This is a genomic window from Pseudomonas sp. GCM10022186, from assembly GCF_042656385.1.
Taxonomy (GTDB): domain Bacteria; phylum Pseudomonadota; class Gammaproteobacteria; order Pseudomonadales; family Pseudomonadaceae; genus Metapseudomonas.
Map to the genome: position 1 here is coordinate 65,514 of NZ_JBHSOU010000071.1, position 53,048 is coordinate 118,561.

59 protein-coding genes and 1 pseudogene (1 of these 60 only partly in view) are annotated in these 53,048 nt (G+C 66.5%); 32 read left to right on the top strand and 28 right to left on the bottom strand.

Annotated features, from left to right (window positions below):
• Nucleotides 1–6 precede the first annotated feature (6 nt).
• From pta to ACFPU0_RS26705, 3 genes are read right to left on the bottom strand one after another with little or no spacing between them, the layout of a single operon-like run.
• Entirely contained in the window at nt 7–2,040 is a 2,034-nt protein-coding gene (gene pta / locus ACFPU0_RS26695; RefSeq protein ID WP_377696308.1) for a phosphate acetyltransferase, read from the bottom strand.
• A 22-nt stretch (nt 2,041–2,062) separates the two neighbouring features.
• Entirely contained in the window at nt 2,063–3,229 is a 1,167-nt protein-coding gene (locus ACFPU0_RS26700) for an acetate/propionate family kinase (protein ID WP_377696309.1), read from the bottom strand.
• Nucleotides 3,229–3,555 (bottom strand): DUF3565 domain-containing protein, encoded by a 327-nt coding sequence (locus ACFPU0_RS26705; RefSeq protein WP_377696310.1) that lies wholly within the window; start codon nt 3,553–3,555, stop codon nt 3,229–3,231. Before ACFPU0_RS26705 ends, ACFPU0_RS26700 begins: the two co-directional genes overlap by 1 nt.
• Between ACFPU0_RS26705 and ACFPU0_RS26710 the strand changes: the two genes are divergently transcribed.
• The 4 genes from ACFPU0_RS26710 (at nt 3,524) to ACFPU0_RS26725 (ending at nt 6,508) form a co-directional block, all read left to right on the top strand.
• The gene (locus ACFPU0_RS26710; protein ID WP_377696311.1) at nt 3,524–4,009 is read left to right on the top strand and encodes an FKBP-type peptidyl-prolyl cis-trans isomerase; all 486 of its coding nucleotides are present in this window, start codon (nt 3,524–3,526) and stop codon (nt 4,007–4,009) included. The genes ACFPU0_RS26705 and ACFPU0_RS26710 overlap by 32 nt on opposite strands.
• Before the next feature lie 127 nt (nt 4,010–4,136).
• Entirely contained in the window at nt 4,137–4,619 is a 483-nt protein-coding gene (locus tag ACFPU0_RS26715) for a glutathione peroxidase (protein WP_377696312.1), read from the top strand.
• A 131-nt stretch (nt 4,620–4,750) separates the two neighbouring features.
• Nucleotides 4,751–5,341 carry a TetR/AcrR family transcriptional regulator gene (locus ACFPU0_RS26720; RefSeq protein ID WP_377696313.1) on the top strand — a complete coding sequence of 197 codons (591 nt, stop codon included), beginning with the start codon at nt 4,751–4,753 and terminating at the stop codon, nt 5,339–5,341.
• 57 nt (nt 5,342–5,398) lie between these two features.
• The gene (locus tag ACFPU0_RS26725) at nt 5,399–6,508 is read left to right on the top strand and encodes an NADH:flavin oxidoreductase (RefSeq protein ID WP_377696314.1); all 1,110 of its coding nucleotides are present in this window, start codon (nt 5,399–5,401) and stop codon (nt 6,506–6,508) included.
• A gap of 338 nt (nt 6,509–6,846) precedes the next feature.
• Here the strand turns inward: ACFPU0_RS26725 and ACFPU0_RS26730 are convergent, their stop codons facing one another.
• The gene (locus tag ACFPU0_RS26730; protein WP_377696315.1) at nt 6,847–8,034 is read right to left on the bottom strand and encodes a glycosyltransferase family 4 protein; all 1,188 of its coding nucleotides are present in this window, start codon (nt 8,032–8,034) and stop codon (nt 6,847–6,849) included.
• Between the two features lie 398 nt (nt 8,035–8,432).
• Here ACFPU0_RS26730 and ACFPU0_RS26735 point away from each other — a divergent pair, with 398 nt between their 5' ends.
• Nucleotides 8,433–8,795 (top strand): hypothetical protein, encoded by a 363-nt coding sequence (locus ACFPU0_RS26735; RefSeq protein ID WP_377696316.1) that lies wholly within the window; start codon nt 8,433–8,435, stop codon nt 8,793–8,795.
• A gap of 90 nt (nt 8,796–8,885) precedes the next feature.
• Here the strand turns inward: ACFPU0_RS26735 and cysZ are convergent, their stop codons facing one another.
• On the bottom strand, nt 8,886–9,632 hold the full coding sequence (gene cysZ / locus ACFPU0_RS26740) for a sulfate transporter CysZ (RefSeq protein WP_377696317.1): 747 nt from the start codon (nt 9,630–9,632) through the stop codon (nt 8,886–8,888).
• A 281-nt stretch (nt 9,633–9,913) separates the two neighbouring features.
• Between cysZ and trxB the strand changes: the two genes are divergently transcribed.
• On the top strand, nt 9,914–10,861 hold the full coding sequence (gene trxB / locus ACFPU0_RS26745) for a thioredoxin-disulfide reductase (protein WP_377696318.1): 948 nt from the start codon (nt 9,914–9,916) through the stop codon (nt 10,859–10,861).
• 53 nt (nt 10,862–10,914) lie between these two features.
• Here trxB and ACFPU0_RS26750 read toward each other — a convergent pair whose 3' ends face one another.
• The 8 genes from ACFPU0_RS26750 to ACFPU0_RS26785 all read right to left on the bottom strand — a co-directional run bounded on the left by ACFPU0_RS26750 (nt 10,915) and on the right by ACFPU0_RS26785 (nt 20,786).
• Nucleotides 10,915–11,322: a heme-binding protein gene (locus ACFPU0_RS26750; RefSeq protein ID WP_377696319.1), complete on the bottom strand. Its 408-nt coding sequence runs from the start codon at nt 11,320–11,322 to the stop codon at nt 10,915–10,917.
• Nucleotides 11,319–12,962: an ABC transporter ATP-binding protein gene (locus ACFPU0_RS26755; protein ID WP_377696320.1), complete on the bottom strand. Its 1,644-nt coding sequence runs from the start codon at nt 12,960–12,962 to the stop codon at nt 11,319–11,321. Before ACFPU0_RS26755 ends, ACFPU0_RS26750 begins: the two co-directional genes overlap by 4 nt.
• Nucleotides 12,952–13,776, bottom strand: a complete 825-nt coding sequence (locus ACFPU0_RS26760) for an ABC transporter permease (protein WP_377696447.1) — start codon at nt 13,774–13,776, stop codon at nt 12,952–12,954. The genes ACFPU0_RS26755 and ACFPU0_RS26760 overlap by 11 nt, the downstream gene beginning before the upstream one ends.
• Before the next feature lie 80 nt (nt 13,777–13,856).
• Nucleotides 13,857–14,816, bottom strand: coding sequence for an ABC transporter permease (locus ACFPU0_RS26765; protein ID WP_377696321.1), 960 nt, complete (start codon nt 14,814–14,816; stop codon nt 13,857–13,859).
• Between the two features lie 57 nt (nt 14,817–14,873).
• On the bottom strand, nt 14,874–16,475 hold the full coding sequence (locus ACFPU0_RS26770) for an ABC transporter substrate-binding protein (protein ID WP_377696322.1): 1,602 nt from the start codon (nt 16,473–16,475) through the stop codon (nt 14,874–14,876).
• 77 nt (nt 16,476–16,552) lie between these two features.
• The gene (locus ACFPU0_RS26775) at nt 16,553–18,046 is read right to left on the bottom strand and encodes an aldehyde dehydrogenase family protein (protein ID WP_377696323.1); all 1,494 of its coding nucleotides are present in this window, start codon (nt 18,044–18,046) and stop codon (nt 16,553–16,555) included.
• Nucleotides 18,043–19,152: a mandelate racemase/muconate lactonizing enzyme family protein gene (locus ACFPU0_RS26780; RefSeq protein ID WP_377696324.1), complete on the bottom strand. Its 1,110-nt coding sequence runs from the start codon at nt 19,150–19,152 to the stop codon at nt 18,043–18,045. The genes ACFPU0_RS26775 and ACFPU0_RS26780 overlap by 4 nt, the downstream gene beginning before the upstream one ends.
• Complete coding sequence (locus ACFPU0_RS26785) at nt 19,149–20,786, bottom strand: GMC family oxidoreductase (protein ID WP_377696325.1); 1,638 nt, start codon at nt 20,784–20,786, stop codon at nt 19,149–19,151. The genes ACFPU0_RS26780 and ACFPU0_RS26785 overlap by 4 nt, the downstream gene beginning before the upstream one ends.
• A gap of 157 nt (nt 20,787–20,943) precedes the next feature.
• On the opposite strand from ACFPU0_RS26785, the gene ACFPU0_RS26790 reads away from it, so the two are divergent.
• Nucleotides 20,944–21,879, top strand: a complete 936-nt coding sequence (locus ACFPU0_RS26790) for a LysR substrate-binding domain-containing protein (RefSeq protein ID WP_377696326.1) — start codon at nt 20,944–20,946, stop codon at nt 21,877–21,879.
• Between the two features lie 51 nt (nt 21,880–21,930).
• On the opposite strand, the gene ACFPU0_RS26795 is transcribed toward ACFPU0_RS26790, so the two are convergent.
• The 6 genes from ACFPU0_RS26795 to folM all read right to left on the bottom strand — a co-directional run bounded on the left by ACFPU0_RS26795 (nt 21,931) and on the right by folM (nt 24,842).
• The gene (locus ACFPU0_RS26795; protein ID WP_377696327.1) at nt 21,931–22,203 is read right to left on the bottom strand and encodes a putative glycolipid-binding domain-containing protein; all 273 of its coding nucleotides are present in this window, start codon (nt 22,201–22,203) and stop codon (nt 21,931–21,933) included.
• Between the two features lie 222 nt (nt 22,204–22,425).
• Nucleotides 22,426–22,767, bottom strand: coding sequence for a HopJ type III effector protein (locus tag ACFPU0_RS26800; RefSeq protein ID WP_377696328.1), 342 nt, complete (start codon nt 22,765–22,767; stop codon nt 22,426–22,428).
• Nucleotides 22,764–23,057 carry a DUF1244 domain-containing protein gene (locus tag ACFPU0_RS26805; protein WP_044873575.1) on the bottom strand — a complete coding sequence of 98 codons (294 nt, stop codon included), beginning with the start codon at nt 23,055–23,057 and terminating at the stop codon, nt 22,764–22,766. The genes ACFPU0_RS26800 and ACFPU0_RS26805 overlap by 4 nt, the downstream gene beginning before the upstream one ends.
• A 116-nt stretch (nt 23,058–23,173) precedes the next feature.
• Complete coding sequence (folX, locus tag ACFPU0_RS26810) at nt 23,174–23,545, bottom strand: dihydroneopterin triphosphate 2'-epimerase (protein WP_069085509.1); 372 nt, start codon at nt 23,543–23,545, stop codon at nt 23,174–23,176.
• Between the two features lie 3 nt (nt 23,546–23,548).
• Nucleotides 23,549–24,109, bottom strand: coding sequence for a GTP cyclohydrolase I FolE (folE, locus tag ACFPU0_RS26815; protein WP_377696329.1), 561 nt, complete (start codon nt 24,107–24,109; stop codon nt 23,549–23,551).
• A 22-nt stretch (nt 24,110–24,131) separates the two neighbouring features.
• Nucleotides 24,132–24,842: a dihydromonapterin reductase gene (gene folM, locus ACFPU0_RS26820; protein ID WP_377696330.1), complete on the bottom strand. Its 711-nt coding sequence runs from the start codon at nt 24,840–24,842 to the stop codon at nt 24,132–24,134.
• A gap of 292 nt (nt 24,843–25,134) precedes the next feature.
• Here folM and ACFPU0_RS26825 point away from each other — a divergent pair, with 292 nt between their 5' ends.
• From ACFPU0_RS26825 to ACFPU0_RS26835, 3 genes are all read left to right on the top strand, one after another.
• On the top strand, nt 25,135–26,082 hold the full coding sequence (locus ACFPU0_RS26825; protein WP_377696331.1) for a MerR family transcriptional regulator: 948 nt from the start codon (nt 25,135–25,137) through the stop codon (nt 26,080–26,082).
• A 139-nt stretch (nt 26,083–26,221) separates the two neighbouring features.
• Nucleotides 26,222–26,671: a flavodoxin gene (locus tag ACFPU0_RS26830; RefSeq protein ID WP_377696332.1), complete on the top strand. Its 450-nt coding sequence runs from the start codon at nt 26,222–26,224 to the stop codon at nt 26,669–26,671.
• Nucleotides 26,671–27,129, top strand: a complete 459-nt coding sequence (locus ACFPU0_RS26835) for a cupin domain-containing protein (RefSeq protein WP_377696333.1) — start codon at nt 26,671–26,673, stop codon at nt 27,127–27,129. The genes ACFPU0_RS26830 and ACFPU0_RS26835 overlap by 1 nt, the downstream gene beginning before the upstream one ends.
• A 120-nt stretch (nt 27,130–27,249) precedes the next feature.
• Here the strand turns inward: ACFPU0_RS26835 and ACFPU0_RS26840 are convergent, their stop codons facing one another.
• Entirely contained in the window at nt 27,250–28,140 is an 891-nt protein-coding gene (locus ACFPU0_RS26840; protein ID WP_377696334.1) for a LysR family transcriptional regulator, read from the bottom strand.
• Between the two features lie 96 nt (nt 28,141–28,236).
• On the opposite strand from ACFPU0_RS26840, the gene ACFPU0_RS26845 reads away from it, so the two are divergent.
• The 7 genes from ACFPU0_RS26845 (at nt 28,237) to ACFPU0_RS26875 (ending at nt 33,473) form a co-directional block, all read left to right on the top strand.
• Nucleotides 28,237–28,623, top strand: a complete 387-nt coding sequence (locus tag ACFPU0_RS26845; RefSeq protein ID WP_377696335.1) for a CidA/LrgA family protein — start codon at nt 28,237–28,239, stop codon at nt 28,621–28,623.
• On the top strand, nt 28,613–29,299 hold the full coding sequence (locus ACFPU0_RS26850) for an LrgB family protein (RefSeq protein WP_377696336.1): 687 nt from the start codon (nt 28,613–28,615) through the stop codon (nt 29,297–29,299). Before ACFPU0_RS26845 ends, ACFPU0_RS26850 begins: the two co-directional genes overlap by 11 nt.
• Before the next feature lie 94 nt (nt 29,300–29,393).
• Nucleotides 29,394–30,176 (top strand): class II aldolase/adducin family protein, encoded by a 783-nt coding sequence (locus ACFPU0_RS26855; protein ID WP_377696337.1) that lies wholly within the window; start codon nt 29,394–29,396, stop codon nt 30,174–30,176.
• A 50-nt stretch (nt 30,177–30,226) separates the two neighbouring features.
• On the top strand, nt 30,227–31,051 hold the full coding sequence (locus tag ACFPU0_RS26860; protein ID WP_377696448.1) for an alpha/beta fold hydrolase: 825 nt from the start codon (nt 30,227–30,229) through the stop codon (nt 31,049–31,051).
• Between the two features lie 119 nt (nt 31,052–31,170).
• Entirely contained in the window at nt 31,171–31,422 is a 252-nt protein-coding gene (locus ACFPU0_RS26865; RefSeq protein WP_377696338.1) for a hypothetical protein, read from the top strand.
• Nucleotides 31,423–31,529: 107 nt separating this feature from the next.
• Nucleotides 31,530–32,441: an SDR family oxidoreductase gene (locus tag ACFPU0_RS26870; RefSeq protein WP_377696339.1), complete on the top strand. Its 912-nt coding sequence runs from the start codon at nt 31,530–31,532 to the stop codon at nt 32,439–32,441.
• Nucleotides 32,442–32,696: 255 nt separating this feature from the next.
• A complete protein-coding gene (locus ACFPU0_RS26875; RefSeq protein WP_377696340.1) occupies nt 32,697–33,473 on the top strand; it encodes a crotonase/enoyl-CoA hydratase family protein in 777 nt (258 codons plus the stop codon).
• Nucleotides 33,474–33,539: 66 nt separating this feature from the next.
• Here ACFPU0_RS26875 and ACFPU0_RS26880 read toward each other — a convergent pair whose 3' ends face one another.
• From ACFPU0_RS26880 to ACFPU0_RS26890, 3 genes and pseudogenes are all read right to left on the bottom strand, one after another.
• Entirely contained in the window at nt 33,540–34,946 is a 1,407-nt protein-coding gene (locus tag ACFPU0_RS26880) for an NAD(P)/FAD-dependent oxidoreductase (RefSeq protein WP_377696341.1), read from the bottom strand.
• 205 nt (nt 34,947–35,151) lie between these two features.
• A pseudogene (locus ACFPU0_RS26885) lies at nt 35,152–35,555 on the bottom strand (helix-turn-helix domain-containing protein); the annotation flags it as partial.
• The gene (locus tag ACFPU0_RS26890; protein WP_377696342.1) at nt 35,480–36,283 is read right to left on the bottom strand and encodes a SirB1 family protein; all 804 of its coding nucleotides are present in this window, start codon (nt 36,281–36,283) and stop codon (nt 35,480–35,482) included. The gene ACFPU0_RS26890 and the pseudogene ACFPU0_RS26885, both read right to left, overlap by 76 nt.
• 164 nt (nt 36,284–36,447) lie before the next feature.
• On the opposite strand from ACFPU0_RS26890, the gene ACFPU0_RS26895 reads away from it, so the two are divergent.
• The 4 genes from ACFPU0_RS26895 to ACFPU0_RS26910 all read left to right on the top strand — a co-directional run bounded on the left by ACFPU0_RS26895 (nt 36,448) and on the right by ACFPU0_RS26910 (nt 40,770).
• On the top strand, nt 36,448–37,467 hold the full coding sequence (locus ACFPU0_RS26895) for a Leu/Phe/Val dehydrogenase (protein WP_377696343.1): 1,020 nt from the start codon (nt 36,448–36,450) through the stop codon (nt 37,465–37,467).
• Nucleotides 37,468–37,559: 92 nt separating this feature from the next.
• Entirely contained in the window at nt 37,560–38,654 is a 1,095-nt protein-coding gene (pdhA, locus tag ACFPU0_RS26900; RefSeq protein ID WP_377696344.1) for a pyruvate dehydrogenase (acetyl-transferring) E1 component subunit alpha, read from the top strand.
• Nucleotides 38,647–39,648 carry an alpha-ketoacid dehydrogenase subunit beta gene (locus ACFPU0_RS26905; protein WP_377696345.1) on the top strand — a complete coding sequence of 334 codons (1,002 nt, stop codon included), beginning with the start codon at nt 38,647–38,649 and terminating at the stop codon, nt 39,646–39,648. Before pdhA ends, ACFPU0_RS26905 begins: the two co-directional genes overlap by 8 nt.
• A 15-nt stretch (nt 39,649–39,663) precedes the next feature.
• Nucleotides 39,664–40,770: a dihydrolipoamide acetyltransferase family protein gene (locus tag ACFPU0_RS26910; protein WP_377696346.1), complete on the top strand. Its 1,107-nt coding sequence runs from the start codon at nt 39,664–39,666 to the stop codon at nt 40,768–40,770.
• A 108-nt stretch (nt 40,771–40,878) separates the two neighbouring features.
• On the opposite strand, the gene ACFPU0_RS26915 is transcribed toward ACFPU0_RS26910, so the two are convergent.
• The 3 genes from ACFPU0_RS26915 to ACFPU0_RS26925 form a co-directional block, all read right to left on the bottom strand.
• The gene (locus ACFPU0_RS26915) at nt 40,879–41,745 is read right to left on the bottom strand and encodes a DMT family transporter (protein ID WP_377696347.1); all 867 of its coding nucleotides are present in this window, start codon (nt 41,743–41,745) and stop codon (nt 40,879–40,881) included.
• Nucleotides 41,746–42,114: 369 nt separating this feature from the next.
• Entirely contained in the window at nt 42,115–42,372 is a 258-nt protein-coding gene (locus ACFPU0_RS26920; protein WP_151136672.1) for a YebG family protein, read from the bottom strand.
• Between the two features lie 3 nt (nt 42,373–42,375).
• On the bottom strand, nt 42,376–42,747 hold the full coding sequence (locus ACFPU0_RS26925) for a hypothetical protein (protein ID WP_377696348.1): 372 nt from the start codon (nt 42,745–42,747) through the stop codon (nt 42,376–42,378).
• A 193-nt stretch (nt 42,748–42,940) separates the two neighbouring features.
• On the opposite strand from ACFPU0_RS26925, the gene ACFPU0_RS26930 reads away from it, so the two are divergent.
• A complete protein-coding gene (locus ACFPU0_RS26930) occupies nt 42,941–43,432 on the top strand; it encodes a phosphate-starvation-inducible protein PsiE (RefSeq protein ID WP_377696349.1) in 492 nt (163 codons plus the stop codon).
• A gap of 22 nt (nt 43,433–43,454) precedes the next feature.
• Here the strand turns inward: ACFPU0_RS26930 and ACFPU0_RS26935 are convergent, their stop codons facing one another.
• On the bottom strand, nt 43,455–43,766 hold the full coding sequence (locus tag ACFPU0_RS26935; RefSeq protein ID WP_377696350.1) for a DUF3509 domain-containing protein: 312 nt from the start codon (nt 43,764–43,766) through the stop codon (nt 43,455–43,457).
• Nucleotides 43,767–44,004: 238 nt separating this feature from the next.
• Between ACFPU0_RS26935 and ACFPU0_RS26940 the strand changes: the two genes are divergently transcribed.
• From ACFPU0_RS26940 to ACFPU0_RS26965, 6 genes are all read left to right on the top strand, one after another.
• Nucleotides 44,005–44,301, top strand: coding sequence for a DUF3649 domain-containing protein (locus tag ACFPU0_RS26940; protein ID WP_377696351.1), 297 nt, complete (start codon nt 44,005–44,007; stop codon nt 44,299–44,301).
• Nucleotides 44,298–45,821, top strand: coding sequence for a PepSY-associated TM helix domain-containing protein (locus tag ACFPU0_RS26945; RefSeq protein WP_377696352.1), 1,524 nt, complete (start codon nt 44,298–44,300; stop codon nt 45,819–45,821). Before ACFPU0_RS26940 ends, ACFPU0_RS26945 begins: the two co-directional genes overlap by 4 nt.
• Nucleotides 45,821–46,144 carry a DUF3325 domain-containing protein gene (locus ACFPU0_RS26950; protein ID WP_377696353.1) on the top strand — a complete coding sequence of 108 codons (324 nt, stop codon included), beginning with the start codon at nt 45,821–45,823 and terminating at the stop codon, nt 46,142–46,144. Before ACFPU0_RS26945 ends, ACFPU0_RS26950 begins: the two co-directional genes overlap by 1 nt.
• An 89-nt stretch (nt 46,145–46,233) precedes the next feature.
• Nucleotides 46,234–46,743 carry a DUF3016 domain-containing protein gene (locus tag ACFPU0_RS26955; RefSeq protein WP_377696354.1) on the top strand — a complete coding sequence of 170 codons (510 nt, stop codon included), beginning with the start codon at nt 46,234–46,236 and terminating at the stop codon, nt 46,741–46,743.
• Between the two features lie 670 nt (nt 46,744–47,413).
• Nucleotides 47,414–47,821, top strand: coding sequence for a PA2779 family protein (locus ACFPU0_RS26960; protein WP_377696355.1), 408 nt, complete (start codon nt 47,414–47,416; stop codon nt 47,819–47,821).
• A complete protein-coding gene (locus ACFPU0_RS26965; RefSeq protein ID WP_377696356.1) occupies nt 47,821–48,786 on the top strand; it encodes a PA2778 family cysteine peptidase in 966 nt (321 codons plus the stop codon). Before ACFPU0_RS26960 ends, ACFPU0_RS26965 begins: the two co-directional genes overlap by 1 nt.
• A gap of 67 nt (nt 48,787–48,853) precedes the next feature.
• Here the strand turns inward: ACFPU0_RS26965 and ACFPU0_RS26970 are convergent, their stop codons facing one another.
• Nucleotides 48,854–49,612 carry an SDR family oxidoreductase gene (locus tag ACFPU0_RS26970; RefSeq protein WP_377696357.1) on the bottom strand — a complete coding sequence of 253 codons (759 nt, stop codon included), beginning with the start codon at nt 49,610–49,612 and terminating at the stop codon, nt 48,854–48,856.
• A 104-nt stretch (nt 49,613–49,716) separates the two neighbouring features.
• Between ACFPU0_RS26970 and ACFPU0_RS26975 the strand changes: the two genes are divergently transcribed.
• From ACFPU0_RS26975 to groL, 4 genes are all read left to right on the top strand, one after another.
• Nucleotides 49,717–50,448, top strand: coding sequence for a HugZ family protein (locus ACFPU0_RS26975; protein WP_377696358.1), 732 nt, complete (start codon nt 49,717–49,719; stop codon nt 50,446–50,448).
• Between the two features lie 66 nt (nt 50,449–50,514).
• The gene (locus ACFPU0_RS26980; RefSeq protein ID WP_377696359.1) at nt 50,515–50,967 is read left to right on the top strand and encodes an FxsA family protein; all 453 of its coding nucleotides are present in this window, start codon (nt 50,515–50,517) and stop codon (nt 50,965–50,967) included.
• Between the two features lie 196 nt (nt 50,968–51,163).
• On the top strand, nt 51,164–51,457 hold the full coding sequence (locus tag ACFPU0_RS26985) for a co-chaperone GroES (protein WP_003454482.1): 294 nt from the start codon (nt 51,164–51,166) through the stop codon (nt 51,455–51,457).
• 48 nt (nt 51,458–51,505) lie between these two features.
• A protein-coding gene (gene groL / locus ACFPU0_RS26990; protein ID WP_377696360.1) for a chaperonin GroEL crosses the window boundary here: on the top strand, nt 51,506–53,048 show its 5' portion. 98 nt of this gene lie beyond the right edge of the window; 1,543 of the gene's 1,641 nt are visible here — the first part of the coding sequence; the start codon lies at nt 51,506–51,508; its stop codon lies beyond the right edge, outside the window.

Genomic DNA, 53,048 nt, shown 5'->3' on the forward strand with positions numbered 1-53,048 from the left:
GCCTGCTCAGCCCTCGTTGCCACAGGCCGCCTGGATCGCCGTCAGGGCGATGGTGTGGATGATGTCGTCCACCAGCACGTTGCGGGGCAGGTCGTTCACCGGCTTGCGCAGACCTTGGAGCATCAGGCCGCCACTGACCACGTGTTCGCCCTGCTGCGCTTCCTTGTAGGCCGCATCGCCACTGGCCAGGTCGGGGAACACGTAGACCGTGGAGCGACCGTCGCGGGTGGCGCTGGCGTAGGGCAGGGGGCCTTCGATGGCCAGGTCGGGGCGGGCGGCGCGGGCCAGTTCCAGGGCTTCGCGGACCTTGTCCAGTTCCGCCGCGTCGCCGGAATCACTGATCAGCGCCACCCGCGGGACTATGCCCAGGGCCTGGGCGGAGTCGGCGCTCTGCAGGGCGATTTCCGCCAGGTCCCTGGCATCGGGCTCGGGGTTCACCGCGCAGTCGCCATAGACCACCACCTGGTCCGGCATCAGCATCAGGTACACGGAGGAGGCGATGCGGTAACCGGGTGCCGACTTGATCAGCTGCAGGGCCGGGCGAATGGTATTGGCGGTGGGGTGGATGGCGCCGGACACCAGGCCGTCCACCTCGTCCAGGGCCAGCATCATGGTGCCGAGCAGGGCATTGTCTTCCAGCTGGGCGGTGGCCATGGGGGCGTTCAGGCTCTTGTTCTGGCGCAGCTCCACCATGGGCTGCACGTAGCGCTCGCGGACCCGGTCCGGGTCGAGGATTTCCAGCCCTTCCGGCAGCTCGATGCCCTGGGCGCGGGCCACGGCGTGCACGTCCTCGGGCCTGGCCAGCAGCACGCAATGGGCGATACCGCGGGCCTGGCAGGCGGCGGCGGCCTGCACCGTGCGCGGTTCGCTGCCTTCGGGCAGGACGATGCGCTTGCCGGCCAACTGGGCCTGCTGGATCAGCCGATGGCGGAAGGCCGGCGGCGACAGGCGCTGGCTGCTCGGCGTGCCGCAACGGGCGCGCAACCCGTCGAGTTCGAGGTTGCGGGCGACGAACTCGGTGACCTTCTCCGCGCGCTCGCGGTCGTCCACCGGGATTTCCTTGTTCATCCGGTTCAGGTTGGTGGCGGTATCGTAGGTGCCGGTGGCCACGCTCAGTACCGGTAGGCCGCCTTGCAGGGCGCCCCGGCAGAGTTCCAGGGTGCGCGGGTCGGGCGGGATGTCGCTGGAGAGCAGCAGGCCGGCGAGCGGCACGCCATTCATGGAGGCCAGGCTGGCGGCGAGGATGATGTCGTCGCGATCCCCGGGGGTCACCACCAGCACGCCGGGCTTCAACTGCTGCACGGTGTTGGGCACGGTGCGCGCGCAGACCACGATCTTCTGTACCCGGCGCTGGTCGTAGTCGCCGGCGTTGATCACCCGGGCCTGCAGCAGGTCGGCGACGTCGCGGGTGCGCGGGGCGTTCAGCTCGTCCAGCCAGGGCACGCTGCCGAGGACGCGGAAGTCGTCGCCGCGCAGCAGCGGCGACTGTTCCTTGAGGCGGCGCACGAAGTCCTGGTCGCGCACCTTGTTGAGGATCACACCCAGCACCTTGGGGTCGCGCGGGCCGCCGAACTGCTGGGCCTGGATCTCCAGGCGGTCCGACAGCTCGGAGAGACTCTCGTCTTCCGGCGCCGAGACCAGGATCACGTCGGCGTCCAGGCTCTTGGCCAGGTGGAAGTTGATCCGTGCGGCGTAGCTGGCGTGGCGGGTCGGCACCATGCCCTCGACTATCACCACGTCCTTGCCCTGGGCGGCGTGCTGGAAGAGGCCGGTGATCTCGTCCAGCAGTTCGTCCAGCTGGCCGTCGGCGAGCATCCGTTCCACCTGGGACTGGGACAGTGGCGTGGGCGGCTTCAGGCCGTGGGTGCGGGCCACCAGTTCGGTGGAGCGTTCCGGGCCGAGGTCACCCGGATGGGGCTGGGCCACGGGCTTGAGGAAGCCGACCTGCAGGCCGGCCAGTTCCAGGGCGCGCACCAGGCCGAGGCTGGTGGAGGTGAGGCCGACGCCGAAGCCGGTCGGGGCGATGAAAAAGCAGTGCATGGGGCTCCTTGGCAAAGGCGGTTCAGGCGAGCAGGGCCAGGGTGTCGAGGGCGATCTGGCGTTCTTCGTTGGTCGGCACCACCAGCACCCGCGGATGGCCGCGCTTGTGGATGGGGCCGGCGACGCCACGCACGCAGCGGGCGTTGGCTTCGCGGTCGATGGCCAGGTTGAGCAGCTTCAGGTGATCCACCGTGCGGCTGCGCACGAGGGGCGAATTCTCGCCTATCTCGCCGGTGAAGATCAGCCCATCCAGTTGCGGCAGGGCGCAGCCCACGGCGGCCAGGGTCTTGGCCAGGCGATAGCAGAACACTTCGATCGCCAGGGTGGCGCCGGTGTGGCCCTGGTCCCGGGCCTTCTCCAGGCTGCGCATGTCGCTGGCCAGCGCGGAAAGGCCGAGCAGCCCGCTTTCCTGGCGCAGCACCTGGTCGATCTTCTCCAGGCTCCAGCCGAGGCTGCGGTGCAGCTGTGTGTAAAGGTGCGGGTCGATGTCGCCGCTGCGAGTGGCCATCACCAGGTTCATGCTGGCGTCGCGGCTCTGGCCGTTGACGATGGCGCAGGCGGAGCTGTGCTCGCCCAGGTGGGCGGAAAGCCAGCAACTGTCGCCGATGGAGAGCCCCGCCAGCTCGGCGGCACGGTGGCTGACGTAGCGGTGGCTGTTGCCGTGGAAGGCGTAGCGGCGCAGGCCGTGCTCGCGGTAGACGGAATCCGGCAGGGCCAGGCGGTACACGTGCTCGGGCATGCTCTGGTGGAAGGCGGTGTCGAACACCGCCACATGGGGCAGGCTCGGCAACAGGTGCATGGCGGCTTCGATGCCCGCCAGGCTCGCCGGCATCTGCTGCGGCGCCAGCGGGGCGAGGGCCTGGAGCCGGCGGATCAGCTGGGCGTCGATGCGGCAGGCGGAATTGAACAGTTCGCCGCCATGCAGGACGTGGTGGCATACGGCGTGGAGCCTGCCGCCGGCGGCGCCCTGGACGATGGGCATCAGCTGCGACAGCGCGGCGCGATGGTCGGCGTTGGGGATCATCAGGCTGTCCTTGTCGCCGCCGCGCTGCCAGCGCAGTTCGGCATCGCGGCTGCCGAGCCCTTCGGCCAGGCCGTGGAGGATGAACTGGCTGTGGGCTTCGTTGACCAGGGCGAAGCGCAGGGAGGTCTTGCGGGCGTGGATCACCAGGATGTTGCGGGCGGGCATCAGGTTTCCTCGGAGGTGTCGGGGGCCAGGCCCTGGGCGCACCAGCCGCAGGGGAAGGGTTGGCCCAACCGGGCGGCGCGCGCTTTGGGGTCGAGCACCCAGGCGCGGGACTGCCATGGCGGCTGGTGTCGCAAGTGCTGAGTATGGCCGCAGGAAAGCACCGCCACCCAGTGACCGTCTTCGTCTTGCCTGTAGCCGACCAGCCGTGGCCGCCCGTCCGCGTTCGGGTCGCAATCGACTGGCCGCGCGGTTAAACTTGCTCGTTCATCATTCATTCGCAGAAGGTCTCGCACCATGCTGATCGCCGCCAACAAGGCCGTGTCCATCGACTATACCCTTACCAACGACGCCGGTGAGGTGATCGACAGTTCCGCCGGCGGCGCCCCGCTGGTGTACCTGCACGGCGCCGGCAACATCATCATCGGTCTGGAGCGTGCCCTGGAAGGCAAGCAGGCCGGCGACGAGCTGAACGTCGCCGTCGAGCCCGAAGACGCCTACGGCGAGTACAGCGCCGAGCTGGTGGCCACGCTGGATCGCGCCATGTTCGAAGGCGTCGACCAGTTGGAAGTCGGCATGCAGTTCCACGCCTCCGGCCCGGACGGCAGCATGCAGATCGTCACCATCCGCGATATCGAGGGCGATGACGTCACCGTCGACGGCAACCACCCGCTGGCCGGCCAGCGCCTGAACTTCAAGGTCAAGGTGGTCAAGGTGCGCGAGGCCAGCGACGAAGAGATCGCCCACGGCCACATCCACGGCGAAGGCGGTCACCACCACTGACCGGTCGTCCGCGACTAGCCGCCCCGGCAAACCGCGAATCGGCTGCTAAGCTGAGAAAACCGAAAAGGCGCCCCGGGGCGCCTTTTTTGTCCGCTGTGAATTCCCTGAGAGTTTCGAGGAGTCAGTCATGAGTGCCTTTCACGACCTCAATCTGCGTGCGCTCGACGGTCAGGATCTGCCGTTGGCGCCCTACAAGGGCCAGGTGGTGCTGGTGGTGAACGTCGCCTCCAAGTGCGGCCTGACCCCGCAGTACGCCGGGCTGGAAAAGCTTTACCAGCAATACCGCGACAAGGGTTTCACCGTGCTGGGCCTGCCCTGCAACCAGTTCGCCGCCCAGGAGCCGGGCAGCGAGGAAGAGATCCGCGAGTTCTGCAGCCTGAACTACGGCGTGACCTTCCCCCTGGGCAGCAAGATCGAGGTCAACGGCTCGGCGCGCCATCCGCTGTACCGCCTGCTGGCGGGCGAGGGCGCCGAATTCCCCGGCGACATCACCTGGAACTTCGAGAAGTTCCTCGTCGGCAAGGACGGCCGCGTACTGGCGCGCTTCTCGCCGCGCACGGCGCCGGAAGACCCCGCGCTGATCCAGGCCGTCGAAAAGGCCCTGGCCTGATCCATCCCCACTCATGACCGGGGCGGAAGGAACCGCCCCGCATTCGCCCCGATCCCTCCGGCCTGTGGCCACCAATCACGCGAATCAATAGTGCTGGGCAGGGCGAGACGACCGGTCATATGCTCGCCGCCATGACCAGTATCCGACTCGACAAACGCGACCTCATCCTCGCCAGGGGCTCCCAGGTGATGACCCGCCGTGGCTACCACGGCACCGGCGTGCAGGAGATCGTCCAGGCCGCGGGCATTCCCAAGGGCTCCTTCTATCACTACTTCGCCAGCAAGGAAGACTTCGCCCTGCAGGCCCTGGAGTACCTCTACCGGCCGCGCCTGGAACGTTATGCCCAGGCCCTGGCCAATCCGACGCTGAGCCCGTGCCAGCGTATCCTCGGCTACTACCGCGATCTGCTGGCGCGCTTCGCCAGCCGCGAGAAACCGGAATACCACTGCTTCATCGGCAGCCTCAGCTTCGAGATGGCCGAGCTGTCGCCCGCCATCGGCGAGCAGGTGGACAGCATCCTGCAAGGCTCGGCTGACATCCTCCAGGCCTGCCTGGAAGAGGCCGTGGCCGCCGGCGAATTGCCCGCCGATGAGAACTGCGCCAACCTCGCCGCCTTCATCGCCAACGCCTGGCAGGGCGTGCTCACACGTCTGAAGGTGGGCGGTGGGACCGCTCCCCTGCATGCATTCGTGGACCGCCTGGAACTGCTGCTCCGGGCCTGATTTTTCAATGCCTTGAAACCGAGACGACCGGTCATCTGGCCGGCCACAGGAGAACCCATGACCGCTCCCGTACAAGCCCTCTTCGAACCCTTCCGCCTCGGCGCCCTGGAACTGCCCACCCGCGTGGTGATGGCGCCCATGACCCGTTCCTTCTCCCCGGGCGGCGTGCCCAACGCCAAGGTGGTGGAGTACTACCGCCGCCGCGCCGCCGCCGGTGTCGGCCTGATCATCACCGAGGGCACCACCATCGGCCACAAGGCCGCCAACGGCTATCCCCACGTGCCACGCTTCTTCGGCGAGGACGCCCTGGCTGGCTGGAAAGAAGTGGTGGACGCGGTGCACGCCGAGGGTGGCCGCATCGTTCCGCAGCTCTGGCACGTGGGCAACGTGCGCCGCCTGGGCACCGAGCCTGACGCCAGCGTGCCCGGCTACGGCCCGATGGAGAAGCTGAAGGACGGCCAGGTGGCGGTCCACGGCATGACCCGCGAGGACATCCAGGAAGTGGTCGCCGCCTACGCCCAGGCCGCCCGCGACGCCAAGGCCATCGGCATGGACGGCGTGGAGATCCACGGTGCCCACGGCTACCTGATCGACCAGTTCTTCTGGGAAGGCAGCAACCAGCGCAGCGACGAATACGGCGGCAGCCTGGCCAACCGTTCGCGCTTCGCCATCGAAGTGATCCAGGCCATCCGCGCCGCCGTCGGCCCCGACTTCCCGGTGATCTTCCGCTTCTCCCAGTGGAAGCAGCAGGACTACAGCGCGCGCCTGGTGACCACCTCCGAAGCCCTGGGTGACTTCCTCAAGCCCCTGGCGGATGCCGGTGTGGATATCTTCCACTGCTCCACCCGCCGCTTCTGGGAGCCGGAATTCGACGGTTCCGACCTCAACCTCGCCGGCTGGACCCGCCAGCTCACCGGCAAGCCCACCATCACCGTCGGCAGCGTCGGCCTGGATGGCGAATTCCTGCAGTTCATGGTCAAGACCGACAAGGTCGCCCAGCCGGCCAATATCGAAGGCCTGCTGGAGCGCCTGAACAAGCAGGAGTTCGACCTGGTGGCCGTGGGCCGCGCCCTGCTGGTGGATCCGGACTGGGCGGTGAAAGTACGCGAAGGGCGGATGCAGGACATCCTGCCGTTCAGCCGGGATGCCCTGGGTAGCCTGGTCTGATTCATCGAAGCAGCCCCGCCGAGACGGGGCTTATGCTCTGGGGCTGGGAGCGAGCCCTTCCGAACGCGAAGGGAGAAGGGGGACTTGCGCCTGGCACCTTGTATCAATCCGGCACGGACTGCTCCCTCTCCCTCTGGGGCGAACAGGCGCGTTTTTGGAAGCACTGCTTCCTGTGCCTGTGAGCGCCAGAACGCGAAGCGTTCTGGCCGGGGCGCAGAGCGGGGCTGGGGTGAGGGAAGCATCCGCCGCTCCGACTCCTGCCAAACCCTCGATCAGTCAGGCTGACAGCCCCACCTCACGGGTCCTGGCTCCCTCAGCCTGCGACGGACCGTCTTCACTTAGGCGCGGGGTGGCAGGCTGCTGCCGGCGGGCGCTTCCAACTCCGGCCGGCGCGCATGCAGCAGGTATTGCTCGAACTGCTGGACTATGGCTTCCCAGCCCTGGCGGCCGGCATGCATGCGCGCATTGAGGCGTACGCGGCGCAGGCTTTCCGGGTCTTCCAGCAGCCAGGTGGCGGCCTCGATGAAGCTGGATGGCTCATCGGGCAGCGCCAGGGCGCCATTGTGGCCGTGGCGGATGTGCTGGGCGGCGGCAGCCTGGTCGAAGGCGACCACCGCAAGGCCCGACGCCAGCGCTTCGAGCACTACATTGCCGAAGGTTTCCGAGAGGCTGGGGAAGAGGAACAGGTCCCCCGAGGCGTAGTGCCGTGCCAGTTCCTCGCCACGCTGCACGCCGCAGAAGATGGCGTCCGGCAGGGCGCGCTGGAGCAGGGCCTTCTGCGGGCCGTCACCCACGATCACCAGCCTCAGCCGCAGCTGTGGATAACGTTGCTGCAGGCGCAGGAAGGTATCGCCGAGCAGGCCCAGGTTCTTTTCCGCTGCCAGGCGGCCGACGTGGAGCACCGCGATGTCCCGCTCCCCCAGGCCCCATTGCGCGCGCAGTTCAGGGCAGCGGCGGGCCGGGTTGAACAACTGGCCGTCGACGCCGCGGGACAACAGCTGCAGGCGCTCGAAGCCGCGCCGGGTGAGGTCCTGCAACTGGCTGACGCTAGGTACCAGGGTCAGCCGCGTGGCGTTGTGGAACCAGCGCAGGTAGTTGGTCAGCAGCCGGGTCAGCAGGCCTGCGCCGTAATGCCCGGTGTATTGCTGGAAGTTGGTGTGGAAGCCGCTCACCACCGGAATGCCCAGGCGTCGCGCGGCGCGCAGGGCGGAGAAGCCCAGCGGGCCCTCGGTGGCGATGTAGAGCACATCCGGTTTGCGCTGGCGCCAGCGGCGCAGCAGCTTGTGCAGGCAGGACTGGCCCCACTGCAGGCCCGGGTAGCCCGGCAGGGGCCAGCCGCGGATCAGCAGCAGCTCTTCGTCGCTTCGGCGTCCCTGGTCGCAGGCCTGGCGCGGGCGCACCAGCTGCAGCCGGTGGCCGGCGGCGCGCAGGCCGTCGCAGAGGCGGCCAAGGGTGTTGGCCACGCCATTGACTTCGGGCAGGAAGGTTTCGCTGATCAGCGAGATGTACAGGGGGGCTGTGGTCATGGAACCACTATCGGTGGTGGCGATGATGCCCGTATGACAAGGGCGTGACCGGTGGATGACGCCGTCTCGGCGCAGAGGTAGGCCGGGGCGGTGGGGATGGGCGGGATGCCGGCTCCGGGGTACGGCTGTCGCGTCGCCGGGCGATTGCCCCGCGCGCTCCTACAATTGATAGCGCACGTCCCCCATGCCGGGAGGGCTGCGTAATCCTTTGCTTGAATGCACGGGGCAGCGGACGATCTGGCAGTTGCCACGTCCCCCCGACGTGATGGGCAACGCATCCGCACCGGACCCTCACCGGTTACGGATCGATCCAGCCGCGGGACCTTTCCGGCCCGGGGCCAGGGGCCCCGTCTCTACGGCCATGTAGAGGCTCACTCAGAATCTCCCGGAGGTTCGAGATGAACAACCTGCTCCTTATAAGCGGATTCGCGGCCTGCCTGCCGCTGATGGCCTTTGCCGATGCCAGGATGGAGGCTGAACTGAACGGCCTCGATATCGACCTGGCGCTGAGCGCACCCTTGATCCATGCAGTCGATTCGTCTGCCATCAGCCGGGGCGCCAGTCAGGTGCTCAAACTCACCAACCGCGGTGCGCAAGCTGCCCTGTGCCGGGTCGAGCCCGGTGTGGCCGACGCCATGCGCCCGGCGGGCAAGCGACTGCTGCTGGAACCGGGCGCCAGCGCGCTGGTGCTCGTCGACAGCCGGCCAATCGGCCGGAGCACGGATGCCAGGCTTTCCTGTACGCCCGAACGTAGCTCATAGCGAAATTCGGCTTTTCGCACCGCAGTCGGGGGCCCACGGGTTTTAGTGGGCACCCGGCGGCGATTCAATGCAATCGGGACGCTTGCGGACTTACTTCACCAGCGCCTTTTCACCACCCTCGCGCACCCAGAACAGGGTGGCGCCGGCCACGGCGGCGGGCATCATCAGGACGTTGACAAAGGGAATCAGCAGCGCGAGGTAAGTGGCGCCGCCGAAGCCCAGGCTCTGCCAGCGTTTCTCCCGCAGCCAGGCGAGCATCTCGTTCCAGCCCAGCTTGTGGTTGTCCGCCGGGTAGTCGATGTACTGCACCGCCATCATCCAGATGCCGAAGATTATCCACAGGGGCGTGGCCAGCAGGTTGATGCCGGGGATGAAGGAGAGGATCAGCAGCGCTCCGGCGCGGGGCAGGAAATAGGCCAGTTTGCGCAGTTCGCGGCCCACCGTGCGCGGGATCATGGCCAGCAACTCGGCCCAGCTGAAGGCCGGGAAGTCGTCCTGGCCGCGCACCACCACTTCCACCTTTTCGGCGAGGAAGCCGTTGAAGGGCGCGGCGATGACATTGGCCAGCATGGTGAAGCTGAAGAACACCAGCACCACCACCAACAGCACGAACAGCGGCCAGATCAGGTACTGGAGGAAAGCCAGCCAGTCGGGGAGGCTGGGCATGAAGGCGTCGACCCAGCCGCTGAATTCCTGCACCGCGAAGCCGATCAGGGCGGCGAACAGCAGCAGGTTGACGGTCAGCGGCAGCAGGACGAACAGGCGCAAGCCCGGGCTCAGGACCAGTTTCAGTCCTTCGCCGAGGTATTGCGGCCCGGATAGTGCGGGTGCAGGCATGGTGGGTCCCCCAAGGTTGCAAACGCGCCGACCTTACCGGCTTTGCCAGCGGACTGGAAAGGCTGGAAAAGGCCCGGAACAATTTTGCCCTGCTCATAGCGACCACCTATGGCGGGGATTGAGAGCGGATATTTCCGCTATTGCACGCCCCCCGGTAACCTTGCGCCCATTCCTGGCCGGGTGGTAATGGCCAGACCCGGTTCAACGGAGCCCCTGCATCCCAAGCCTTCCCCAAGTGCCGCAGCGGCTCCTTTTTATTGCCCTCAGGGCAGGAGTCAGCCATGTCCGAAGCACGTCATTCGCGGGTCATCATCCTGGGTTCCGGTCCCGCCGGTTACTCGGCGGCCGTCTACGCCGCCCGCGCCAACCTCAAGCCGCTGCTGATCACCGGCATGCAGGCGGGCGGCCAGCTGACCACCACCACCGAAGTCGACAACTGGCCCGGCGACCCCCACGGCCTCACCGGCCCGGCGCTGATGCAGCGCATGCAGGAGCACGCCGAACGTTTCGAGACCGAGATCGTCTTCGACCACATCAACGCCGTCGACCTGGCCGGCAAGCCTTTCACCCTGGTGGGCGACAGTGGCACCTACACCTGTGACGCGCTGATCATCGCCACCGGCGCCAGCGCCCGTTACCTGGGGCTGCCCTCGGAGCAGGCCTTCATGGGCAAGGGCGTGTCCGCATGCGCCACCTGCGACGGCTTCTTCTACCGCAACCGCGAAGTGGCGGTGGTGGGCGGCGGCAACACCGCCGTGGAAGAGGCGCTGTACCTGGCCAACATCGCCAGCAAGGTGACCCTGGTGCATCGCCGCGAGACTTTCCGCGCCGAGAAGATCCTGCAGGACAAGCTGATGGCGCGGGTCGCCGAGGGCAAGATCGAGCTCAAGCTGAATGCCGAGGTGGACGAAGTGCTGGGCGACGCCATGGGCGTCACCGGCGTGGGCCTGAAGCGCAACGATGGCGGCAGCGACGAGCTGAAAGTGGACGGACTGTTCGTCGCCATTGGCCACACCCCGAACACCTCGCTGTTCGAAGGCCAGCTGGCGCTCAAGGATGGTTACCTGGTGGTCAATGGCGGCCGTGATGGCAACGCCACCGCCACCAACGTGCCAGGCGTGTTCGCCGCGGGCGATGTGGCCGACCATGTCTATCGCCAGGCCATCACCTCCGCCGGCGCCGGCTGCATGGCGGCCCTGGATGTCGAGCGTTATCTGGAATCCCAGTAACGACCCGAAGTGCCGGCGTGCAGGAAAAGGCCTCGCTTGCGAGGCCTTTTCCGTTATTGGCCGAGAGCCAGCGCGGCTTTGCGGGCGACCTGGGCATCCTGCTCGGCCGTTACCCCGGACACACCCACCGCACCGACGACCTGGCCATCGGCCAGGATGGGGATTCCGCCTTCCAGCATGCCCTGCAGCATCGGTGCGCAGAGGAAAGCATTGCGCCCATTGTTGATCATGCTTTCGTAGACCCCTGATTCCCGGCGGCCCAGGGCCGAGGTCCGGGCTTTCTCGGTGGCGATGTAGGCTGCAACGGGGGCGCAGCCGTCCAGGCGCTCGAGGGCCAGCAGATGGCCACCGTCGTCGACGATGGCGATCGACACGGCCCACTGGTTCCGTTGCGCTTCATCGCGGGCTACTCGCAGGATTCGATCGGTTTCGAGCTGGCTCAACTGGGGTTTCTGTTTCACGCGGGAGCTCCAGAGGTTTTTGCGCGGGCGGTCAACTGGCGGGTCAGCCAGTCGGGGTCCATTTCCGGTACCGAGGCCAGCAGGCGGGCGGTGTAGTCGTGATGGGGCGGCGAGAAGACCTGCGACGCCAGGCCTTGTTCGACGATCCGCCCCTGGTGCATGACCACGATGCGGTCGGCGATGCTGCGCACCGTATCCAGGTCGTGGGTAATGAACAGGTAGGACAGTCCCAGTTGTCGTTGCAGGCGCTTGAGCAACTGCAGGACGCCCTTGGCCACCACCTGGTCCAGTGCTGAAGTCACCTCGTCGCAGATGATCAGCCGTGGCTCCGCGGCCAGCGCACGGGCAATGCAGATGCGCTGCTTTTGGCCGCCCGAGAGTTCGCCGGGAAAGCGGTCGAGGAACTGCTCGGGCGGCAGTTCGATCTGTCCCAGCAGTTCATGCAGGCGAGCCTCTTTCTGCGCCCCCGTCAGCCCGAGGTAGAACTCCAGGGGGCGCCCGAGGATGTCGCGGATGCGCTGGCGAGGGTTCAGGGCTGTGTCCGGCATCTGATAGATCATCTGGATGTTCTTCAGCGTCTTCGGTGTGCGCGACTGGCAGCGTGCCGGCAGCGATTCGCCCTGGAAGGTCGTCGTGCCCTGGCTGGGTGGCAGCAGTCCGGTGAGGACACGCGCCAGCGTCGATTTGCCGGACCCGGACTCGCCGACCACAGCGACGGTGGCGCCGGACGGCACCTCCAGCGAGATGTCCTGCAGCACCGGCAGCCGGCCATAGTTGGCGCTGACATTCGAGAGTTTCACCAGGGGCGCCGCCTGGTCCTGCGGGCGGGGCTCGTGCTGCATGGATCGGACGGACCACAAGGTGCGGGTATAGTCCTCTCGCGGGCTGTCGAGCATGATTCGGGTCGCGGCTTCCTCGACCATTCGGCCGTGCCTCAGGACCATGATGCGATCCGCCATCTGCGCGACCACAGCCAGGTCATGGGTGATGTACAACGCGGCGGTGTCGAACTGGCGAACCAGGTCGCGGATGGTCGCCAGGACGTCGAGCTGCGTGGTGACATCCAGGGCCGTGGTGGGTTCGTCGAACACGATGAGATCAGGGCGGCAGGCCATCGCCATGGCGGTCATGGCGCGCTGGAGCTGGCCGCCCGAGACCTGGTGCGGATAGCGCAGGCCAAAGGTTTCCGGCTGCGGAAGACGCATGCGCCGGAACATCTCGATGGCATCAGCCCGGGCCTGCTGCTCGGGCATGACGCCGTGCTGCACGGCGGTCTCGACGTACTGGTCGATCAACCGGTGCGCGGGATTGAACGAGGCGGCAGCCGATTGTGCCACGTAGGCGATGCGCGAACCCCACAGCTGGCGTTTGCGCGCTTCCGAGGCCAGGGCCAGGTCTTCGCCGTCGAAGCGGATGCTGCCGGCACTGATCCGGCAGCCCGGCCGTTCGTAGCCCATTGCCGACAGTCCGAGCGTGGATTTCCCGGCCCCGGACTCGCCGATCAGCCCGAGCACCTCGCCGCGTCGTAACCTGAGGTCGATGCCGCTGATGATGGGCTTGCCGTCCAGCGCCCGTACGTGCAGGTCGGTGAGCTCCAGCAGCAGATCGCCGCGGTTCTGTCTTGCGGATTCATTGTTCATCGTGCAGCCCACTCGTCATGTGCAGGAACCAGTCCACTACGAAGTTCACTCCGATGGTGAGGGTGGCGATGGCCGCGGCCGGCAGCAGCGGCGTGATTTCCCCATAGCTGATCAGTGTGGCGTTGTCGCGGACCATGGAGCCCCAGTCCGCAGTGGGCGGCTGGATGCCCAGGCCGAGGAAGCTCAGGGCGCTGATGAACAGGAAGGTGAAGCAGAAGCGCAGGCCGAACTCGGCGACCAGTGGCGGCAGGATGTTCGGCAGGACTTCGCGGAACATGATCCAGGCAGTGCTTTCGCCACGCAGCCGGGCGGCTTCGACGAAGTCCAGCACCACCACGTTCGCCGCTACCGCGCGGGTCAGGCGGAACACCCGGGTCGAATCGAGCACGGCGATGATGCCGATCAGCATGGGCACCGAAGTGCCGAACAAGGTGAGCAGCAGCAGGGCGAAGATCAGTTGCGGAATGGCCATCATCACGTCCACCAGGCGGGACAGCAGTTGATCGGTCCAGCCGCCTTTGACCGCGGCCAGCAGTCCGGCGATGCCGCCCAGCAGGAACGCCATGCAGGTCGCCAGCAGCACGATGCCGAGGGTATTGCGGCCGCCGTAGAGCAGGCGGGTGAAGAGGTCGCGCCCCAGGTTATCCGTACCGAGCAGAAACTGTTGGCTCCAGGGCTCGAACTCGGCGCCGACGACCTGGGACTCGCCGTAGGGCGCGATCCAGGGGGTAAGCAGCGCCGCCAGCACATAGACGGCGATGATCAGCAGCCCGATGCGTGCGCTCCAGGGCGCCCGGCGCAGCGTGCGGAGCATGGCGCCCAGGCAGGTCGTGGTCTTGCGCAGTGAGGTGTCGTACTGCTGCGTTACCAGCGAGAGGTTGCTGCCTCGTTCGATCATCGCGGATGCCTCAGGCGTGGATTGGTGAGGGTGGCCAGCACGTCGGCGGTTAGGTTGAGGAGGATGTAGGTGGAGGCGAATACCAGGCTGCAGGCCTGTACCACCGGAAGGTCGCGCTTCTTCACCGAGTCGACCATCAACTGGCCCATGCCGGGGTAGACGAACACCGCTTCCACCACCACAACGCCGACCACCAGGTACGCGAGGTTGAGCACGATGACGTTGATGATCGGCGCCCAGGCGTTGGGCAGGGCGTGCCGCAGGATGACGCGCCAGCGCGGCAGCCCCTTGAGCCTTGCCATCTCGATGTAGGGGCTGGCCAGCAGGTTGACGATGGCGGCGCGGCTCATGCGCATCATGTGGGCGACGACCACCAGCGTCAGGGTCAGCGCCGGCAGGGCCATGTAGTAGAGGCGTTCGGTCAGCGGCTGGCTGGCATCGACACTGGCCAGGCTGGGCAGCCAGCCTGCCTTCACCGACAGTACCAGGATCAGCAGGTACGCCAGGAAGAACTCCGGAAAGGAAATGCAGCTCAGGGTGGCGATGTTGATCAGCCGGTCGAACAGGCCGTTGCGGTAGATCGCCGCCAGAAAGCCCAACGCCAGTGCCAGCGGGACCGCGATCAGCGCGGCGAACGAGGCCAGCAGCAGCGTATTGGGCAGGCGGGTGGCGAGCAGTTCCGCGATGGCCCGGCCATTGGCCAGTGACTGCCCGAAATCACCTTGCAGCATTCCCCCCAGCCATTGGACGTAGCGCAGGTACAACGGCTGGTCCAGGCCCAGCGTCTGGCGGAAAGCGGCCACGGCTTGCGGCGTGGCCGACTGACCGAGTATCTCGGTGGCGATGTCGCCTGGCAGGAGCGACACGCCCAGCAGGATGATGACGGACACGACCCACAGACTGAGCAGACCCAGCGCCAGGCGCTGGGCAAGCATCTTCAACAACGGATGACGCATTTCGACGGACCTCCGGCGATGACGGTTGCAACCCTGATCCCACTTAGCGGCGGGTGGTCAGGCGAACCACCAGCGTTCGGCGGCGCGCAGACCGTCCAGGTCCCAGTTATTGCCGAGCGGGTTGTGACCGATCCGGGTGGAAATGCCATCGACGTAGTTGGCGAACAGCGGAATCAGCGCACCGCCCTCGTCGCGCAGCAGCAGTTGCATCTCCGCATACATCTGCCGGCGTTTGGCGTCGTCGAGCTCGGAGCGCGCGCCGACCAGCAGTTCGTTGAAGCGTGCGTTGTCCCAGAAGGTTTCGTTCCATGCCGCGCCCTTGCCGTACACCAGCGAAAAGGCCCAGTCCGCCGTGGGCTTGCCGCCCCAGTAGTCCATGCTCCAGGCCTTCTTCATCCAGACGTTCTTCCAGTAACCGTCGTTGGGCTCACGCACCACATTGATGTCGATGCCCGCTTTGGCGGCGTGCTCCTTGAACAGCACGGCGGTGTCCACTGAGCCGGAGAATGCCGCGTCGGCAGCGCTGAGGTCGACCTTGAGGCTGTCCAGGCCGGCTTGCTTGAGGTAGTAGCGCGCCTTGTCCGGATCGTACTGGCGCTGCGGGATATCGGCGGCGAAATAGCGGTATCCGGCATTGATCGGGTGGTCGTTGGCCACTTCGCCATGGCCGCGCAGGATGGTCTGCAGCAGCGCCTCACGGTCGATGGCGTGCTTGAGCGCCAGGCGCACATTGCGATCGGTGAAGGGCGCCAGGGTGGTGTTCATCGGCAGGCTGTAGTGCTGGCCGCCCTTGATCGACGAAACCTCGAGGTTCGGGTTGCGCTTGAGCAGGTGCACGGTCTTCAGGTCGCAGCCGTTCATGGCGTGGATTTCGCCGGTGTTCAGCGCATTGGTCCTGGCGCCCACGTCGGCGATCACCAGGAACTCGACGGAGTCGAACCAGCCGCGATCCGTTTTCCAGTAATTGGGGTTGCGCTTGACCACCGTCTTCACGCCCGGATCGAAGGCCTCGCGAACATAGGCGCCGCAGCCCACCCCGGAGTTGGCGTCCACCGTACCGTCCTTCGACGGCATGATCGGCAGGTGATAGTCGGAGACCAGGTAGGGGAAGTCGGCATTGCCGCCGCTCAAGGTAACGATGACCCGGTTCTTGCCGTCCGTGCGGATGTCGACGATGGGCGCCAGGATGCTGCTGGCGGCGGAGCGGGAGTCCGGGCCTCGGTGGTGGTTGAGCGAGGCGACCACGTCGGCCGCCTCGAGGGACTTGCCGTTATGGAACTCGACGCCGTCGCGCAGGGTGAAGGTCCAGACCTTGGCGTCGGGCGATGGCTCCCAGCCCTGTGCCAGCTCGCCCACCAGCTCACCGGTGTTGCTGATTTCCGTCAGGTAGTTGTGGACGGAGTGCCCCACCGATTGCATGTAGTTGTCGCCGTAAGTGCCGGGGTCGAAGGAGTCAGTGGTCGAGCCCGAGGCGATGCCGAGCTTGAAGTGCCCACCGCGCTTGGGCGTCGATGCGGGTGTTGCGGCGAGTACCTGGCCGGCCAGCCCGGATGCCAGGGCGGCGCCTGCGCCGGCGGCGAGCATTCCCTTCATGAAGGTGCGGCGGTCGATCAGTCCGAGGCGCAGACGCTGTGCGAGTTCTTCGATGGAGTTGCCCATGAGTGTTCCTTCTTATTGGAAGTCTTGTCAGGATGCTTTCGAACAACGGTGGCCGGGGGTAGGGGCGGCCGGCCCTTTCAGATCCGGGCGGTGATGGTTTTCACCGCATGGTAGGCGCGCAGGCTCTCCAGTCCTTTCTCACGGCCGAAGCCGGATTGCTTGTTGCCGCCGAACGGGGTTTCCACGCCACCGGCGAAGTATTCGTTGATGTAGACCTGCCCGGCGTCCAGGTCCCGGGCCAGGCGCATTGCCTTGGAGAAATCGCGGGTATAGATGCCGGCCGCCAGCCCGAAGGGCGTGGCATTGGCCAGCTCCAGCGCATGTTCGGCCGAATCGGCGATCTGCACCGACAGGACCGGCCCGAAGATTTCCTCCTGGACCAGTGGGTCGCTTGCGGCCAGATTGTCCAGCAGTGTCGGCTGGAAGAACCAGCCCGCGTCGGTAGCCGGGTCACAGGCCGGCCTTCCGCCAGCGGCGATCCGTATGCCTCTGGCACGGGCGCCTTCGACATAGTCATTGATCTTGTGCAACTGCTCCACAGTGGTGATGGCGCCGACGTCCGGGTTGCGCAGGCCATGGCCAAGGCTGAGGTGTCGCGCACGCTCGGCCAGGCGCTCGACGAAACGCTCATGCACGCTGCGTTCGATGATCAGCCGCGAGCCTGCCGAGCAGATCTGCCCCGCGTTGGAGTAGATGGCCCAGAGCACGTCCTCCAGGGTCGCCTCCAGGTCGGCATCGGCCAGCACGATGGCGGGCGACTTGCCGCCCAGTTCGAGGGTGACGCTGGCGATGTTGTGCGCTGCCGCCTGCATGACATGGATACCGGTGTTGACCGAGCCGGTGAAGGTCACGTGACGAACCTTGGGATGGCTGGTCAGCGCTGCGCCAACCTTGGCGCCGGTTCCGTTCACCACGTTGCAGACGCCGGCCGGAAGTCCTGCCTGCTGGAGCAGCCCGGCCAGCAGCAGGGCGCTCAGCGGTGTCTGTTCGGCGGGCTTGAGAATGGCGGTGCAACCTGCCGCCAGCGCCGGGGCAAGCCCTCGGGCAGCGGTCGAGATGGGGTAGTTCCATGGAATGATGTGCGCCGTCACTCCAACCGGTTCGAGTTGAGTGCAGGAAAAATGGTCGGCGCCCAGTGGAATGGTTTCACCCTGCAATTTGTCGGCGATGCCGGCGTAGTACTCGAAGATCCGCGCGGTATTGCGGACGTCGCTTTGCGCTTCGCTCAGGGTCTTGCCGTTGTCGAGGGTCTCGATCACCGCCAGGCGCTGCGCGTTGGTGCGGATGGCTTCGGCGGCGCGCAGCAGGATGCGGCTGCGGTCGGCCGGCAGCATCTTGCGCCAGCTGCCGCGCATGGCGTTGTCGGCGGCGGTTACCGCAGCGTCGACGTCTTCCTCATCGCCTGCCGCTACGTCGGCGAAGGCCTTGCCCAGGCCGGGATCGAGGACCTGCATGGTTTCGCCGCTGGCGGAGGTACGCCAGGCACCGTCGATGAAGTGCGAGTCGGGCAGGTAGGCGAGGGTACCGGTCGAGAAGTACTCGTGGATGAGTTTGTCGGTGGTCTGGCTCATCGCGTTGCCTCGCTGATCTGATAAGTCGATTTCTCCAGCCATTGCGGCGCGATCTCGATACCCCAGCCGGGAGCATCGCTGACGGTGACCTGGCCATCTTCCACGCGGTACGGCGACTCGACGAAGAGACCGTCCTGCCAGGGGTAGTAGTCCGGTCCCTCGATGGAGAATTCCAGGTACTTGCCGGCGTTGGGCAGGGACTTGAGGAAGTGCATGGTGAACAGTGTCACCATCGACAGGTTCGCGCTGTGTGGCGTGCAGGGCAGTCCCGCTTCGGCGGCCATGCCGGCGACCTTCAGCGAGCGGCAGATGCCCCCCAGGTAGAGGAGGTCGGGCTGCACGATATCGACCGCGCGCATCTCGATCATGCGGCGCCAGGTTGGCAGTTCGCAGTCCTGTTCGCCGCCGGTGACGTCCAGCGCCAGCGCCTCGGTGACCTGGCGGGTCTGCTCCAGCTCCCAGTAGGGGCAGGGTTCCTCGAAATGGGCGATACCGTGCTGTTCCAGCAGGCGACCGACCTCGATGGCGCGGCGCGGCGAATAGCAGGAGTTGCCGTCGACCAGCAGTTCCGCCTGGCCGCCCAGTGCACGACGCATCGTCGGCACGATGGCTTCGGTGCGACCGGGCCATTCGTCCCGGTCGTGGCCGCACTCGCGCCCCACGCGGAACTTGAAGGCATCGAAGCCGTAGCGATCACGCAGGCGCTGCATGCGGTCGGCTTCCTCCTCGGGGGTGATGTCGCGCTTCATCGACGAGGCATAGGCGCGCAGTTTTCCCGGGCTTCCGCCCAGCAACTCGACCACCGGCTTGCCTTCGACCTTGCCGCGCAGGTCCCAGAGCGCGGTGTCCAGGCCGGCAATGGCGCGGTACAGGTAGCTGCCGGGAAACTTGTGCTCACGCTCGGGAATCAGGCCGACCAGATGTTCGATGTCCCTGGCGTCAGCCCCCAGCGCCCAGGGGGCGATCTGCCGGTGGAAGACCTGGGAGGTGATGTCGGCGTTATAGGTGGACAGCTGTCCCCAGCCCATCGCCCCACAGTCGGTGGTGACCCGCACGAACCCCACGTACGCGTTGCAGAACGTTTCGAGCTTGCTGATTCGCATCATGCGCTTACCTTTTGCTTGTGGTCGGCCAGGATCAGGTCCGCGGCCTTCTGCGCCACCATGATGGTGGGAGCGTTGGTGTTACCCGAGGTGATGGTGGGGAAGATCGAGGCGTCCACCACGCGCAAACCTTGCAGGCCGTGGACCCGCAGACGGCCATCGACCACCGAGCGGCGTGGATCGGTGCCCATGCCGCAAGTGCCGACCGGGTGAAAGACCGAGCCGCAGCGTTCGCGGAAGTCGTCGAGGATCTGTTCGTCGTCCATGCGGTCCAGGTCCGGCGGGATGGCTTCCCGTGCCAGTCGTCGCAACGCTTGCGTGCGCATCAGGCGCTGGATCAGCCGTCCGCCTGCAATCACGCCACGGATGTCCTCTTCCTCACTGAGGTAGTTGGGGCGGATGGCTGGCGTTTCTCGCGGGTTCGCCGAGCGGATGTCGATGCGGCCGCGGCTGAGCGGGCGGCAGGGCTGGAACGAAATGATGAACCCGGGGAAGGGGTCGGGGTTCATCAGTGGGCGCTTGCCTTCCGGGGCGGTCGAGTAGGTGACGGGGTTGAAGTACAGCTGCATGTCCGGTGCTTCGCTGTGTTCGTCCGCGCGGACGAAGCCTCCCGACTGATTGACGCTGACGCTGAGCGGCCCACGGCGGGTCAGCAGGTAGCGCATACCCGCCAGGAGCTTGCCGTGCAGCGGTGCGAGCTGGTTGTTGAGCGTCGGTTCGCTGGAGCGGTAGAAGTAGTTGATGCCCAGATGGTCCTGCAACTGGCCACCCACCAGCGGTTGGTCGAGAACCACCGGAATACCCAGGCGCTGCAGCAGGTCGGCAGGGCCGACGCCGGAAAGCTGGAGCAACTGCGGGGAGTTGATCGCCCCTGCGCTGAGGATCACTTCGCGCCTGGCACGGGCGGTCACCAGTTGGCCGTTGTGCTCGAACTCGATGCCTGTTGCACGTCGCCCCTCGAAGATCACCCGCCGCGCCAGCGCGCGGGTCATCAGTCGCACGTTGCTGCGGCGCAGGGCGGGGCGCAGGAAGGCATCGGCGGCGGAGCAGCGCACGCCATCGCGGGTGTTGATGTGGTAGCTGCCCACGCCTTCCGGGTTCGGGCCGTTGAAATCCGAGGTGAGGGGCAGGCCGAGTTCTTCGGCGGCAGCGAAGAAGTGGCGGCGCAGCGGGTGCAGTTCCGCGCTGACATCGGAGACGTACAGCGCACCGCCTGATTGTGCGTTGCCCTGGGCATCGACGCGACGCTCGATGCGTTCGTAGTAGGGCCTTACATCGCTCCAGCCCCAGCCTGGATTGCCGAGCTGGTGCCAGCCGTCGAAGTCCACCGGAAGCCCGCGACAGTAGACCATCGCGTTGATCGAACTGGAGCCGCCGATCACCCGGCCGCGCGGCCAGTAACTGCGGCGTTGCTTGGTGGCTGGATCCGGTTCGGTCGTGTATTTCCAGTTGACCCGCTCGTCGTAGAAGGTCCGGCCGTAGCCGATCGGTACCTTGATCCAGAAGCGCCGGTCGCTGCCGCCCGCCTCGAGCACCAGTACGGAGGCGTGCCCCTCGCTGGAAAGCCGGTCCGCCAGAACCGAGCCCGCCGACCCACTGCCGACGATGATGTAGTCGAACTCCTCTACTGACGCCATGCGCCCCTCCCGGGTGATTTCTTGTTGTTGGCCGGCTCGCGTTCGGAGTCGGGCATTTCCCGCTGCACTTGCGTTGGGGGGATTGTTTGGGGGAGGCTCACGTTAAGACAAACGAGAAAAAACGCTCCTTTGGGGTAAAAAAATTTAAAGGTGCCAGATGGGCCATCAGCTTCCTCATCTGCCGTGGCTTCGGTCGTTCGAAGCGGCAGCGCGCAACCTGAGTTTTTCCGCCGCCGCCAGCGAGCTGCACATGACGCCCGCCGCGGTCAGCCTGCAGATCCGCTCCCTGGAGCATTACCTGGGGTTCCAGCTGTTCGAGCGGCTGCCGCGTGGCGTGCGCCTGACGGACATGGGGCTGGCCTACCTGCCGTCGATCCGCAAGGCCTTCGACGAGCTGTCCATGTCGACCGTCGGGCTGTTCGGCAGCCGGGGAGATCGTTCGATCACCGTACGTTCGACCGCGGCCTTCGCCGTGCTCTGGCTGGCGCCCCGGCTGGGCGAGTTCATGACGGCCTATCCCAACATCGAAGTGCGCCTGTTCGCCGACATCTGGGCCGATGCGCTGGGTGCGGACCAGACCGCCATCGACATCCGCTTTGGCGATGGCCACTGGGAGGGGTTCGACGTCGAGCTGATCCAGACCGAGGCGTCCATTCCGGTGTGTAGCCCGGTCTGGCGGGAGCGGGTGCAAAGCGACGGCGACATGGTGCGGCTGGCCCAGGACAACCCTATCCACATCATGGGTTGCGAGGATCTGTGGACGCGCTGGTTCCGTGCCGCCGGCGTGGCAGACTTCACCAGTCGCAAGGGCATCCAGGTCGACACCTCGCTGACGGCCCTGGAGTTGGCCAGCGCGGGGTCGGGGTTCGCTTTGGTGCTGCGTAGCCTGGCCCGGCCCTACATGGAGGCCGGCAAGGTGGTGGCGGCCTTCGATGGTGAACTACCTATCGACCAGGCCCACTACCTTCTGCTGCCCAAGGGCGGCAGCCGGCCGACACCGGAGGTATTGCTGTTCCGCCAGTGGCTTATGGACAAGGCGCGGCTCGAGAGCCAGGCCGTATCGACGGACCGCGAAGCGATCAAGCAGGGGTGAGAGACGTTTCTGCTGACATTGCAGTGCGGCGTCAGACCCAGGTATTCAACGTCAGCGTCCGCCACTCATGCGCTGACACAGCTCTTGGGCTTGCTGGCGCAGGCAGTGGTAGCGCGACTGGCGGGCTTCCACCCGCAGGCTCGGCAGATCAATGTAGGCGATCTGCAATTGTTCGCGCTGGCCGGTGTCCAGGCCGCGGCGGTGCTGGCCGTTCAGCAGCCAACGGCCACGGATATCACGGTCAAGGCGCAGGCTGCTTTGGCCGTGGTTTTCCACCTTCAGCCAGAGATGGCGGAAGCGCCAGCGCGGATCGCTGTCCAGCACGTAGGTGGCGGCGATGCATCCGTACGCCCCGGGAGGAGGAGAGCGTAGGGCGGTGGTCTTGTGGGGGGAATGACCTCGCCATTGCGAGCACTTTCCGTTCACCCATGGGTAGATGTTGCGAAGGATACGCGTTTGTGTAGGAAAAAGGCTGCCAGATATTGCTGGCAGAAAACCGAAGCCAAAACGTAAGAGAAGCCGCCCCGAATGGGGCGGAGAGGAGGATCAGGCCTTGCGCTGCAGCGGCTGGCGCTCGAAGCGCACACTTGCCAGGCCAGTGTTCATCAGGGCGCGGATATTGCCGTGGTCACTGCCCTCGGGGGTGGCCAGCACGGCGCGGTAGTGCTCGCCGAAGGCCAGCAGGGTTTCTTCCAGGCTGAAGCCTTCCAGCAGGGCCAGACCGATGGTCTTGCAGGAGCCCTCGTTCTGCCCGGCGGCGTTTTCCACCGGGCCGTTGCTGAAGGCGCTCTGCTGGTAGTCGTAGCCGGCGGCGATGAACGCCAGGGTGTCGGCGAAGAGGTGCTGGTCGCTGTGCAGGCGGGCGCGGAAGTCGTTCAGGTCGCTCATTCTTTGTTCGCTTTGTTGAAGGCCGCTTGCTGCTCGGCGCTGGCTTCTTTCTGGTACTTGGCTTTCCAGTCGGCGTAGGGCATGCCGTAGATCTCTTCGCGCGCCTGGTCCGGGGTGACGTCCAGACCCAGATCGTCGGCGGCGGCCTTGTACCACTTGGACAGGCAGTTGCGGCAGAAGCCGGCGAGGTTCATCAGGTCGATGTTCTGCACATCGGGGCGGCTACGCAGGTGTTGCACCAGACTGCGGAAGGCTGCAGCTTCGAGTTCGAGGCGTTCTTGCTCGGTCATGGCAGGATTCTCCTGGGGCTTGCGGGAGGAACTGGGCGGGATGATAAGAGCCCTCCTTGGCCCCGGCAATCGACTGATAGACAGCTCACGATCTCGAGCGGATCGTGGACCTTATCTCAGCGATGGCCGGCGAGGGTAATGGACACCGACTCGGCGAAGCGCAGCGCGTGGGGCTTGTCCACTTCCACCTCGGCGTAGCGCACGCTGGGGTTGGCCATCACCAGGTCGAGGATTTCCTGGGTCAGGCGTTCCAGCAGGGCGAAGCGGTTTTCTTCGACATGGCGGATGATGGCCTTGGTGATGGTGCGGTAGTTCAGCGCGTGGTCGATGTCGTTGTCCCTTACCGCTTCCTCGGCCGGGTAGAGGATGGTGAGGTTGATCAGCACATCCTGCTTGTTGAGGATTTCCTCTTCCTTGATTCCGATGAAGGTGCGCAGGCGCAGGTCCTTGACGCGGATTCGCGCCATTCCAGGCTCCAGTCTCGGCATGCTCTAGTTGCTCCGCTTGATCAATTTCAGAAATTCGTGGCGGGTGTTCTGGGATTCCCTGAAGGCTCCGAGCATTACCGAGGTGCTCATCACCGAGTTCTGCTTCTCCACCCCGCGCATCATCATGCACATGTGCTGGGCCTCGATCACCACCGCCACGCCGGCTGCCCCCGTCACCTCCTGCACCGCCTCGGCGATCTGGCGGGTGAGGTTCTCCTGGATCTGCAGCCGACGCGCGTACATGTCGACGATACGGGCGATCTTCGACAGCCCCAGCACCTTGCCGGTGGGAATGTACGCTACATGGGCCTTGCCGATGAAGGGCAGCAGATGGTGTTCGCAGAGGGAATAGAGTTCGACGTCCTTGACCGTCACCATCTCGTCGTTGTCCGAGGCGAAGAGCGCGCCGTTGACGATTTCCGCCAGGCTCTGCTCGTAGCCGTGGCAGAGAAAACGCATGGCCTTGGCGGCACGCCCAGGGGTGTCGCGCAGGCCTTCGCGGTCCGGGTCCTCGCCCAGCCTCAGAAGGATCTCCCGGTAGTTTCGGATCAGGTCGTCGTTCATGGTGGCAGTCCTCCCAGCCGCTTCAGCGCAAGTGGCGGCCGCCGTTCAGGGTGAGTGTCGTTCCGGTGACGTAGGGGTTGTCCAGCAGGTAGCGCAGGCTCTGGTAGACCACCTGCGGGCCGGGTTCTATCCCCAGCGCCGACTTGGCCAGGGTCTTGCTGCGGTAGGCGTCGTCGTCGCCGGCGTTGAACATCACCAGCGCCGGGGCGATGCCGTTGACCTTGATGTACGGGGCGAAGCGCGCGGCGAAGGACAGGGTCAGGTTGTCCAGCCCGGCCTTGCTGGCGCAGTAGGCGATGCGCTTTTCGCTGCCCTTGCGCGCCACGTCGTCGCTCAGGTGGATGATGTCCGCCGGGCTGCTGCGACGCAGCAGTTCCTCGCAGTGCAGGTTGATCAGGTAGGGCGCCAGCATGTGCACGCTGAACAGGCGCTGGAAGGCCTCGGCCTCGTGGCCGGGCGCTTCGGCCAGCCAGTCGGAGGCATTGTGGACGACGGCGCGCAGGCTGTCGGTGCAGCCCTTGAGCTCAGCGATGAAGGCGAGGATGCCGGCCTCACTGGAAAAGTCCGCCTGCACTGCCAGGGCACCGCGTTCGCGCAGGTGCTGCACGCCTTCGCGCTCGGTACGGTAGCTGATGATGACCGGCTGGCCCTCCTCCAGCAGGCGTTCGGCGCAGTAGAGTCCGACGCGCTGGCTGGCGCCGGTGATCAGGATCGGGGCGGCGGGTCGGCTCATGGTCGCCTCGGGAGCTGAGGGTGGTGGCCGGCGGAAAGGAGGGTGCGGGCCGAATCTGCACCACGTTATACCAGGGGTGGGGGTTGTACAAATACGCGGGCGCGTCAGGCAGCGCCGGGGTGGTGGGCTGCGTTGAAATAGGGGCAAGGACTATTCCGGTTTTTCGGCAAAGCGCCAGCGAGAAGGCTGACTGGCGGGGCGTGCCCCAACCGGCGCGGGCTCCAGATGATTGGAATCCCCGCAACAAGGTTTAAACTGCCTGGAATCATCCCCCCCCCGACGATTTCCTGCCATGACCGAATCCGGTGCATCCCTCGCCTCGGGCGCCCTGAAACAGGAAGAGCTCTTTCCCATCCGTGAGGTTGCGCGCCTGACGGGCGTCAATCCGGTCACCCTGCGAGCCTGGGAGCGGCGTTACGGTCTGATCCAGCCGACCCGCACCGAAAGCGGCCACCGCCTTTATTCACTGGCCGATGTCGAGGCGGTGCGCAGCATCCTGGCCTGGATCGAGCGCGGCGTGTCGGTGAGCAAGGTAGGCAAGCTGCTGGCCCGCAGCCAGGCGGCCAGGACACTGGCGGCGCCGGTCTACCACGAGCGTGCGGCGGGGGAGTGGAGCGAGTGGCGGGGGCAGGTGCGCGCTGCCGTCGTCACCCTGGATGAGGGTGAGCTGGAGCGGGTCTACGGTCAGGTTTTCTCCACCTATCCGCTGCACGTGGTGTTCGCCGACGTGCTGATGCCGGTCTGGCAGGAGCTGCTGCTGCGCCAGGATGAATTCGGCCGTGGCAGCGAGTGGGTGTTCTTCGACAGCTTCCTTCGGGCCCGAGTCCTGCAGCGGCTGCAGCTGGCCCGTTGCGGCCGGCAGGAACGGGTGATCCTGGCGCCGTTGCCAGGGCAGGGCCGCGAACTGGAACTGCTGGTGGCCGGCTTGCTGCTGGGCAGCAGCGACGTGGCGGTCAGCGTGTTGGGCGTGGGCCAGCCCCTGGCGGAGCTGGCGATGGTCTGCGGCAAGTTGCAGCCCCAGGCACTGGTGCTCTTCTCCAATCATCCGCCAGCCGATGACCTCGGCCACCAGCTCAACCGCCTGGCCCTCGGCCTGGACTGTCCCCTGGCCCTGGCCGGCGAAACCGCCGACCTGATGGGCGATGACCTGGATGGTACGCCGGTGGCCTGCCTGGGTGGCGAGGGGCGGCTGATGCAGCGGCGCCTGCGGCAGTTCCTCGCCGGGCATCTGGATACCTGAGCCAGTGCACGGCATTGGCAGGACGGGGGGATAGCTCGTTCCAGAAGGCGCTGCCGTCCTGGCGGCCGTTGCGCAGATCCTGCCGGCCCTGCCAGTTGCGGCATAATGCGCAGCATTACGCCCCAGACTCGGAGTACCCATGAAAGTCGCCATCCTGTCCGGTTCGGTCTATGGCACCGCCGAAGAAGTCGCCCGTCACGCGGAAAAGCTGCTCAAGGCCGCTGGCCTGGACGCCCATTACCTGCAGCGGGTGAGCCTGGATGAACTGATCGCCTTCGACCCGGAGGCCCTGCTGACCGTCACCGCGACGACCGGCATGGGCGAATTGCCCGACAACCTGCTTGCGCTCTATCACGAATTGCGCGACCGCCTGCCCGACTGGCGTGGCCGCCCCGGCGCCGTGCTGGCCCTGGGGGACTCCAGCTATGACCAGTTCTGCGGCGGCGGCGAGCTGATGCGCGAACTCCATGCCGAACTCGGTCTGCGCGAAGTGGTGGAGATGCAGCGCCTGGACGCCAGCGAAACCGTCACCCCGGAGCTGGATGCCGAGCCCTGGCTGAACGCCTTCATCGCGGCGCTGAAAGCCTGATGCATCCGCGCGCCGAGTACCTGACCCGCGAACTGCAGCTGGAGCCGCACCCGGAGGGCGGCTTCTATCGGCGGGTGTTCGAGTCGGCCATCCAACTGCCGGGCGGGCGCGCGGCCTCCTCGTCCATCTTCTTCCTGCTGCCGCAAGGTGCGGTGAGCCGCTGGCACCGGGTGGATGTGGACGAGACCTGGCATTTCTACGAAGGCGAGCCGCTGGAGCTGCTGATCGCCGAATCCCCCTTTGAGGTCCGCCGCGAAATCCTCGGCCCGGTGGGCGAGGGCAGCCTGCCCCAGCGTACCGTGCCCGCCCATGCCTGGCAGGCCGCCCGTGCCCTGGGCGCCTACACCCTGGTGGGCTGTACCGTCGCGCCGGGCTTCGAGTTCGCCGGCTTCCGCATGCTGGCCGATGATCCGCAGGTGCAGCGGGACTGGCCGTTGCTGGACCCGCAACTGCTGTAGGGGGCGTCTTGTTGTAGGGGCGAATTCATTCGCCAAGCAGACCGCAGGTCTGCCCTTCATGGTCCATCTGGGGCAGCTGCGCTGCCCTTGGCGAATGAATTCGCCCCTACAAGTCCCCGCTCAGCCTTGCCCGAGGGGCGAATACTCCCGCAACAACTCCAGCCACGCCTGCGCCGCCCGTGACAGGTAGGCCCCGCGCCGCCAGACGAAGGCGATGTCCCAGCGCAGGTCGGGCTCGCGCAATGGCACCAGGCGCAGGCCGGGGCGTTGCAGGGGACGGGCGACGATACGCGGCAGCAGCACTACGCCCTGGCCGGCTGCCACCAGGGCGGCGAGGAAGTCCGCCTGGCCGCTGCGGCCCACCTCGCGCGGGGTGAAGCCGGCCTGGCGGCAGGCCAGCAGCAGGCGATCGTTGAGGGTGAAGCTCTGCTGATAGAGCAGGAAGGGCGAGTCGGCCAGCTGCGCCAGGGCCAGGCTGTTCTCCTCGGCCAGGGGATGCTCCGCCGGCAGCAGGACATCCAGGGGCTCGTTGCAGAAGGGTTGATACTCCAGCGCGGGATCGCTCGGCGTGAGGCTGCCGCCCAGTTCCAGCTCGCCCTGCAGCAGCGCCTCCTCCATCAACTTGCTGCCGCCCTCGAACAGCCGCACCACGATATTCGGGTAGCGCCGCCGGTACTCGGCGAACAGCTCGGCGAACAGCACTTCGCCGCCCAGCAGCGGCAAGCCCAGGCGCAACTCGCCACGGCGCAGCTGGCTGAGGTCGTCCAGTTCGCTGTGCAGGTCCTGGCGCTGGCGCAGCATGTCCTCGGCATGGCGCAGCACCACGGCGCCGGCATCGGTGAGGCGCAGGTGCGGGCCGCTGCGTTCCAGCAGCTGCACGCCGAGGCGCTGCTCCAACTGGGCTACCTGCTTGCTGATGGTGGACTGGGTGGCGTGCAGGGTCTTGCCTGCCTGGGTGAAACCGCCCTGGCGGACCACCTCGACGAAGCTGCGGAGCTGGCGGAATTCCATGGCTATTCCAATCTCGAATGGCTGCAAGTCGAACAATTCGCTTTTGGGATGATAGGCGCGGACCTAAGCTGGCCACCAGTCCCGAGGACCACCGCCATGAATCGCTCCCGCCTGCTCCGTTTCTGCCGTCTCGCCACCGAACTCGTTGTCCTGCTGGGCCTCTATGCCTTGGGCTGCAAGGTCGCGGTGCTGCTGGGCTGGCCGATTCCTGGCGGGGTGATCGGCCTCGGCCTGTTGCTGGCGGCCTTCGCCAGCGGCTGGGTGAAGCCGGCGGCGCTGCAACTGGGCGCCGGCCTGCTGATGGCGGAGATGCTGCTGTTCTTCATCCCGGCGCTGATGAGCCTCCTGGACTACGGCGCGCTGCTGCGCCAGGACGGCTGGCGCATCCTGCTGGTGATCGGCGCCAGCACCCTGCTGGTGATGCTCGCCACCGCGCTGACTGTCGAATGGGTGTGCCGCTGGAGGATGCGCCATGAGCATTGAACCCATGTCCTGGTTCTGGCTGGCCCTGACCCTCGCCGGCTACCTGGCCAGCCGCTGGCTGTACCGGCGCACCGGCCGCTACCTGCTGTCGCCGCTGATCCTCGTGCCCGCCGTGCTGTTGGCCGTGGCCGTACCACTGCACACCGCCTACGCCGAATACGCCGGCGCCACCCACTGGCTGATGCTGCTGCTGGGACCTGCCACCGTGGCCTTCGCCGTGCCCATCTGGCAGCAGCGCGCTTTGCTCGCCCTGCACTGGCCGGCGCTGCTGCTGGGTATGCTGGCCGGCAGCGCGGTGGCCATCGCCAGCTCCTGGGGGCTGGCCAACGCCCTGGCGCTGGAGTCCCAGGTGAGCCTGTCGCTGGTGCCGCGCTCCATCACCACGCCCTTCGCCATGCCGGTGGCCCAGGGCCTGGGCGGCGTGCCCGAACTGGCGGCGGTCTTCGTCATGCTCACCGGGGTGTTCGGCGCCCTGGCCGGCGGCCTGCTGATCCGCTGGCTGCCCCTGCGCAGCGCCCTGGCCCGTGGCGCGCTGTTCGGCGTCGGCGCCCATGGCGCGGGCGTCAGCCGGGCCCAGGAGGTGGGCCGGGAAGAGGGCACCGTGGCCGGCCTGGTGATGGTGCTGATGGGCCTGCTCAACCTGTTCGCGGCGCCCCTGGTGGCAGGCCTGATCTGACTCGCAAGGCCATCAAGCTGGCCGCCAGGGCGACTATCGTCCCGGCGGCCCCTGGCTAGACTCGTCGGACACACAACAACAACGAGGTTTCGCCATGACCGCCGCCCAAGCCCTCCCTTCGCTCGACCTCAAGGACAAGGTGTCCGCCGCCGAGTGGCAGACCCGCGTCGACCTGGCCGCCTGTTACCGCCTGATCGCCCTTTACGGCTGGGATGACCTGATCTTCACCCACATTTCCGCCAAGGTCCCCGGCACCGAAGATTTCCTGATCAACCCCTACGGCCTGATGTTCCACGAGATCACCGCCTCCAGCCTGGTGAAGATCGACATGGCCGGCAACAAGCTGATGGACAGCCCCTACGACATCAACCCGGCCGGCTACACCATCCACAGCGCGGTGCACGAAGCACGCCCGGACGTGGGTTGCGTGCTGCACATCCACACCCCGGCCGGCATCGCCGTGTCGGCGCAGAAGAATGGCCTGCTGCCGCTGTCCCAGCAGTCGCTGTTCGTCCTCGCCAGTCTGGCCTACCACGGTTACGAGGGCGTGGCCTTGCACCATGAGGAGAAGGCCCGCCTGCAGGCCGACCTCGGCCAGGCCAACTTCATGATCCTGCCCAATCACGGGCTGCTCACCGCCTTCGGCAGCATCGCCGACGCCTTCCTCGGCATGTTCACCCTGCAGCGCGCCTGCGAGATCCAGGTGATGGCCCAGGCCGGTGGCGGCGAACTCATCCACATCCCGCAGCAGATCCTCGATGGCGCCCGGGCGATGGTCGCCGGTGTGATGAAGACCTCCCAGGGCATGGGCGGCGCGCTGCCCTGGCCGGCGCTGCTGCGCAAGCTCGACCAGCAGATGCCCGGGTATGCCCAGTGACGGCGTTGGCCGGCATCCCCCTGGGTGACTGGCGCGCCCAGGCGCGGGAGATGGTCTTTCGCGGCCAGCGCATCCGCTACTGGATGGCGGGGGAGGGCGAGCCGTTGTTGCTGATCCACGGCTTCCCCACCGCTTCCTGGGACTGGCATTACCTCTGGGCGCCACTGGCGCGGCGCTTCCGGGTCATCGCCTGCGACCTGCTGGGCTTCGGCTACTCCGACAAACCGCGCGGACATGACTACCGGCTGCTGGAGCAGGCGGACCTGAACCAGGCCCTGCTCGCGCACCTGGGCATCGACGGTCCGGTGCATGTGCTGGCCCATGATTATGGCGACAGCGTTGCCCAGGAGTTGCTGGCACGGCACCACGAGGGACGCCTGGAACTGGCCAGCTGTGTCTTCCTCAACGGCGGGCTGTTCCCGGAAACCCACCGGCCGGTGCTGGTGCAGAAGCTCCTGCTCAGCCCCCTTGGCGGCCTGGTGGGGCGACTGTTCTCGCGGCGCAAGCTGGCCGCCAGCTTCGCCCGGGTGTTCGGGCCCGGGACCCAGCCCAGCGAAATGGAGCTGGACGACTTCTGGCGGCTGATCGCCGAGCAGGACGGTCCGGCGGTGATGCATCGGCTGATCCGCTACATCCCCGAGCGGCGCCAGCAGCGCGAGCGCTGGGTGGCCGCCATGCAGAAGGGCGGGGTGCCGCTGCGGGTGATCGATGGCGCGGTGGACCCCATTTCCGGCGCCCACATGGTGGCGCGCTACCGGGAACTGATACCGGATGCCGACACCGTGCTGCTGGAGGGCATCGGCCATTACCCGCAGACCGAGGCCCCGGAGCAGGTGTTGGAGCACTACCTGGCTTTTCGTGACCGACACGGATAACGGAAATATCCACAGCCGATTCAGACCTGACCGTCTCCTGCAACCGGAGGCACGGCACTAGCATTTTCGGCCTCATTCTTTGGCCGGGCGATGGCAGCCCGGCGACTCCGAGGCCGACCATGCTCTTTCGAACCCTGGTGTTCCTTTATCCCCTGATCCGTACCCTCGGTCCGCCCACGGCGGCCCTGCTGTTCATCGGCAGCCTCAGCTGCGCCGGCTATGCCTGGGTCAGCGAGCCTTGCCTGTGGCCCTGGATCGCCGCCGCCGGCCTGCTCCTGGCCGCGGCGCTGCTGGCCCTGCTCTGCCACAGTTACCAGTGGTGGCTGTTCAAGCTGCGTCCGCACGGCTGCCTGTTCATCCCCATCAAGTAGCGTCGTCCTTATCGGCCACCATTCATGGCGGCTGCAATTCTTGTGGACCGGGGCCGAGCTGCCCGAGACTCGGCGCAAACCCAGGCCTGCCAAGGAGCCCAACCCCCATGAACGATGCAATCCGCTTCGAAGACAAAGTCGTGATCGTCACCGGCGCCGGTGGCGGCATCGGTCGTGCCCATGCCCTGCTGTTCGCCCGGCATGGCGCCAGGGTGGTGGTCAATGATCTGGGCGGCAGCACTCACGGCGAAGGCGCCAACGCTTCGGCAGCGGATCGCGTGGTGGCGGAAATTCGCGAAGCCGGCGGTACCGCCGTGGCCAGCCATGATTCGGTGACCGACGGCGAGAAGATCGTCCAGGCCGCCCTCGATCATTTCGGCCGCGTCGACGTGGTGGTGAACAACGCCGGCATCCTGCGTGACAAGACCTTCCACAAGATGGACGACGCCGACTGGGACCTGGTCTACAAGGTCCATGTCGAAGGCGCCTACAAGGTCACCCGTGCCGCCTGGCCGCACATGCGCGAGCAGGGCTACGGCCGGGTCATCTTCACGTCGTCCACCTCGGGCATCTACGGCAACTTCGGCCAGTCCAACTATGGCATGGCCAAGCTCGGTCTCTACGGCCTGACCCGCAACCTGGCCATCGAAGGGCGCAAGAACAACATCCTGGTCAACGCCATCGCCCCCACCGGCGGTACCCGCATGACCGAAGGCCTGATCCCGCCGCAGGTGTTCGAGCAGCTCAAGCCCGAGCTGGTCAGCCCGCTGGTGGTGTTCCTCGGCAGCGAGCAGTGCCAGGAAACCTCCGGCCTGTTCGAGGTGGGCGGCGGCTGGATCGGCAAGGTGCGCTGGGAGCGCAGCCTGGGCTTCGGCTTCGACCCCAAGGCCGGCTTCGACGCCGAGGACGTGGCCGCCAACTGGCAGCGCATCTGCGATTTCGAGGGGGCCGCGCACCCGGCGGACAACGTCGAGGCCCTGCGCGAGATGATGGCCAACCTGCAGAAGTACGCCCTCTGATCGCGCCGTTCAGCGGGGCGCTTCGGCCAGCGGGCTGAACATTCCCGCGAGGACGCACTATGGTGAAGGCCGGCCTTGTTGCCGGCCTTTTTCATTGGCGATGGCGGCGGGTAAATCAACTGTAGGGGCGATTTCAATCGCCAAGGGCGGCGCAGCTGCCCCCGCGGAACCCATCGGGGCAGGCCTTCGGCCTGCTTGGCGAATGAATTCGCCCCTACAAGGATGCTCGTCATTCACAGTTCTCCAGGAGCCCCCATGAACATCAGAGTCGAGAAGAATGGCCCGGTCACCACCCTGATCATCGACCGCCCCGAGGTACGCAACGCCGTGGATAGGCCCACGGCCGATGCACTGGCGGCGGCGCTGCGGGCCTTCGAGCTGGATGAGGAAGCGCGGGTGGCGGTGCTGACCGGGGCTGGCGGCACCTTCTGCGCGGGGGCCGACCTGGGCGCGGTGGCCGAGGACGGTGCGCGGCGCAATCGCCTGGAGCCCGACGGTGACGGGCCGATGGGGCCGAGCCGGATGCAACTGCACAAGCCCCTGATCGCCGCCGTCGAGGGCCACGCGGTGGCAGGTGGGCTGGAGCTGGCGCTGCTGGCGGATATCCGCGTGATGGCCGAGGACGCTGTGTTCGGTGTGTTCTGCCGGCGCTTCGGTGTGCCCCTGATCGACGGCGGCACCGTGCGCCTGCCGCGCATCATCGGCCAGGGCAGGGCGCTGGACCTGATCCTCACCGGGCGCCCGGTGAGGGCCGAGGAGGCGCTGGCCATGGGGCTGGCCAATCGGGTGGTGGCCAAGGGCGAGGCGCGTGCCGCCGCCGAGGAGCTGGCCCATACGATCGCTGCCTTTCCCCAGCGCTGCATGCTGGCCGACCGCGCCAGCGCTTACGCCCAGTGGGACCTGCCCTTCGAGGCGGCCATCGCCAATGAATTCAAGGGCGGGATGAAGGTGATCCGCAGCGGCGAGACCCTGGCCGGCGCCCGCGCCTTCAGCGCCGGCAAGGGCCGCCACGGCAGTTTCAGCGGCGAATGATCGCAGGATCTTCACATCCCACACCCCCAGGCTGTTGGCCGGCAGCAGCAGGGCGTCTGCAGGGATTCAGCGCATCAGGCTTTCCATCAGCTCGGCCAGCTTCGCCGCCATGGCGCGGCGCCAGGGCGCGCTGTGGGGATCGGCCAGCACCCGGTCCTCGTGGACGAAGCTGCGGATGATGGCGTTGTAGCCGAGCCAGCGGCAGGGTTCCGGTTCCCAGGCGTCGAGGCGGTTCAGTGGCCCGTCGCCGAGGACCCAGGGCTGGCGGGTCAGCAGGCTTTCCTTGCCGAGGATCAGGTCGGCCAGGGTGCGCCCGCCCAGGTTGCTGGCCCCCACCCCTTCACCGCCGTAGCCGCCGGACAGGGCGATGCCGTTCCTGCGGTCCACCAGCATGTGTGGGTGGAAGCGCCGTGCCATGCCCAGGTTGCCGCCCCAGCTGTGGCTGATGTGCACGTTGCGCAGCTGCGGGAAGAGTTCACCGAGCAGGTAGCGGCGCAGGCCGACCTCCTCATCGCTGAGCTGGAAGTTCTCCCGCAACCGGCCGCCGAAGCGGTAGCCGCCTCGGGCGCCGAAGGCCAGGCGGTTGTCCGCGGTGCGCTGGCCATAGGTGACCTGGCGGCTGCTCTCGCTGAAGGCCTGGCCATGCTCCAGGCCGATCTCGGCCCATTGGTCGTCGGAGAGCGGCTCGGTGGCGATCAGCAGGCTCTGCACCGGCAACTGGTACTTGCCGAGCGGCGGCAGGCTGGCGGCATAGCCTTCGATGGCGGGCACCACCCAATGGGCCTTGAGCTCGCCCTGGGCGGTGCGCACCCGGCCCGGCTGCCAGTGCGTGACGGGGCTCTGCTCGAACAGCTGCACCCCCATGCGCTCCACCGCGCGGGCCAGGCCGCGCACCAGCTGCGCTGGCTGAATGGTGGCGCAATGCGGGGTGTGAATGCCGCCGTAGGGATTGGCCACCCGCAGCTGGCCGTTCAGCTCATCAGGGCTGAGCCAGCGGTAGTCGGCTTCGGAGAGACCTTCGGCATGCAGGGCCGCCAGTTGGTCGCGCAGGCGTTTCTCCTGCTCCGGGTAGCGGGCGGCGCAGTAGAGGATGCCGGCCTTGCGGTAGTGGCAGTCGATGGCTTCGCGCTGCAGCACCTCGGCGACTTCGTCGGGGATGCCGTGGAGCAGGTCGAAGGAGGCCCGGCGCACCTCGGCCGGCAGCGGCGCCAGGGCGCGGTCCTCGCCCAGCAGGTTGCCCATCAGCCAGCCGCCATTGCGGCCGCTGGCGCCGAAGCCGGCGAACTGCGCCTCCGCGATGGCAATCGTCAGTTCCGGGGCCTGGCGCTTGAGGTAGTAGGCCGTCCACAGTCCGGTGTAGCCGGCGCCGATGATCGCCACATCCACTTCCAGCGAGCCGGCCAGCGCCGGTCGCGGCTCGAGGTCTTCATCGAGCTGGTCCATCCACAGGCTGATCGAGCGCCAGTTCGGCATAGGCGGGTCCCCGTTGGCAGGTTGTCGTGGCTGGCAAGGCTAGAGCCTGGCAGGGCGTTTGTCGTGTGCGCGGGCACGCAGGGAATGCGATGGTCCGGGTGGGAGATGGATTGTAGGGGCGAATTCATTCGCCAAGGGCAGCGCAGCTGCCCCTGGGAAGCCTCGCAGGGCAGGCCTTCGGCCTGCTTGGCGATTGAAATCGCCCCTACAGGCTTTTGTGCAGTTGTTTGAGGTAAGCCTTGGGCGGACAAACCCGATGTGCCGGCGGAAGCAGCGGTAGAAGGCCGACAGGGAGTTGAAGCCGGCGTTGAAGGCCAGTTCGTCGATCCGCACCGGCGGCACGGCGGTCTCCAGCAGCTGGAGCAGATGCTGCAGGCACGCCTGGTTGACGTATTGGTAGAAGCTCTGGCCGAGCATCCGGTTCAACAGGTAGGAAATCTGGTTGCGGGTACGGCCGGGGTCGAGGTAGGGCTGGGAGCGCTGGAAGTACTGTTCCAGGTCCCGCGCCAGCATGCCCGAGCCCCCGGAGGGCTTCAATGCAGCGCCTGGACCTGGCCGAGCCGGTGCAGGCGCTGCGCCAGTTGCAGATGCTGGGCGGGGTTGTCGCAGAGCAGCAGGGCGCGTTCCAGGTCGTAGCGCTCGGCCTGGGGGCAGTCCAGGCGCTGGTAGATGTCCGCGCGGGCCAGGTGGTCGTGCATGGTCGGTGGTCCGAGCAGCAGCACGCGCTCGGCGTCCTTCAGCGCGGCGAGGAATTCGCCGGCTTCCTGGTGCAGCAGGCGCAGGTTGCGCGACAGGCGCTGGATCATCTCCGCCGCACTGGCGGTCTGCAGGTGGACGGCCTGCAACTCGGTCTGCGGACCCAGGACCCGTGCCAGCAGGTCACGGCAGTCGCGGGTATAGAGGCGACGCCCGCTGCAGGGGTCGAGCAGGTGGTCGGCGCCCGGTACCCGCAGCAGGAAGTGACCAGGGAAGCTGACCCCGGCCAGGGGAATGCCCAGGCGTGCGGCCAGTTCCAGGGCGATCAGCGCCAGGGACAGCGGCTGGCCGCGCCGGCGCGCCAGCACTTGTGGCAGCAGGGCCGCGCGTGGGCGCAGGGGCGTGTCGTCATCTTCGTGGAAGTCCAGCTCGTTCAGGCGCCGGAGCAGGGGCTGGGCCAGTTCCGCCGGTGGCAGGTTCGGCAGACCGGCGGCCACCAGTTGGAGCAGGCCGCCGAAATCGCGCAGGACCTGTTGCGGGTCGAGGCGCGGGTCGTGCTCGGCGGCGATCCACAGCGCCGCCTCCAGCATCGCCGGCGATTCGCGTTCGAGGCAGTCCAGACAGCGTTGGCGCGGGTCCATGGGGTATCTCCGAAGGGTTTTTTCCTTGTAGCCAACTGGTTGATTTTCGTCCAGTAGTGGCACTTGCCGCGGTTATCTCGGTGCCTTGGCTTATGTTCGGTTGCGAGGGGGCGCGTGCTGCAGTTCGGCCTATACTGGCCCTAAAGTCAGGAAGGGAGCCCGCCATGTTCGCCATGATGGAAACCGCCCGGCTGGAGGCGCTGCATCTCGCCAACGACCCCGCCACCGGACTCAAGGCCATCATCGCCATTCACAACACCCGTCTCGGCCCGGCCCTGGGGGGGTGTCGCTACCTCGCCTACCCCGATGATGAAAGTGCCATCCGCGATGCCATCCGCCTCGCCCAGGGCATGAGCTACAAGGCCGCCCTGGCCGGTCTCGACCAGGGTGGCGGCAAGGCGGTGATCATCCGTCCGGCCCATGTGGATAACCGCGCGGCGCTGTTCGAGGCCTTCGGGCGCATGATCGAGTCCCTGGGCGGCCGCTACATCACCGCGGTGGACAGCGGTACCTCCAGTGCCGACATGGACTGCATCGCCCAGCAGACCCGCCACGTCACCAGTACCACGGCCGCCGGCGATCCCTCGCCGCACACCGCCCTCGGGGTCTTCGCCGGAATCCGCGCCACCGCCCATGCGCGCCTCGGAAGCGACGACCTGGAAGGCCTGCGTGTCGCCGTCCAGGGCCTTGGCCATGTGGGCTACGCCCTGGCCGAGCAGCTCCACGCGGTGGGTGTGGAACTGCTGGTCAGCGATCTCGATGCCGGCCGCGTGCAGCTCGCCGTGGAACAGCTCGGCGCCCATCCGGTGGCCAGCGACGCGCTGCTCACCACACCCTGCGACATTCTCGCGCCCTGCGGCCTGGGCGGCGTGCTCAATTCCCAGACCGTCGGCCAGTTGCGCTGCGCGGCGGTGGCTGGTGCGGCCAACAACCAGCTCGCCAGCACCGATATCGCCGACGAGATGGAAGCGCGCGGCATCCTTTATGCGCCGGACTACGTGATCAATTCCGGCGGGCTCATCTACGTCGCCCTCAAACACAAGGGCGAGGGGTTGCCGGCGATCACCGCGCACCTGTCGCGGATCAGCCAGCGCCTCACGGAGATCTACGCGCACGCCCAGGCTGACAAACGATCCCCCGCACGGGTCGCCGACGCCCTGGCCGAGCGCCTGCTGTTCGGCTGAACGGCTGCCAACCAGCGGCCCGGCCAGCACATACCCGGAGTCACAAGCCCCGGGCCCTGTACAGGCACCCAAAAGGTGTGAGGAGTGATGCCATGTCCAATCGGATCGAACTGCCCTACACGCGTTTCCTCGACCCCGAGGGGCGGCTGGTCGGCGAGCTGCCGGCCTGGGCCGACGACTTCAACCTGCTTACCAAACTCTACCGGCGCATGGTGCTGACCCGCCTCTTCGACCAGAAGGCGGTGGCGCTGCAACGCACCGGCCGCATCGGCACCTATGCCCCGACCCTGGGCCAGGAGGCCATAGGTGTCGCCATCGGCAGCCTGATGCAGGCGGACGATGTGCTGGTCCCCTATTACCGCGACACCGCCGTGCAACTGATGCGCGGCGTGCGCATGGAGGAAATCCTCCTCTACTGGGGCGGCGACGAGCGCGGCAGCGACTTCCAGGACCCGCGTTCGAAGGAAGACTTCCCCATCTGCGTGCCCATCGCCACCCAGTCTTTGCATGCCTGCGGCGTCGCCACGGCGATCAAGATCCGCGGCCAGCACCGTGCAGTGATCACCACCTGCGGTGATGGCGCCACCAGCAAGGCCGATTTCCTCGAGGCGCTGAACGTGGCCGGCGCCTGGCAATTGCCGGTGGTCTTCGTGGTGAACAACAACCAGTGGGCGATCTCGGTGCCGCGGCGCATCCAGAGCGGCGCGCCGACCCTGGCGCAGAAGGCCATCGGCGCAGGCCTCCACGGCGAGCAGGTGGACGGCAACGACGTGCTGGCCGTCTACGACCGTGTGCAGTGGGCATTGGAACGTGCCCGCCACGGCAAGGGGCCGATCCTGCTGGAATGCATCAGTTACCGCCTGGGCGACCACACCACCGCTGACGACGCCACCCGCTACCGCAGCGCCGAGGAAGTCAAGGCGGCCTGGCAGGAAGAACCCATCAAGCGCATGCAGGCCTTTCTCGCCACCCACAAGGTCTGGGACGAAGGCCGCGAGCAGGCACTGATCGCCGACTGCCAGCGCCAGGTGCAGGCGGCTGTGGACAACTTCGAGAATGCCGGCATCCAGCCGGTGGAAGCGGTGTTCGACCACGTCTATGCGCGCTGGCCAGCGGCCCTCGGCGATCAGCGGGAAATGCTGATGGAGCGGGTCGCACGCCGCGAGCAGGGAGGTCGCCATGAGTAACCTCAACGCCACCACCGAGAAACGCGCGCTGCTGGAAGCCGTGAACCTGGCCCTGCACCGCGCCATGCAGGAAGACGAGAACGTCGTGGTCCTCGGCGAGGACGTCGGCGTCAACGGCGGCGTGTTCCGCGCCACCCTCGGCCTGCGCGAGCGCTTCGGCTTCAAGCGGGTGATCGACACGCCGCTGGCGGAAACCATGATCGCCGGCCTCGCCGTGGGCATGGCCGCCCAGGGCCTGAAACCGGTCATGGAAATCCAGTTCCTCGGCTTCATCTATGCCGCCATGGAGCACCTGGTGTCCCACGCCAGCCGCATCCGCTGCCGCACCCGCGGCCGGCTGACCTGTCCCATGGTGCTGCGCAGCCCCATGGGCGCCGGCATCCGCGCGCCGGAGCACCACAGCGAGAGCACCGAGGCGCTGTTCGCCCACATCCCCGGCCTGCGGGTGGTCATCCCCTCGTCCCCGGCACGGGCCTACGGCTTGCTGCTGGCGGCCATCGACGACCCGGACCCGGTGATCTTCCTCGAACCCACGCGGCTTTACCGGATGAATCCGCAGCCGATCATCGACGACGGCAAGCGCCTGCCGCTGGACAGCTGCTTCACCCTGCGCGAGGGCTCGGACATCACCCTCGTCAGCTGGGGCGCCAGCGTCCATGAGACCCTGCAGGCCGCCGCCAAGCTGGAGGAGCAGGGCGTCTCGGCCGAGGTGATAGACGTGGCCAGCATCAAGCCGCTGGACCTGGACACCCTGGAGGCCTCGGTGCGCAAGACCGGCCGCTGCGTGATAGTCCACGAGGCGCCGCGCAGCTGCGGGGTGGGCGCGGAAATCGCCGCCAGCCTCTACGAGCGCGTGCTGCTCGACCTGCAGGCGCCCATCCAGCGGGTCACCGCGCCGGACATTCCGCCGCCGCTGTATCGCCTGGAGCAGCTCTACATCCCCAGCCCGGAGGACATCCTCGCGGCCTGCGACCTGGTGCTGAACTACGCCTGAGACGAGGAGCGCACGATGAAATACTTCAAACTGCCCGACCTGGGCGAGGGCCTGCAGGAAGCCGAGATCGTCCAGTGGCACGTGAAGGTGGGGGACAGCGTCAAGGCCGACCAGCTACTGGTTTCGGTGGAAACCGCCAAGGCCCTGGTGGACATTCCGGCGCCCCACGACGGCGTGGTGGCCCGGACCTTCGGCAAGGAAGGCGACATCCTCCACGTCGGCGAACCGCTGCTCGGCTATGAAGGCGAAGACGCCGACGCCGGTACCGTGGTCGGCCGCCTGGAAGGTGGGGGCAATGCCCAGGCCGACAGTTTTTTCGTCGGTGCAGCGCCCTCCACTCGTGAGCACCTGGCGCCGCGCGCGACCCCGGCGGTGCGCCAGCTGGCGCGGCAGCTGGGCGTGGAACTGGCCGCCCTGGCGGGGACCGGCCCCGACGGCCTGGTGACCCGCGCCGATGTGGAGCAGGCCGCGCAAAGCGCTCGCGACAGCTTCGGTGGCGAGCGCCTGCGCGGGGTGCGCCGCAGCATGGCGATCAACATGGCGCGCTCCCATGCCGAGGTGGTGCCGGTGACTCTCTTCGGCGATGCCGACCTGCACCGCTGGCCGGAAGCCCGCGACCCGCTGGTCCGCCTCGGCAAGGCCATTGCCGTCGCCTGCGAGGCGGAGCCCATCCTCAACAGCTGGTTCGATGGTCGCGCGCTATCCATCCGCCAGCACGACAGGCTCGACCTCGGCATAGCCGTGGACACGCCGGATGGCCTCTTCGTGCCGGTGCTGCGCAATGTGGGCGGACGCAGTGCCGAGGACCTCAAGGAAGGCATGGCGCGATTGCGTGCCGATGTGAAGGCGCGCTCCATCCCGCCGCAGGAGATGATGGGCGCCACCATCACCCTGTCCAACTTCGGCACCCTGTTCGGCCGTTACGCCAACCCGGTGGTGGTGCCGCCGCAGGTGGCCATCATCGGCGCCGGCGGCATTCGCGATGAAGTGGTGGCCTGGCAGGGCAAGGTGGAGATCCACCCGGTGCTGCCGCTGTCCCTGACCTTCGACCACCGCGCCGTCACCGGCGGCGAGGCGGCGCGCTTCCTCAAGGCGTTGGTGGAAGCGCTGGAGATGCCCTGACACGCTTGTGGTTCTGCACTTCCTTGTGGGGGCGAATTCATCTGCCGGGGCTGCTGCGCAGCCCTCAGCGAATGAATTCGCCCCCACAGGTTCATTGCAGCCTGCTTGTCACGTGCTCCGTCCAGCCACCCCGAACACCAGCACCAGGCCGGCCAGTATCCCGCCCATCCCGGCCATGCCCAGGGGCGCCAGGACGTTGCCGAGGAACAGGTAGTCCATGGCCGCCGTCACCACCGGCACCAGGTAGAACAGGCTGGTGACGTTCACCAGGTTGCCCGCCTGCATCAGCCGGTAGAGCAGTAGCTGCGCCAGCACGGAGATCACCAGCGCCAGCCACAACAGGGGGATGGCGAAGTCCAGGGTCGCCTCGAAGTGGAAGGGCTTGTAGGGCACCAGCAGCAGGCAGGCCAGCAGGCTGGCGCCATATTGCAGGGGCAGTAGTTGCAGGGGGGATTGCTTGAGGCCCTTCTGCAGGATGGCGCCGAAGGTCATGCTGCCCAGGGAGGCCAAGCCATAGACCAGCCCCAGCGTGGAGGCCTGCGCCTGGCCGATGCTCTGCCACACCAGCAGCACCAGCCCGCCAAGGGCGATCGCGAGGCCCAGGAGGCGTGCCAGGGGAAAGCGCCGTTCCATCACCAGCAGGGTGAGGATGGGCTGCACCCCGAGCAGTGCGGCGAGCACGCCAGGGGTGAGGCCGTGATCCAGCGCCAGCAGGTAGCAGATGGTGTAGCCGCCGATCAGCAGCAGGCCGATGCCCGCTACCTTCAGCCGGCTACCGCGTTCCGGCAGCCCCTGGCGGCGCCATCGGCAGACCAGCAATAGCGCGCCGCAGGCCAGGGCGAAGCGCAGGGTGAGGAAGGCGAAGGGCGAGGCATGGTCCAGGCCCAGGCGGGCGAAGATCGCGCCGCTGCTCCAGAGCAGCACGAAGAGCGAAGTCGAGGCAAGCGAGCCCCAGACGGATTTGTCCAACGTCATGAATGTTCACCTGTCAGTGAGCGGCAACAGGCTCCGGTGCGCGCGAACGCCGACCGATCGAGGTCAGGGCCGGAGCGGTATCAGCGGCTGGGGATCAGCCGAGCAGCGCGTACGGGGGCGGCGGCGGAAAGCCGGCCCGCACGGCAGGCGGCGGTGCGACAGGTGGGGACATCGGCGACCGGCAGGCGCGAACGCGTGCACCGAGGGGATCGGTGGTCATCGCGGAATGGGCGCTTGCGCTGGGCATCATGGGATTCGCCGGAGGTGAAGGCCCCCGAAGTGGGGACTCGGCGAAACTAGACCTTCCCGGTCCGGGCGTCAATCGGGAAAAAGAAACCCTCCCCACGAACGGGGGAGGGCAGGGGAAAATCATTCGCCCGGCAGCTCCAGCTCGGCCAGGGCGTCGGGCTGGTTCTTGAAGGCGCGGGCGAAGGTGTCGCGGTGTTTGGCCATGAAGATGCCGATGTCCTCCACCTGCTGCTCGCTCAGGGACGGCACCGCCTTCTGCAGGACTTCGGCCAGGGACTCGGCCAGTTCGAGCATCTTGTCGTAACGGTCGGCTTCGGCCTTATCCATGAACAGGCGCTCCGGATCGCGGCTGCTGCGATACACCACTTCGACGGCCATTCATCACCCCTCACCTTCATTGGTTGTAAAATACTGGATACGCATACAGTATTCGGAATGATGGCAAATGGAAATAGCTTCCAGGATATTTCCTTCTGCCAACCGTCCGCAGCGATCGCTGCGGATCGGCCCGTATTCCCCTGGAACCCAAGCATAGCCCTTGCCTTCGCTGTGCACGTGGCCGAGGCCGGGGAACGGCAGGTGGGCGCTGGAGACCCACAGCCTGTCCTTGGCGGCAGCGGCGAATACCTGCTTGCGACTGGCGATGGCCCTGGTGTTGTCCACGTCGAACTCGATGGCCACATCCGGGTTGGCGAACCGGGCGGCGATGGGGGTGGCGAGCAAGGCGTGGCGCGGGTGAATCGGGCGGATCATGACGAAGCTCCTTTTCGGGATGAACGGCGTTTATGCGGGCTGTAGCTCGGCCTTGTCCAGTACGCAGCCTTTCGCCGGCAAGGGCTGCGACAACCTGCCTCGTGGCGCGGGAGAGGTGGCGGCCCCCATCCTGCATAACCCCACTGTCACTTTCCCCCGTCACCATCCGGGCGTCGTCGCAAGGAGCTGTATCGTGAAAATCAACTGGGCTGAACAATTGCGCGAAAACGTACATGGCCTGGCCGAGTCGCTGGGAAACCTGCTGGTGGAGAGCTTCCACTACCTGGCGCTGTTCGCCATTGGCGGAATCACCGCCTGGGCTGCGGTGGTGGCCTTCCTCGGGATGGTGGAGAAGGGGCATATCACAGTCGATGACATCCTCCTGTTGTTCATCTACCTCGAGCTGGGCGCCATGGTCGGCATCTACTTCAAGACCAACCACATGCCGGTGCGCTTCCTGATCTACGTGGCGATCACCGCGCTGACGCGCCTGCTGATCTCCGACGTTTCGCACCACCATCGCCCGGACCTGGGTGCGGTGTTCGTTTCCGGCGCCATCCTGCTGCTGGCCCTGGCCATACTGGTGGTGCGCTATGCCTCTTCGCGTTTCCCGTCCGTGCAAACGGATGCCCCGCCGCGCCGGCGGAGCCTCGGTCGTCAAGTCGAGGCGGAAGAGGAAGCCTGAGCCCGTGCACGGATAGCGTGCATCAGATGCGCGCTATCTGTGCGGCGTTGACCCGTCCCGCGCGTACCGGCGCCACATGGCCGCCGGTCATGCTGGTGAGCAACTCGCCCACCTTGTTGCCGCTCTCGATGGCGATGCCCAGGCGAATGCTCTCGATCACCCGCTGGAGGCGTACCGGGTCGTTGCGCTGGGCCGCGCTGATCATGCGCCGCGCCACCACGCCGCTTTCGTTGGCCAGGGTCAGCATGATGTTGCCGCCTTGGCTTTCAAGGCTGAGGTTGACCCGGTATTCGGCCTGGAAAGCTTCGGTAAGGATCTGGAAGGGGTTGTACATGGCCTGTCACCTGGTTGATCGAGCGATGTGTCGATGGACGTCAGGAGAACTGCAAAGTTCGAACCGCAATGACCAGCGGCCATGCCTTGTCCGACCGGATGTCGCGGATAGCCTGGATAAGGTCGCTCCGGCACAGTCGATATAAAATCTCAGTTGCAATTCGGATTCCAATGTAAATAATTCTCAAGTCTTTTTCCGGGGGATCCAGCCAGGGTCGCCCCTCGATGAAGGTACCAACTTGAGCAAAGCCACTACCCCCATGCGCTGGAGCCTGACCGCACGGGTGCTGGCGGCGATAATCGGCGGATATGCGCTGGCCTATGCGGCCACGGCTTTCCTGTCCGTCCATTTGCCGCTGATGCGCAGTGACCGGGTGGTTTTCGCCAGCCTGGCCAGTTTCGCCGTCTATACCACCGCCATCATCTATGCCTTTGGCGCCCGTTCGGCCGGACGCGCCTGGCTGATGCTGGCCGGACTGGCCGCCGTGCTGGCCATGGCGGCCTGCCTGCCCGGCGATTTCGGAGTCCGCCCATGAACCTGCGCCAATCCATGGCGGGGCTGCATACCTGGGGCGGACTGCTGCCGTCCTGGCTGCTCTTCGTGATCTTCTTCGCCGGCAGCATCGCCTGCTTCGACAAGGAGCTGGAACGCTGGATGCGCCCGGACTTGCACGAGCCCACCGGCCACAGTCTGACCCTCGACCTGGTGCGTGCCGCCCTGCTGGCCAGGGCGCCGGATGCCCATGCCATCTGGATCCGTCCGCCGAGCGAGCGCGAGCCCTTCTACTGGGCCGGCTACGAGCCCGCCGACGAGAGCGGCTTCGTGCGCTTCGCCCTCGACCCGGCCAGCGGCGAACCCATGCCGGAAACCGTCGGCGGGCTGTTCTTCTTCACCCTGCACTACGACCTCAACGCCGGCACCATCGGCATGTATATCGTCGCCGTCGCCGCCATGTTCATGCTCGTGGCGCTGGTCAGCGGCATCATCATCCACCGGCGCATCTTCAAGGACTTCTTCACCCTGCGTGCGGATGCCAACGGCCAGCGCGCCTGGCTCGATGCCCACAACCTGTTCGGCGTGGTGGGGCTGCCGTTCCACCTGGTCATCGCCTACACCGGCCTGGCGATCTTCATGAGCTTCTACATGCCCGCCGGTATCCAGCTGGCCTACAAGGGCAATGCCGAGGCCTTCTTCAACGACACCATGGGTGCCTACCACCGTGAGGAGGTGAAGCGTCCGGCGCCGCCGGCGGTATCCCTCGACGGCCTGCTGGCGGACGCCCATCGCCGCTGGGGCGGCGACGAGACCGGCTGGATCAGCGTGCACCATCCGGGAGACGCCGCCGCGGTGGTGGATATCCGCCGCTATGACCGCTCACGGATAGTCGACTTCCAGTGGACCCTGTCCTACGACGCCGTCAGCGGGGAGCTGCTCCACGAGCAGAAGCCCTACAGCCCCGGCTACGCCAGCTACGCCTGGCTGACCAATCTGCACATGGCGCAGTTCGGCGGGCAGGCCGTCCGCGCCCTCTACCTGCTGCTCGGCCTGATGGGCTGCGCCATGCTGGTGGCCGGCCTGCAGGTCTGGCTGCGCAAGCGCGAGTCTCGCGGTGGCCACGGTATCGGTCTGGTGCGTGCGCTGAACGGTGCGGTGGTCGGTGGCCTGCCCATCGCCAGCCTGGGCCTGCTCTATGGCAATCGCCTGCTGCCGGCCGGCATGGCCGAGCGTGCCGCCACGGAGACCTGGATATTCGTCGGCACCTGGTTGCTGGTAGCGGTATGGGCGATCCTGCGCCGCAACAGCGGCAAGGTCGCCCGCGATATGCTGCTGGCCGTGGCCGTGCTGGGCCTCGGCCTGCCGCTGCTCAATGCGCTGGTCACTCCCGAGGGCAGCCTGCTGGCGACCCTGGGCCGGAGCGACTGGGACATGGCCGGCATCGACCTCGTCCTGCTCGCTTGCGGTGCCCTCTGTGGTGTCCTGGCCTGGCGCCGTTCGCAGCCCCAGGTGGAAAAGGCGCAACGGGTTCGTCGTCGACTGGCGAAGGAGAGCGCCTGATGCTGGTCCTGAGTTTCGCCTTCTGCTACCTGGCCATGACCGGCCTGGCGCTGGCCATGTCGCGCCAGCACAAGCTGGTCTTCGATGGTGCTCCCGGTGCGGCCCGCAGCCGCTCGCTGCGAGTCGGCGCGGTGCTGGCGATGGTGGGCGCGCTCATTCTGGCCCGGGAGGAACTGGGCGGGGAAATCGGCGGCGTGATCTGGCTCTGCCAACTGATGCTCGCCGGCCTCCTGCTGGCCGTCCTGTTGGCCTGGAAGACCCGCTGGGTCCTGCCCCTGGTGGCCCTGCTGCCCCTGGGCGGCGGCGCGTTGGCGCTGTTCTGAGCCGCTCGACTGGTGCTGCTTCCCGTTCGCAACGACGGGCGTACACTGATTCTGGCGGTGAGCCCCGCATCACCGTGAGGAGGTGTTCCATGCGACCCACGCTGCCCCTCATCGTGCTGGCCGTGCTGATCCTTTCCCCGGCCGCGCTGGCATCCACAACCGAGGTCAGCTTCACCCATCCGGAGAAGTACAGTGACGCACGCCTGTATCGCGACTACGGCCGCGGTGCGGATGACTTCGTGCTGAAGGACCTCAAGGCCCATATCGAGAAGCTGGGCAAGCGCTACCTGCAGCCCGGGCAGACCCTTAAGGTGGACATCCTCGACATCGACCTGGCCGGCCGGTACGAGCCCTGGCGGGTGAACTACCAGGATGTGCGCTTCATGCGCGAGGTGACCTGGCCGCGGATCAAACTGCACTACAGCCTGGAGCAGGACGGCAAGACCCTGGTCAGCCGCGACGCCACGGTGATCGACCAGACCTACCTGCAGCACGGCAACTCCTACTTCAGCAACGACAGCCTGCGCTACGAGAAGACCATGCTGGACGACTGGTTCCGCTGGAATATCGGTCCGAAGGACAAGACGGTGTCCTATTGAGTGGGATTGCAGGGCGGGGAAGAGGGAAGCGACAGGCAAGCTCGTGGCCCATTTCGCGAATGAATTCGCACACAGAAGGCTTCATAGGATGGGTTGAGCGAAGCGATACCCATGCGGGGCGGACCTGCGGCCCGCTTGGCGAATGAATTCGCCCCTACAGGGAAGGCATAGGGGCCGGGGGAGAGGGAAGCGACAGGCAAGCTCGTGGCCCATTTCGTGAATGAATTCGCACACAGAAGGCTTCGTAGGATGGGTTGAGCGAAGCGATACCCATGCGGGGCGGACCTGCGGCCCGCTTGGCGAATGAATTCGCCCCTACAGGAAAGGCATAGGGGCCGGGGGAGAGGGAAGTACCAGGCCGGCTCGGTGCCGGCCCATTTCGCGAATGAACTCGCTCCTCCAGAAGCGACCCCTAGCTCAGAACTCCACGCTGTCGCTCAGGCTGTGGGGCCGGCCACGGCCGTGGTAGTCGAACAGCTCGGCGCTGCAGACAGCCCGGGCGACGGCGTTGGAACCGGAGGAAAGTGGGAATGTTTCGCAATTTTATTTGCCCGCCGGATTTCAGCAATAATCTGAATAACGTGAAGAAATCCACAGCTTGCGCGTCAGCTGACTGGAACCCTAAAAACCGACGTGTGGTCAATTGCTAACAAATCCTGGAGAAACAACCATGCTTTCGCGTCCCTGCAATCGCCGCCTGGCGTCCTTCCTGATTGCCAGCCAGTTCGTCTTCCTCGCCCAGATGCCCATGGCCCAGGCAGCCATGATCGGCACGCCGCAGGCCATGCAGGAACAACAACAGCCGCAACACCAGCCGGTCGACCAGGCCCAGTTGCGCGCCATGCTCGATGACAGGCAGGTGCAGCAGAAGCTCGAATCCCTCGGGGTGCCGCGCGAGCAGGTGGAGGCGCGTATCGCCAGCCTGACGCCGGCCGAGCTGCAGCAGTTCAACCAGCGCCTGGAGCAGGAGCCGGCGGGGGGCTGGGTGGGCATCATCGTGCTGTTCCTGGTGATCTTCATCATCACCGACATGCTCTGCGCCACTGACATCTTCAGCTTCATCAAGTGCATCAACTGATGCGCGCCTGGCTGGTCGCTCTGGTCCTGATCCTGTCCGGCTGCGCGGGGCAGCAACCGCTGCTGTCCCCGCAGAGCGACCGTCTTCCTGCGCGCGTGGAGCTGGTCCAGACGCCCTTCTACCCCCAGGAGATCTACCAGTGCGGCCCCGCCGCGCTGGCGACCGTGCTGGTGCAGCGTGGCGTGAAGACCTCACCCGAGGCGCTGGAACCCAAGGTCTACCTGCCGGCGCGGCAGGGCAGCCTGAAGCTGGAACTGGTGGCTGCAGCACGCCAGCACGGCATGCTGGTGTATCCGCTGGAACAGAACCTGGACGCGCTGCTGGCCCAGGTGGCGGCCGGCAATCCGGTACTGGTGATGCAGAACCTCGGCCTGGACTGGTTGCCGCGCTGGCATTTCGCGGTGGTCGTGGGCTTCGACCGGACGAGGGGGAAGCTGGTACTGCGCTCGGGCACCACCAAGCGTTGGGTCACCGATCTGCGCAGCTTCGACCGCACCTGGCAGCGGGCCGAGCGCTGGGCCGTGGTGACCGTGCCGGCGGATCGCCTGCCTGCCGACGCGCGCCTGGAAGCCTGGCTCAAGGCGGCCAGCGACCTGGAGGAAACCGCCCAGCGACCGGTGGCGGAGCGCGCCTATCGCACCGCAGCGGAGCACTGGCCGGATGAGCCCTTGCCGCTCTTCGCCCTGGCCAATGCGCGCTATGCCGACGGCGACCGCGACGGTGCCGAGCGGGCGTTGCGGGAAAGCCTGAAGCGCAAGCCGGACTATGCCCTGGGCTGGTTCAACCTGTCCGAGGTGCTCAACGAGAAGGGCTGCACGGCCCAGGCCGGCCAGGCTCGCGCCTGTGCCCGGCAGCTGGCGCCCGACGATTCGCGCCTGGCGGTGCCGCTGGGCGCCGCGGCCACCGGCAAGGGCCAGTGCAAGGCATTGCCGGTGTGTGGGGAGGGGGCGGTGGATCGCGATTGAAATCGCTCCCACAAATGGCTGAAACGAAAAAGCCCCGCGATGCGGGGCTTTTTCATGGTGCCGAGCCTTACATGCGCAGGCCGCCATCCAGCTCCAGGACACGACCGGTGAAGTAGTCGTTCTCCAGGATGTAGGCCACCGAGTGGGCGATTTCCAGAGGCTTGCCCAGGCGCTTGAGCGGGATGCCGGAGGTCATCTTTTCCAGGGCTTCCGGTTTCATGCTGGCGACCATATCGGTCTCGATGAAGCCCGGCGCCACGCCGGCCACGCGAATGCCGTAGCGTGCCAGTTCCTTGGCCCAGACCACGGTGTCGGCAGCGACGCCGGCCTTGGCCGCGGAGTAGTTGGCCTGGCCCATGTTGCCGGCGCGGGAGATGGAGGAGATGTTGACGATCGCGCCTTCGTTCTGCAGTTCGATCATCTTGGCCGCGACTTCGCGGGTGCAGAGGAAGACACCGGTCAGGTTGACGTCGATCACCGCCTGCCACTGGGCCAGGCTCATCTTGGTCATTTCGCCGTCCTTGACCTTGATGGTCAGGCCGTCGCGCAGGATACCTGCGTTGTTCACCAGGCCGTTGATGGCGCCGAAGTCCTCGGCCACCTGGGCGACCATGTGGGTCACCTGCTCCTCAACGGCGACGTTGCAGAGGTAGGCACGGGCGTCGCCACCGGCAGCCTTGCAGGCGGCCACGGCCTCATCGAGTTTCTCCTGGTTCAGGTCCACCAGGGCCAGTTTCGCGCCCTTGGCCGCCAGATACTCACCCATGGCGCGGCCGAGGCCCTGGCAGCCACCGGTAATGATGATGACCTTGTCTTTGAGTTGCATGTGAATCCCCTCGAATATGCTTCGCTTTGCCCCCGCTGGCGCCGTTTAACCGTTATTCTGGGCGCTCGTCCGTTTTCGACGGATTCTCTGCGAGGAGTCATATGGTGAGCGTGAAAGCCGCAAAGCATGCACGAGAATTGCTGCTCAAGGAATACCGCGGGGTGCTGTCCACCCATTCCAAGGCCATGCCGGGCTTTCCTTTCGGATCAGTGGTGCCCTATTGCCTGGATCCAGAGGGCCGCCCGCTGATCCTGATCAGCCGTATCGCCCAGCACACCCACAACCTGCAGAAGGACGCGAAATGCTCGTTGCTGGTGGGCGAGCGCGGCGCCGAGGACGTCCAGGCCGCCGGGCGCCTGACCCTGCTGGCCGAGGCGCGGCAGATCAGCGACGAAGCCGAGGTGGACGCTGCCGCCACCCGCTACTACCGATACTTTCCCCAGGCCGTGGACTACCACCGCACCCACGATTTCGACTTCTGGCGTCTGGAACCGGTGCGCGCCCGCTTCATTGGCGGCTTCGGCGCCATCCACTGGGTGGACCGACTGGTGCTGGCCAACGCCTTCGCCGGAGAGGCGGAAATCAGCATGCTGGAGCACATGAACAGCGACCACGCCAACGCCATCGCGCATTACGTGGATCTGGCCGGGTTGCCGAAAGAGCCGGCGGCGGAAATGGTCGGGATCGACACTGAAGGTTTTCACCTACGTATTGGTCAGACGCTTCACTGGCTTCCGTTCCCAACATCCTGTAACAACCCAGGCGCTGTACGTCAGGCCCTGGTACAGCTGGCTCGCGCCGAATCCTGGCCGACCGGCGGAACGGTCGAGGCTTGAATTGGCGGGAGGGTGGCTTCATGTAGTGGGGTATCGGAAGCTGTTCTTCCTCCAAGGAACCCCCTGATGCGCGCTTTTCTCTTTCTGTTCCTGCTCTTTCCGCTGATCGAGCTGGCTGTCCTCATCCAGGTCGGCAGCGTGATCGGTGTCCTGCCCACGCTGTTGCTGGTGGTGGGCACCGCGGTCCTCGGCAGCGTGCTGTTGCGGGTCGCGGGCGTCGCCACCGCCTGGCGCGCCCGTGAGCGACTGGCCCGTGGCGAGGTGCCCGAGCAGGAAATGCTCGAAGGCCTGCTGATCGCCGTCGGCGGCGGCCTGCTGCTGCTGCCGGGTTTCATCAGCGATATCTTCGGCCTGCTCTGCCTGATTCCCTTCACCCGCCGGATGATGATCCGCAGCCTGCGCCAGCGCCTGGAAATCCAGGCCCAGCGCCAGCGCGCCTTCGCCGACGACCTGGCCGCGCGCAGCGGTCAGGCCCGGCCGCATGTGATCGAAGGCGAATACGAGCGCCGCGACCGCTAAAGCTGCAATTTTTTTGTAGGGGGCCCTTGAAATACTCCCGGGCGCCCCTATGTATCGGTCACCGAAAGGTTTCCTGCCCAACGGCAGGTCAAATTCCTGCGGCGTGCCTGACGCGCCGCAACCGGCCCCGCCGGACATTAGCAACCCACCGGTGCGCGCACCGGTCGAAAGACAACACTATTGGGAGAGATCGACAATGAAGCTTCGTCCTCTGCATGACCGCGTCGTCATCCGTCGCAGCGAAGAAGAGACCAAAACCGCTGGTGGCATCGTGCTGCCGGGCTCGGCCGCCGAGAAGCCGAACCGTGGCGAAGTCGTCGCTGTCGGCACCGGTCGCCTGCTGGACAACGGCGAAGTGCGTCCGCTGGCCGTCAAGGTCGGTGACCAGGTGGTGTTCGGCCCGTACTCCGGCAGCAACACCATCAAGGTCGATGGCGAAGAGCTGCTGGTGATGGGCGAGAACGAAATCCTCGCCGTCGTCGAAGCCTGAGCTCCGCGAATCTCCGTCTAAACACAAAAGAATTGAGGATCAATCAACATGGCTGCTAAAGAAGTCAAATTTGGCGATTCCGCTCGCAAGAAAATGCTGGTCGGCGTGAACGTACTGGCCGACGCCGTCAAGGCCACCCTCGGCCCGAAAGGCCGTAACGTGGTTCTGGACAAGAGCTTCGGCGCTCCGACCATCACCAAGGATGGCGTTTCCGTCGCCAAGGAAATCGAGCTGAAAGACAAGTTCGAAAACATGGGCGCCCAACTGGTGAAAGACGTTGCCTCCAAGGCCAACGACGCCGCCGGTGACGGCACCACCACCGCTACCGTCCTGGCCCAGGCCATCGTCAACGAAGGCCTGAAGGCCGTTGCCGCCGGCATGAACCCGATGGACCTCAAGCGCGGCATCGACAAGGCCACCGTCGCCATCGTTGCCCAGCTCAAAGAGCTGGCCAAGCCCTGCGCCGACACCAAGGCCATCGCCCAGGTAGGCACCATCTCCGCCAACTCCGATGAGTCCATCGGCGAGATCATTGCCGAAGCCATGGAAAAAGTCGGCAAGGAAGGCGTGATCACCGTTGAAGAAGGCTCGGGCCTGGAGAACGAGCTGTCCGTCGTGGAAGGCATGCAGTTCGACCGCGGCTACCTGTCCCCCTACTTCATCAACAAGCCGGACACCATGGTCGCCGAGCTGGAAAGCCCGCTGATCCTGCTGGTCGACAAGAAGATCTCCAACATCCGCGAAATGCTGCCGGTGCTGGAAGCCGTCGCCAAAGCCGGCCGCCCGCTGCTGATCGTCGCCGAAGACGTGGAAGGCGAAGCCCTGGCCACCCTGGTGGTGAACAACATGCGTGGCATCGTCAAGGTCGCGGCCGTCAAGGCTCCGGGCTTCGGCGACCGCCGCAAGGCCATGCTGCAGGACATCGCCATCCTGACCGGCGGCACCGTGATTTCCGAAGAAGTCGGCCTCTCCCTGGAAAGCGCTGCCCTGGAGCACCTGGGTAACGCCAAGCGCGTCGTGCTGAGCAAGGAAAACACCACCATCATCGACGGCGCTGGCGCCCAGGTTGACATCGAAGCCCGCGTTGCCCAGATCCGCAAGCAGGTCGAGGAAACCACCTCCGACTACGACAAGGAGAAACTGCAAGAGCGTCTGGCCAAGCTGGCCGGCGGTGTTGCCGTGATCAAGGTCGGTGCGGCTACCGAAGTCGAGATGAAAGAGAAGAAGGCCCGTGTTGAAGACGCCCTGCACGCTACCCGTGCCGCCGTCGAAGAAGGCGTGGTTCCTGGCGGTGGCGTGGCCCTGGTACGTGCCCTGCAGGCCATCGAAGGCCTGAAAGGCGACAACGACGACCAGAACGTCGGTATCGCCCTGCTGCGTCGCGCTGTAGAAGCCCCGCTGCGCCAGATCGTGGCCAACGCCGGCGACGAGCCGAGCGTAGTGGTCGACAAGGTCAAGCAAGGTTCCGGCAACTTCGGCTTCAACGCCGCCACCGGCGTATACGGCGACATGATCGAGATGGGCATCCTGGACCCGGCCAAGGTCACCCGTTCCGCTCTGCAAGCCGCTGCCTCCATCGGCGGCCTGATGG

Coding starts and splice junctions, on each gene's coding strand:
- pta (WP_377696308.1), bottom strand. CDS start 2,040: ATGCACTGCTTTTTCATCGCCCCGACCGGCTTCGGCGTCGGCCTCACC.
- ACFPU0_RS26700 (WP_377696309.1), bottom strand. CDS start 3,229: ATGCCCGCCCGCAACATCCTGGTGATCCACGCCCGCAAGACCTCCCTG.
- ACFPU0_RS26710 (WP_377696311.1), top strand. CDS start 3,524: ATGCTGATCGCCGCCAACAAGGCCGTGTCCATCGACTATACCCTTACC.
- ACFPU0_RS26705 (WP_377696310.1), bottom strand. CDS start 3,555: ATGGACACGGCCTTGTTGGCGGCGATCAGCATGGTGCGAGACCTTCTG.
- ACFPU0_RS26715 (WP_377696312.1), top strand. CDS start 4,137: ATGAGTGCCTTTCACGACCTCAATCTGCGTGCGCTCGACGGTCAGGAT.
- ACFPU0_RS26720 (WP_377696313.1), top strand. CDS start 4,751: ATGACCAGTATCCGACTCGACAAACGCGACCTCATCCTCGCCAGGGGC.
- ACFPU0_RS26725 (WP_377696314.1), top strand. CDS start 5,399: ATGACCGCTCCCGTACAAGCCCTCTTCGAACCCTTCCGCCTCGGCGCC.
- ACFPU0_RS26730 (WP_377696315.1), bottom strand. CDS start 8,034: ATGACCACAGCCCCCCTGTACATCTCGCTGATCAGCGAAACCTTCCTG.
- ACFPU0_RS26735 (WP_377696316.1), top strand. CDS start 8,433: ATGAACAACCTGCTCCTTATAAGCGGATTCGCGGCCTGCCTGCCGCTG.
- cysZ (WP_377696317.1), bottom strand. CDS start 9,632: ATGCCTGCACCCGCACTATCCGGGCCGCAATACCTCGGCGAAGGACTG.
- trxB (WP_377696318.1), top strand. CDS start 9,914: ATGTCCGAAGCACGTCATTCGCGGGTCATCATCCTGGGTTCCGGTCCC.
- ACFPU0_RS26755 (WP_377696320.1), bottom strand. CDS start 12,962: ATGAACAATGAATCCGCAAGACAGAACCGCGGCGATCTGCTGCTGGAG.
- ACFPU0_RS26760 (WP_377696447.1), bottom strand. CDS start 13,776: ATGCTCCGCACGCTGCGCCGGGCGCCCTGGAGCGCACGCATCGGGCTG.
- ACFPU0_RS26765 (WP_377696321.1), bottom strand. CDS start 14,816: ATGCGTCATCCGTTGTTGAAGATGCTTGCCCAGCGCCTGGCGCTGGGT.
- ACFPU0_RS26770 (WP_377696322.1), bottom strand. CDS start 16,475: ATGGGCAACTCCATCGAAGAACTCGCACAGCGTCTGCGCCTCGGACTG.
- ACFPU0_RS26775 (WP_377696323.1), bottom strand. CDS start 18,046: ATGAGCCAGACCACCGACAAACTCATCCACGAGTACTTCTCGACCGGT.
- ACFPU0_RS26780 (WP_377696324.1), bottom strand. CDS start 19,152: ATGATGCGAATCAGCAAGCTCGAAACGTTCTGCAACGCGTACGTGGGG.
- ACFPU0_RS26785 (WP_377696325.1), bottom strand. CDS start 20,786: ATGGCGTCAGTAGAGGAGTTCGACTACATCATCGTCGGCAGTGGGTCG.
- ACFPU0_RS26790 (WP_377696326.1), top strand. CDS start 20,944: ATGGGCCATCAGCTTCCTCATCTGCCGTGGCTTCGGTCGTTCGAAGCG.
- ACFPU0_RS26800 (WP_377696328.1), bottom strand. CDS start 22,767: ATGAGCGACCTGAACGACTTCCGCGCCCGCCTGCACAGCGACCAGCAC.
- ACFPU0_RS26805 (WP_044873575.1), bottom strand. CDS start 23,057: ATGACCGAGCAAGAACGCCTCGAACTCGAAGCTGCAGCCTTCCGCAGT.
- folX (WP_069085509.1), bottom strand. CDS start 23,545: ATGCCGAGACTGGAGCCTGGAATGGCGCGAATCCGCGTCAAGGACCTG.
- folE (WP_377696329.1), bottom strand. CDS start 24,109: ATGAACGACGACCTGATCCGAAACTACCGGGAGATCCTTCTGAGGCTG.
- folM (WP_377696330.1), bottom strand. CDS start 24,842: ATGAGCCGACCCGCCGCCCCGATCCTGATCACCGGCGCCAGCCAGCGC.
- ACFPU0_RS26825 (WP_377696331.1), top strand. CDS start 25,135: ATGACCGAATCCGGTGCATCCCTCGCCTCGGGCGCCCTGAAACAGGAA.
- ACFPU0_RS26830 (WP_377696332.1), top strand. CDS start 26,222: ATGAAAGTCGCCATCCTGTCCGGTTCGGTCTATGGCACCGCCGAAGAA.
- ACFPU0_RS26835 (WP_377696333.1), top strand. CDS start 26,671: ATGCATCCGCGCGCCGAGTACCTGACCCGCGAACTGCAGCTGGAGCCG.
- ACFPU0_RS26840 (WP_377696334.1), bottom strand. CDS start 28,140: ATGGAATTCCGCCAGCTCCGCAGCTTCGTCGAGGTGGTCCGCCAGGGC.
- ACFPU0_RS26845 (WP_377696335.1), top strand. CDS start 28,237: ATGAATCGCTCCCGCCTGCTCCGTTTCTGCCGTCTCGCCACCGAACTC.
- ACFPU0_RS26850 (WP_377696336.1), top strand. CDS start 28,613: ATGAGCATTGAACCCATGTCCTGGTTCTGGCTGGCCCTGACCCTCGCC.
- ACFPU0_RS26855 (WP_377696337.1), top strand. CDS start 29,394: ATGACCGCCGCCCAAGCCCTCCCTTCGCTCGACCTCAAGGACAAGGTG.
- ACFPU0_RS26860 (WP_377696448.1), top strand. CDS start 30,227: ATGGTCTTTCGCGGCCAGCGCATCCGCTACTGGATGGCGGGGGAGGGC.
- ACFPU0_RS26865 (WP_377696338.1), top strand. CDS start 31,171: ATGCTCTTTCGAACCCTGGTGTTCCTTTATCCCCTGATCCGTACCCTC.
- ACFPU0_RS26870 (WP_377696339.1), top strand. CDS start 31,530: ATGAACGATGCAATCCGCTTCGAAGACAAAGTCGTGATCGTCACCGGC.
- ACFPU0_RS26875 (WP_377696340.1), top strand. CDS start 32,697: ATGAACATCAGAGTCGAGAAGAATGGCCCGGTCACCACCCTGATCATC.
- ACFPU0_RS26880 (WP_377696341.1), bottom strand. CDS start 34,946: ATGCCGAACTGGCGCTCGATCAGCCTGTGGATGGACCAGCTCGATGAA.
- ACFPU0_RS26890 (WP_377696342.1), bottom strand. CDS start 36,283: ATGGACCCGCGCCAACGCTGTCTGGACTGCCTCGAACGCGAATCGCCG.
- ACFPU0_RS26895 (WP_377696343.1), top strand. CDS start 36,448: ATGTTCGCCATGATGGAAACCGCCCGGCTGGAGGCGCTGCATCTCGCC.
- pdhA (WP_377696344.1), top strand. CDS start 37,560: ATGTCCAATCGGATCGAACTGCCCTACACGCGTTTCCTCGACCCCGAG.
- ACFPU0_RS26905 (WP_377696345.1), top strand. CDS start 38,647: ATGAGTAACCTCAACGCCACCACCGAGAAACGCGCGCTGCTGGAAGCC.
- ACFPU0_RS26910 (WP_377696346.1), top strand. CDS start 39,664: ATGAAATACTTCAAACTGCCCGACCTGGGCGAGGGCCTGCAGGAAGCC.
- ACFPU0_RS26915 (WP_377696347.1), bottom strand. CDS start 41,745: ATGACGTTGGACAAATCCGTCTGGGGCTCGCTTGCCTCGACTTCGCTC.
- ACFPU0_RS26920 (WP_151136672.1), bottom strand. CDS start 42,372: ATGGCCGTCGAAGTGGTGTATCGCAGCAGCCGCGATCCGGAGCGCCTG.
- ACFPU0_RS26925 (WP_377696348.1), bottom strand. CDS start 42,747: ATGATCCGCCCGATTCACCCGCGCCACGCCTTGCTCGCCACCCCCATC.
- ACFPU0_RS26935 (WP_377696350.1), bottom strand. CDS start 43,766: ATGTACAACCCCTTCCAGATCCTTACCGAAGCTTTCCAGGCCGAATAC.
- ACFPU0_RS26945 (WP_377696352.1), top strand. CDS start 44,298: ATGAACCTGCGCCAATCCATGGCGGGGCTGCATACCTGGGGCGGACTG.
- ACFPU0_RS26950 (WP_377696353.1), top strand. CDS start 45,821: ATGCTGGTCCTGAGTTTCGCCTTCTGCTACCTGGCCATGACCGGCCTG.
- ACFPU0_RS26955 (WP_377696354.1), top strand. CDS start 46,234: ATGCGACCCACGCTGCCCCTCATCGTGCTGGCCGTGCTGATCCTTTCC.
- ACFPU0_RS26960 (WP_377696355.1), top strand. CDS start 47,414: ATGCTTTCGCGTCCCTGCAATCGCCGCCTGGCGTCCTTCCTGATTGCC.
- ACFPU0_RS26965 (WP_377696356.1), top strand. CDS start 47,821: ATGCGCGCCTGGCTGGTCGCTCTGGTCCTGATCCTGTCCGGCTGCGCG.
- ACFPU0_RS26970 (WP_377696357.1), bottom strand. CDS start 49,612: ATGCAACTCAAAGACAAGGTCATCATCATTACCGGTGGCTGCCAGGGC.
- ACFPU0_RS26980 (WP_377696359.1), top strand. CDS start 50,515: ATGCGCGCTTTTCTCTTTCTGTTCCTGCTCTTTCCGCTGATCGAGCTG.
- ACFPU0_RS26985 (WP_003454482.1), top strand. CDS start 51,164: ATGAAGCTTCGTCCTCTGCATGACCGCGTCGTCATCCGTCGCAGCGAA.